The following is a 57671-nucleotide window of genomic DNA, read 5'->3' on the forward strand; positions in this document are numbered from 1 at the left end:
CGAATTTTCGGCCTGCTTCGCGTAAAAGATCGGCATATTTACCCATCAGGTAATTTGCAGCATACGCTGATTTTGATCTCACAGAATATGCCCCGCCATCCGCTTTCAGTTCGAGCTTGGAAAGCCAAATATCAAACATACTCTTTGCGTGGCTAGCATCCTTCACTGCTGCGGCAGCCTGGGTAGCAACCCAGTACAAGGAGGCCATGAACCGCTGCTGAGGCTCCATAGTACTGACATTTGGCTCTAGGGAGTAGACAACCTGCTGGATATCCTCAGGGACATGCAAAGGGGCATTCTCAGCAGCTTTATTCTGGCTAGAAGCGGATGTTGGGGCTTTGGCACGCTGAAGCTTCTTTTCATCAGCCCGCCTGGTCTTTTCTAATTCATCTTTTGACCAAGCCAACAACCCTTCATCGAAATTGGCGTAGTTGTACCCTTTTTCTGAGCATCTCTTTTTGAACCTCTCGATGAGTTTCAGAGCCTTTTGTTCCCCAAGGGTTTCGATGATTGTGCGAACCGTTTCCTCCGAAGGCTCCCAATCATAAATTTCTTTCACGCGCTGTGTGTAATTATTTGGTTGTTTCTTACCGTCTAATTTTTGGATACGGCTTTCATAATTTTTAGATGTGGCTTCACCTGATTTTTTGGCGTCAGATTTGTCATACGGCGCGACGTAACAGGCACCGACGTGAACCTGATATAGGTTATTACCACGTTTATTTGTCTTCTTGTCATACTGAGGGTAAACTGTAATGTGCCCTTTTTTATGAAGAGCGGCCACACAGGTCGAAATTGTGCCATGAGACAAGTTGAGTTCCTCTTCCAAGGTCTCTTGGCTTGGGTGGCACCAGCCGTCCTTATCTGTGTAATTTCGGAGTCCCATCAGCACGCGCAGCTGATTACCGGTAATATCACAGATGATGTCGTAAGGAATTTGGATGCCGTTCGGCTTTTTATTTGTTTGCTCAGGCATAATAGCCTCCTCGTCGGCTGAAATATGAATTTCAGCACGCAACAGTCTTGTACGATGAGCACAGAGAGGCTAAGTTGGGGGTGTCTAAGGACCTCAACTTAACGAGCTCAGCACTCGATGAATGGTCTAGAAGGCGGTTGGAGTTGGCGCTCCGGCCGCCTTTTTCTTTGTTTTCTAGGTCATTAGGGCCTCCCCACCTTTCGATCTGACCGATGATACTATCAGGTTCTTTTGATAGTCGGTAAGCTGCTCAGGGTGATACTCGATCACGTCCTCAAGGCTGCGATCAAGATTGGCGTACTGTTGTCCACCTTTCTCAAAGTACAGCCACACGTCACCTTTCGGCGGCGTATCATCAAGCCAATGAAGGGAAGGCTCTTCATTATTGGCGTAAAGATATACGGAAAATCCGGGCAGCAAGGGCTCCCATGCGCTGTTGTCTTCCGGTGATGCAGCAATCTGACGCCTGAAAGCTCGTAGCACGTTGCGCTTAAAGTAGCGAAGGGTGGTCGATCCCCCAACGTGAACGTGAAGCTTACTCATCGGTATCTTAAACACCTCTGGCGCGACGTTTGCGATCTCGTAGATCCTCATGATCGTAGGAGACTTTATCTGGAAGTAGCCAAGCTGGTATGGACGAATTGCCCCTCCCATTTCTACCTGTACGAGACGCTTCAAGAATTCGGGAAGAACGATATCAAACGACGTCAGCATCTGCTCTCGACGTTTCCCATCGTGCCCGGCTTCATCATTCACGTATCGGTACCGATAATTGACTGTAGCTTCAGAGACCCAACTAAAGTGCGTTTCTGCACCCGTTTTCTCATCGCGGATATCTGTCACGATCCGTGAATTTCGGAGCCGGTTTACCGACTTGATCAACTCTTTGCTGATGTACGTAGTCTTCTTCTGAGCAGTTGCCTTCAGATATTCCTGAACGCTGATCCGAATTTTTCCTGGAACCGATCCATTGTTGTCCTTAGCAATCTCGGCAGCCTTAGTTAGAACGCACATAAGAAAACGGGCGTCGATCTGGCTTGCCACTGCGGGTTCCTGATCAGTGGCAACGCTTGATACAGAGATCGAAATCTCCCCGCGCTGGCCATCGATGTACCAAGGAACAGTAGTGGTAAAGGCTTCGCCCTGGTACGCGTCAGTGAACCACTGAGCGAACATCAGGATCGGTGCGTTTCCGACTTGCCCTGCACTTAGATCTCGGACATCCTCGTGTCCAAAGTCTAGGCTGCCCTGCTTATGATCTCCGACGTCTGTCATCGGTAATTGCCTCTATTCGGACCAGTTTTCGGCCTCTTGGTTAGTCTTCATATTTTTGCCATTCTGCCACTTTTTACGTGACTAAGTGGCTCTGGATGGTCTGATCGTCGATATGATTTCCTCTTTCGAAGGTCTACGGTTGATAGTCAGTATGCAGACGGCGATAGCCCGTGGCAACATGTAGTGTCAAAGGCATTAGTCCCTTCGGTTCTTTTTGTTTTAGAGTCATATGGTTAAGCTTTGAAGTTAAAGCTCTCTGCTGCCAGGGCCTCTTCCATATTTAGTGAAGTTCTGGTCACAAGGAGGCCCCAAGATTGGTGAAGTTCCGGTCCGGAAAAGTTAAGTAACTGATTTTGTAGAAATTTTTAGAGGTTGAGAATCGGGTGGGGCCGACTCAGTAGGTCCCTGGGCACACGAAAATAGGCCCCGAGCACTCCTCAGCTGTGACCAGCACTTTAAAAGTCATTGTAAAACATGAGCTTACAAGAAGTGTGCTTTCACCGCCCGTTAACGAGACCTGCATATCTTGTGCCCAAGATGTAGGAGATGAAAAATGGATGACGCTGACCTAGCTGCCATTCGAGAACAGCAAAACCTTAGCCGAGCGGTTCGTAAGATACAGACCAACGTAGATGCCTCTACGGTAGTGAAGGGCCCCGTAGAGTGCGAAGACTGTGGTGAAGAAATCCCGCCTCGGCGTTTAGAGGTTCACCCGGGTGCGCGAAGATGTATTCCCTGCCAAACGGCGGCGGAGCGCTAATGGAAGCTCAAAAATCCCTTCTGGAAGATCTCTGTGCGATGTTCTCGAGCGTTCCGGGCGCCGCAGAGCGAGAGCGCCTATTGCAGCTACTTCCTCGGGCCGTAAGGTTTGATCTCTCTGACCCTCTGGTGACCGCTGTAAGCGATACACTTGCGCAGGAAGCTTCCACCATTGAGCATAACTTGGATTTCCTGGACCTCCCAGCGCCGGTATGCTGGTTTGAGTGGAATGAGGATGCTCGGAGAGGAGATACCAGTCTTCTACACGACAATCGTGAGCATCCCGTCAGAACGGGGGTTCTCCTGGCGATCCACGAAGAAGACCCCTCTATCATTGTAGGGACCACAGCTTGGAGGCTTCCTGATGGGCGTGTCGACCATGCAGCGTCCTTCTTCTCATGGAATGAACCCCACCTGGCTGCTCTATCACGCCGTGCACGCCAGTTCTTCAGCCGTGACCAGAAAGAGTGCTGGGCCCGGATAATGTCGATGGTCTACACCCATATCCCAAGCGGCTTCGAAGAGGAGATGGATGTCCTTAGAGATATAAGGGCAGAAGGCGAAGATATGGATCGCTTAAAGGATGACGCTCGACGGGATGCGTCGGCCGAAGCTCTCTTCATGATGGGTCTCCTACTGATGACCCAGACCTCAAGGCTTCAGGTCACGGATGAGGAGCATCAAGCGCTATTGAGTATCGACACGTCAGAGCAGAACAAGTTCAGCCTCCGTCGCCGTACAAATGGCTTCTACAGACGTCCTCAAAAGAAAGGCCACCGCTTGGAATGGCAGTGGCCTCATAAAATTTCTGGGTAACCGGGTTTAACCGGTCATCCGCAGACCTTCACCAGTAATGTCGTAAACCGGATCCATCTTCTTGAGTAGACCATCCAATACCTTGTGTTGGATGAGACCATCTACATTACGGATGCCGTTCTCACCTTTGGTGAACCCGGAGTGGATCATCTTGCCAACCGCGAACATCGCATCGGTGATGTTTTCTTTCTTCATCCATTTATAGTGGCATTCAGCTTCCACGACATCACGTTCAATCACGCCATTCGCTTCTTTGAAAGCCGTCATCTGTTCGTGGTTGAGGCGAACTTCTTTACTCTTCACCTTCATGAACAACAGTTCCTGGGCCGCTCGTGCGTCATCATGAGGAGTTTGGTTCCCTCGACGATAATACTGAAGTTTCTTCAGGTCTGTGCTTAGAGGTGCAACCCTATCGACTTGAAGGGTACCAATACGCTCAAACGGCTCATCGCTATCCGCAGGGGTTCTGCGGCGGAAGCTGACGATATGTTGAAAGTTATTCTTACACTGATATCCATACCCACCAACACAGTGTCGGTTACCTTCTGAACCATCTTTACAAAGACCTCTTCGGCCTTCGTCGGAAAGCTCATCTTCATTGGTTAAGCAAACAGCGTATATACCACCACCCAAGTCAACTTCGCCTGTGAAAAGAGGTACCCAGTGCCCCGAAGGAATATTCATAAGCGAACTTAGATCGGGACCTTTCCCCACAACCTTCTCTGCGATAGCAGCATAGTTTTGGTGAAAGTCTCTTACAACTTCTAGAAAGTTGGGGAAGGATTTACCAGAACCAGGGTTGTCAGCCTCAGGCAACAACAAGAGCTGCATAGCTGTTAGACTACAAGCCAAACGCTGCTCAGCACGGTAAGTTATTTCTTCCGTATTCCCGTTTTCCATGACGCCATGCGCAGCAGCAGGTAGAACCACATGCCGTGCCACAAAGCTGTTCAGATCTAGGGCCGCTTCAACAGCAGCGTCCATAAAGGTCTCTGACATGTCTGGCTTGAAGAGATCATCGATCCAGTAACGCACCGACTCTTTAAATGCGTCATCTATGACATACCCGCCGATAATATCGGAAGCTGCTCGTTCGAAGTGGTCATCACCAGCCTTCAATGCTTTTTCGATATCCTCACGTTTCTCACCTACGTCCGCTACCAGTTGGTCAGCATACTCCGGATTAAACGCAGGCAGAGGGGCATCTTTCTCCTTAAGAGATCTACGCATCCACTCTATAACGTCTGCCTTACCAGAAGAATCCATATCAAACCGAGACATCAGCTTCCCGATCTCGCGTGCGAACTCAGGCTCACCTTTTCTCAATGCTTTATTGAGAGCTTTCCTGTCTTTCTTGATCCGCTTATCTATCAGGTCTGCAAGCGCTGGGCTCATACCTTGCGGAGCGCGATCTTCACGGAATGCTAGCACGCATCTCTCATGAAATTCACGCCACTTACCTTTGGCACCTTTGTAGAGTGCATCAAACGGGGCAGGGGACACTGACCCCAAAGGGATACCAAACTTCCTGCCGACAGTCTTCGTCAGGATGCAAAAGGACTCCCATTCCTCTTCTTCCTGAGGGATCCAATCAGGTGGGATCACAGATAGCGCATGTCCCAGTTCTTCAGGCGACAAACCATGGAGGCTCCAGTTTTTCTTCTGTACCCGCTTCAGAGCTTTTTCCTTGAGACCTAGTTTATCGGCAAGGGCCGCATTCAGGGGCTGCTGCTTTTGGATTACTCGCCGCGCAAACATAGAGTTGTTTGCAAAATATGAAGCAAACAAAGGATAGATTTCAGCTGCCTGCCGACGCAGCAGTCCAGTCTGGTCATTTTTCCCGTAAAACGACAGGGTGGACCAATCGATTTCAGGACGCTCTGCTAACTTAACTGCGTCTTTGTGAAGAGCGACGGATTCAAACTGAAGGAAGGGGAGGCTAAGCCTCTTACTCTCCAAATTTATGAAAGCTTCTTTATCTAGGGTCTCTAGGAACAGGGCCGCATCTTTCTTGCTGAGTTCCTTCTCAGCTCGTGCAGCGATGCTTTTCCAGGCCGTGTCACCGATGTCAGCCTTATCACGCCCAAACAAGCCAAAGGTTCGGATGATTGTGGACTCTTTCATCTCATAATCAGAGATCTCTCCGGCACCCACTATTTCAGCAATCCTATCCTCTACAGCCTTAAGGCGGTGATCTACCCGCTTAGATTGGCTTGGCTCCAAGAACTGAATGCCACTGATCCCTTCGAATTCCTCATACCTGAAGGCTACCTTAATTTCGGCAGGCCTTCGGGTGAGGTCGGTCCAATAGACCCCTTTAACCCCATTGGCGTTGAATTCCTGGGCGGTAAAATCTCTTTTATGCCCATCCAATAGAGCTTCAAATTTTGAAATCTGTGTATCTGTCAAATCAGTCATATTATCCTGCCATCGCAACGTTATCGGGGGATGCATCATTCTCAGGATGCATATCCTCAGTATTATCCAGTTCGGTTTCAGGAAGATTTTTTCTAGTCAGCCATTCGTTGGTCCAAGGACGCAATGATGGGCTTGTCCAGTAGCGATCACCACTGGCTGCGACCTCACGAATTAAGCGAAGAACCTGATCTTCCTGATCCAAGCGGAACTTCATGGTTACCTTTCGGCGGTCATTCCCGTTTGATGCCTGACGATACACATTCCGCAGATAATCATTATTGTAGATATGGGCGGTCTTCCTGCGAGAGATCGGCGGTAGCTCAACCTCGTACCCATTCGTACCACGCTGAACGCTGAAGTGGTTCTTAACCAGTGCACGATCCAGACGCAGCTTCAGGCCAACATTCTCACGAACAGCATCAAAAGCCATCTCAGGAGAACGAAGCTGAACCGGCATTCTGTTTGCATCGAAGAAGTTTCTCTTCAGGTATGCTGCTCGGTTAACAGCGCCAGTTTCCGCGTCTTCGTATTCAACGAAGTCACCGATACGCTTGCCCTCGATCTTCTGGTTTTGCAGGATGTCCTGGATAGCCCAGTCGTTACCTTCCAAGAACTGGATGCGACGTGCTCTACGGATTTCCTTGGAGTTATCGAACTGGTTCAGGATTGCGGCGACTTCCTCATCTCTAGGATCATTGAGGCCAGGCCATACGGATAGCTTCTCGTGATTGTCATCAGGATTGAATGCCGGATCCTTAGAGAGCGTAGCGAAGTTGCCAGGGATCTCATATGCCATGCCTGGGATAGCAAACTTGAAGCGATAAGAAGCCATGAGCATGCTTTCCTGCTCTGATGTAGGGTACTTCACCTGCGTCACGATGGCGTCAAATGTTTCGCCTGCAAGATCGATCTGGATGAGAGCGCCTGGAACAACTTTCTCTACCGCAGTTGCCAAGAAATCAGATCTCTTTGCGCGTTCCTTAACAGGATTGGAAGCCTCAGATGCGAGCGCGGCTTCTACACTTTCAAGACCTGCACTCTTAGGTGAGTTCAGCGCATTCTCTAGATCAACTCTACGACGGTTTGAGATGCGATCAGCAATAACCTTTTGGTTTCTGAAGTTTTCGTCCTCAGAAGCCTTCATGGCTTTATCTTCGATCTCTTCCCCGGTGAAGGGATCCTCGGTTTCTTCTAGAATGCCGGTAACCAGATAGACGGGCGCGTCAAAGGCGTCGGCCGCTGAACCATCAGTGGCACCTTGGAAAAGAGTACGGCTCTGAATTTTGACTGATCCAGGAAGTCTGGTCGGCTTGTTCGGGTTTTCGTTCCGAGCATCCAGTTCGTGTACGGTTGCATCATATTCGTTCACGATGTCATTCATGATACGCTCTTGGATTTCAGTTTGAAGAAGACCAAGGCGTGCAATGATCTGGTTTGCAGAGCGCTTCATTTCAGCGATCTCGCCTTCCTCGCCAGCCATAACGTCATTGTCTTCGTTGATCATATCCTCAAGCCCCATGGCTGTCAGATACTCTGGGCGTGCTTCGAAGTACTTATTGCAAACATAGTCACCAACCACGTTGAAGAGATCCAACATGCCTTCTTGCATCAGTGCGGAGTCTCTATTCGCGGATGTGTTCGCGTTCAGTTTACGCAACTTAGCGATCAAAGAGGCCATCGCACGCTTTTCAACCGGGATACCCGTGTCGTAGATGGTGAACTCAGGATCAGACAGGCTGCCCTTACGGAAAATGCGGCCCAGCGCTTGCATAAATATGACGATATCCAGTGGCGCGTCTGCCAAGTGCATCGTGCGTGGGTTTCTGTTTTTGAACTGCTTAGCAGCATGATAAGATAGGCCAACAAGACCAGGTTGGGACGCCAACACTGCGTGAAGATCGCCGTTGTTGAACTCATCAACGACATCCTGAGGACGCGGCTTCTTACGACGGATAACTTCACCCGTTTCTGAATCTACCTCGAACGCACGACCTGTGATTTCACCGATATTGAAACCGGCCGCTCTCACACGATCTTTAATCACATCGATCATGGAAATATCGAGGTCCGGCAGGTCTTTGATTAGCTCAAGGATACCTTCAACGCGCTGACGGAGTTGTTCTCCCTCACCGTCGTTCTCTCCAATCTCATCGGCATTTTCGAGAACATGCGCGAAAATATTACGAATTTCTCTCTCGATGAAGTCTCTCAGCTTCGGGGGAGTGAAGGTCTCGCTTCCATTTTCGCGTTCTACCGCGTGACGTTTCTGAATGTCGCTGAAAAGCTCACCCTGAACGCTGTCAGCAACGATAACAGGCTTCTTACCTGCTCTTAGGTCTTCAATTGCGCGGTCGGCAATGGTTTCAGCTTTAAGCGCTGCATAGAGGTTTTTCGTAACTCGGAACAATGGAGAACCAAGACCAATTTTGGCTGTCTGTAGCTTCTTAAGCGTACGACGGTTATTGCGCTGTTGAGCACGAACCTCATTGAGCTGTTGTTCTCTCTCCGCGCGCTCTTCGTCTGTTAGGTTTTGATTTTCAGCTTGAACTTCGAGTCTCAATTCAATGGCTTGCTCTGAGGCCTCATTCTGTGCTTCCAGGAGCCGATCCACACGCGTTTGCAGACGAGTGTTTACCTCACCTGTCAGGAAGGCGATCTCAGCCCAGATTGGGGAAATCGCGTCTGCAACCCAACGGTTATACTCTTGGTTCTCTTCATCAGAGTACAGGAAGATATTCATGCGTGAGTTATCATGTTCACGGCGGATATACATACCGTTTGCCGCGAGAGCCGATGTCGCAGACTCCAGTGCAGTGTCGCCACCTTTGCGGAGGATTTCCACCAGCTCTTCAGGGCTGAGGTGCTCAGGGAACAGGATGCTGTAAAGCTCCATTGTTGCCGCGTTCTTCGCATGGGTCGCTGAGGAGAAAACAGTTCGGTTGGCATTCTCGATAGCATGACGGAAGTTCTTACCAGTATTGCCCTTACCAGTCGCGTTTTGTGCTTCGTCGAGAACAAGAACGGTGTCATTATCGACCTGCTCCATGAACCAGCGAAGCTTCATCGCTTTCATGGACATTGGATCCTCCTCCTCGAGCTTTTCCAGATCACCGGAAAGCTGAGAGTAGGTGGTCAAAATCATATTATGTTCGTCGAGAGGCTTGGAACGGAATGTGCCCATCGGACGACCATTCTCATCGCGAAGTGGCTTACCGTTTTCGTCGACTAGAGGGTTACCAGCATCATCGAGTGCAGGCTCGAACTCCACCAGAAGATCAAATGCTTCATCTTTGTCCAAGCCTTTGTAGGTCTTCGTCTCACCGGTCTCAGGATCTGTGTAGTGATAGGTTCCACTATTGAAGATCAGAGGAGTGATGTGATCCAACTGACCGGTATCACCGAGATCACGCAATTGGTCCTGGATGTTCGCTGCCTTAGCAGTTGCCATGATGACAGTACGGCCGAGCATGACATGACGGCCACCAACACCGGCGGTTTCCCGACCTTTACCGAGTCCCGTCTGGTCAGCGATATGGAAGCCTCTTTGGCCCCGTTGTTCGCTGTAGGCTTCAAGCGCGAGGGCATCCACCTGTTCTGCGGAGAACCTTTTTGCCAGTTCTTCGTAGGTCATCCCCATCTGGTTGGCGACATAGGTATCCACATCACCCACAGCCTTCATCAGACGGTTCATGGCCGAGCGCATTGGTCCTTCTAGGTGTTTGGGGCACATAGCTTCAGGATCAGATACCTTAGAGCCTGGCACGTAAGGCGCCTGATACTGATTACGCTCCAGCTCTTCAGCGGTCTCTTCGACAGCGTTCTCAGCTTCGGCATAGTAGTTGGAGATCTTGGCACGTGCCTTCAGGACTTCTGACGTCCAGCTGTAGAGTGCATTCGAGTCAAATACCTGACGATGACGCAGGGCCGCTTCAGGCGACTTCTTAAGCGCTTTAGGACGCTTCTGACCGACAGATAGGGCCACGAGGTTAGAAGCGTCTGATACGCCTGCGTGAAGAGCCCCACCAATTTCGGCAGAACCCTCTACGGCATAGTGACGACCAAGGAAGTCCATGAAGGCCTTGAACTCAGCGTCATTCTCATCAGCCTGCTGAGGGAAGGTGAACATCGCGATACCTTCATCCACGCGCTCGTCGAGCAGCTTGATGATGTCGATGTATTCCTGACGGGTGAACGTCACGTTGTCTCTTGTGAGCGGATCTACTGCTGTGCTGCTTGCCAGGTTCGCAACAACGATGTCGCGACCGGCGGCTGTGGGCGTGTCAGAAGAAATATTATCTTCGGCGCGCAAACCGATCTTTCGACCCAGAGCATTTAGGCGATCCAAGACTTCTGTACGGCTATCGAAGACAGATACTTCGCCTTTGCGACCTCTTTTCCAACGGCTGACGATTGTTGCCTTGCCCGGGTTAACAAAGACAGTCTTCTTATCTTCTGGAGCGGTTGCAGTCAGTCGCAGGATGGCAGCGGCAACACCCAAGTTAATATCAGCTGGCTCGGAGTTTACCGGAGCAGAGTTTACTTTTCTCTTGTAGATAGAGCTCTCTGCGATCTTCATCGAAGAATAGAAGAGGTCCCTAGGTGTTTTATCACCGATACCACGCATCCACACAGCCAAAGCATTGTCTACTTCGGCTGATAGGCTTTCTATCTGACCATGATCAGCAGGCTCGGGGAAGATTAGATTGGCAAACTCTTCAACGTCGGAGAACCGGATATTGTCGCCATCGACCAGGCGATCAGCGATGACTTGAGCACATTCATAAAGGGACTGCTGATCAACAGCACGAAGGAATGCACCTGGGCCTTGATCGCTTTCACCTTCAACCAGAATGGTTTCAAAGGTAGCTTTTCCACCAAGAAGAAGTATGCGCTTCCCTTCATTCTTGCCGGATGTAAAGACACGGATTTCATCACCATTTGCCTTCTGTATAAGGCTCGTGGTGTTCTGAAGGAACTTCTCTGCATTAAATTTCTTGCTAGGAGCCACTTCCTTTTCAACAGATTTCTTTGGGGTGGAAGAGCGGGTAGGCTGCTTCTCAGACACTTCTGCGTTGACTTCCTTAGGTGCCGGAGCTGGGGCGGCCGGTGCAGCATCTTCTTTAGGCGCTGGGCTGCCAGCGGGTGATATGATGATAGAAGATCTATCCAGCATGACCGGCTTGATCTTTTTGAAGCCAGCTTGAACGACCGATTTAGCAACGCTCGATAGGTCGACTTTTTTAGACTTGTGATCGACGTAGATCGTGTGACCTTTTACTTCCCTCTTCGTCATTCCGAGAAGTTCGGCAATCTGATCCAGATCTTTCTCTTCGTCAGCACTCAGTTTACGTAGTGGCTTGAAAGCAGGGTGCCGTGAGACGGTGTCGCCTTTTTTCAGTTCGAGCACGCAATACTGAGCGCCGTATGAGGAAAAATCGATCCATTTCATCTTGTTGTCGGTCATGAATAGTTGCCTTCAATAAATTTATGTAAGTCCAAAAGCGGAAGCCAAAGCCTCTTCGCTTAGAGGATCATCGTTGTCAGTTACATGTGGCTCGGAACTTGCAAGATTTGTTCCGGCCGCAGGGGTTTTCATAATTTCTCTAAATGAATAATCTCGAGCACCAGTTATCCCTGAGGCCAGACTGATTTCGTCTGCTGGGTCTGGCTTGAAATCTGCCAAATGGTTGACCGGTTTAGGTGCTTCCTGAACGGCTTTAGGCGCCTCAGAGGCTGCCTTCTCAGGAGTGCCATGGGCAGACTTTTGACGCCCCTTAAGCGGCATCGGACGATCAATGGTGGTTGGCTGAGCAGCCGGAGCACGATCATTCACTCGCACCCGGTTTGGCTTTTCTTCGGCGAGCTGCGGGGCAGCGACTTCGCCATCTTCCTTTAGTATCTCAAGGTCAGCAATTTCATATTTTTGCTCAGTGACAACTGATGACTCATCAATCGTTACGACTTCGGTGTGCACCTCGGCCTCCACCACAGGATCGATGGAAGGAGTGTCATCAAAGCCATCCATGTCGTAGACAGCATCATCAAATGCGGACATCAATTCCGCTGCTTCTGGTTCCGGATCGCTATCTTCAGCTTGAACTTCTTCGGCTGTCTCTTCGACCTCATCTGTAAGGCTACTTAGATCGAGCGTATCCTCATCGTCGAACCATCCGTCCACATCCAGATTTTCCGTAGATGTTTCCTCCGCGACTTCTTCAGATGGGAGGGCGTCATCACTTATAAAATCGGTAACAATCTCCTCTTCTGGAGTGTCATCCTCAACGGAAAGAATATCTGTTTCAGGGAAATCCCATTCAGATGCCTCTTCCTGATCTTTCTCAACAGATACGGCTTCTTGGATCTCAGGCACGGAGGCCCCTGGTGCAATATCGGGACCTTCTGCTGGCACATCGGCAACCGGTGAGAAATAATCATCTGAAAGGAAGTCCTCGACCACTTCAATGTGAGAACTTGGCACATCTTCCGGCGTTTCATCCGCCATGAAGTTGATATCGTCTTCAGGGGTATCCGAAATCTCGCTCTCCGCCCCTGCATCATCCATAAAGTCGACCTCTTCGATCTCTGGTTCTGGTGCTTGCACTGGCTCAGGGGGAGCACGACGAGCCTCGACCTCGGCCGCCAACTTCTTAATGAGGTCCGATACATCAACTTTGTCGCTGGCAAGAGCGCCAGAGCTTAGAGGCCCCTGGCCGAACTTATCTACGAGATCGTCGACGTGACCTGTCGGGACCAATGCGAGTGCTTGTGGCAGCTCTGGCTCATGGTGATAAGCACGCACAGAGTGGTAAACCTTGCCGTTGGCATATTGTTTGGCCTGGTAAGCAAAGGTTGCTTTGCGGAAGCCGTGCAGGGCACCATTGGCGTCTACAACTGCTTCTGCGAAGACCTCTTGTGCCTTCTTTCTCAGGTTCTCAGAGATATCCTTGTTGGGATGTGAGATGCCATGCTGATAACCTTTTACTGGTATAACTTCCCAAATCGCCCCCATCTCATTGTCAGCGATCATGCTCATCAGCATAGGGCCGGAAACCTCCATGACGCCTTCTTGGGCCCCAACCATCTCGATGTAGTGGGCTTCACTTTCGGTGAATCGATTAAGAGCCTCCTCTAGAGTTTCCTCAGGGGAAAGCAGGAAACGGATAACGGACGCGATGCCTTCTTCGGGCGAGTAAATCCGCAATAGGATACCATCCGTTGTTGGGTCAGCTTCAGAAATATGACTTGCAAAAGCACGCACGAGTGCTTCTGGCGTCTCCACCATTATGGACTCGTCACCCTGAACTACGCTGTAGAGCTGGAACTTTTCACCATCAGGTCCGGTATCGATCTGGTCTACAAAAACGCTCTTCTTATCTTCAAGGGTTACGCTCGCATCTGGGTCAGCAAAGGTCGTCACCGTCTCGAAACCGGCTGCGTGGTAAGCATTCTTTAGGTCACTGGACGCAAACGGGTCGACCCCGGTGAACATCATGATGGCGCCAGACTGAAGCCTATCAGAAGCAGACTTCATAGGGTTAGGTCGACCGTTGTTGCGGGGGTGACTGGACCACTCTCTTGTGATCATCATATTTTCGCTAGTCTCTAGGTTGGTTCCGACCGCAAATATCTGTCCGTCGACTTCCTCGAAACGATCTACTTCAAGAGCAACAACTCCGTCTAGCTTGCGTGCATAGGGCTTTGTCTGCTTTTGGGCTTGAGACGGCTTGTTGCTACCGGTGGCAATGGATTTAAGCATGGTTTCCTCGAACAGTAATGATTAGCGGTAGATAGGTTCCATGTTCGCAAGCATCTGAAACAAACAAAGAGGGCGACAGAAAGTTATCTGCCGCCCTTACGATGATTCCGGTTAAGGGAAGATTAACTGATTTAGGAAAACTGAATATCTCTGACAGTTTCGCCGAGTTTAGGACGCATCAGTTCGAGGTTCCCATACCAGGCATCACCACCATCCAGACCCCAGTACCACATGCATTCAGAGCCATTAGGTACGAAAATTGTGGTAGCTGGGTGGCCAAGCGCGCCCGCAACATGCGCAGTGGTGTTATCGATAGTGATGACACGTGGCAGGGCTGCAACTTGGGCTGTGTACCCCTTCATATCGACGAACTGATCCACGTCCGCATCATTGATAAATGTCATCTGCGGGAACTTGCGCTGGGCAGCTTTCCATTCTTTCGCAGTATCGCCGTATTGCAGATTAACAATGCACGCGTTTTCAGGAAGCTGAGAAAGGACACCCTCAAGCTCGACTGAGCGAACAAAACCCGAGAGGGTGCCTGCACTCTTCCAAGAGACCCCAATGATCGGCCGCTCTCCAGCTGCGTCACGATACTTTTTGGCAAATCCATCGACCGCTGATTGATCTGGCACCAGGAAACCTTGATTATTCAGGTCATCAAGCTTTCCGACAACTCTCATATGGCGACAAAAATCACCCAAAAAGACAAGTTCAGTCGGTTCGACGATCAAGGCGCCAATATCGAACTCTTCTTTGGACATGGCCTTAATGCCATGCTTATTCCCATCCAGCATCTCGCAAACCCTTTGTTCGCCGATAAACCAGACATTCTCGATCTCGAACGCCCTGGCGACCTGGCCAGCAAGACCGAGAAGGGCTAGCTGATCCCCCACACCTTGTTCATCAAAGATCACCACCTTGTTTAGAGATCTAAGATTTTCCTCAGTAGAGTTCTCATAAGGGATGTGCTTGCGGTTACTCGCGGGCTGCCTCTTGGCAAAAAGATCAAGCCCCTTCTCCAGGTTCCGAGCCCTGAGGTTGTAGGATCCGTATGCACGAGCAATCGTTTCATCACCCTCAGCAGAGAGAGCGGCTGCTTCCTCATAGGCATCGACCGCTTTATCGACATCACCTAAGTCCTGATAAATATTGGCTTTCACTGCCAAAGAACGCTGATAGTTTGCGAGATCGTTGAAATCATGAGTTTCCAGAAGCTCTACAGCACGGTCAGTATCAGCAAGAACACGACAAATATTCATCAGAATGACTACTGCCTCATCAAACCCTTTACCCGCCATCTCCTCACCCAGATCTCTAGCTTCCTCATATTTATGAGAAAACATGAGGGCTTTAAGATGTCCCATCCGGAAAGCATCAGACTTACTGTCGTAGCTATAAGCCTTCTCAAACTGCTCAATAGCATCGGTAAAGAACTCTCCTGATGTATAAACTTCCGCTGCCTGAAGGTGAAGTTCCGGTATCTTGGTTTTGATCGCCATCGTTTTCAGGGCGTCGCCCAAAGGCTTTACCCGTCCCATACGCACCATCAGGTCCGAAAAAAGCTTGGCCATGGCAACATCTTTGGATCCCAGCTCAATCGCGTGCTGCATAACCTTCACGGCCTCAAAGACGTCAGCTTTCAGCACGAGTGCCTTACCAAGACCAGCATGGGCTACAGCGCTCTTAGGGCTAACCTGCACAGCGTATGAGAAGAACTGATGGGCGTCATCGGCCGCGTTTGTAGAGAGCGCTACCGTACCAAGAACGATGAACGGATGGGGGTTATCCGAAAGCTCACCTGCAAGTTCTGATGCAATCACAACAGCTGTTTTCACATCAGCGCGTTCTAGGGCCTGATATGCCTGATGCATCCGCAGACCCTGTTCACCTTTCAAGCCATAAGCCTTCATTGTTTTGGTCGAGACAGCACGCCTCTCTTTTCGTGTCATATTATCAATAGTCATCAATCGGCTTCTTTCTTTATCTTGGAATAGCAAAAATATCTGTTGTGTATGTATGACGGAAAGACTTCACAACTTTATAGTCGTTCGCCTTACACCACTTCTGGATGAAGTCCATTTCCCAATGCTTGAGCAACTCGATCCATATCAGTGGTCGGTTCTTCTCAATGCAGCGTACAGCCCCTCGGAGAACGTCGAACTCCATGCCTTCTGCATCAATTTTCATGATATCAATGGGCTCATCACCCATAAGGTCATCAACAGATACGACCTCTAGGTCTCCGTCATCCGAAGGCTTGATAGAGGTTGCACCTAGGTTGTCGGCATCCAATCTATCGAAGGTGTATCTACCTGATGTCTCTCCGACCCCTTTTCCGATACCTCTATCGTCGATCAGATGATAAATACCGTTGACCGATATGTTATCTCTCAGAAGATCAATTGCTTCCGGATTTGGCTCTACAGGAAAAATCTTCTGAGCATTCATATGGATGCCATAGAAGACAACGTGGTTCCCGATGTTGGCTCCAACCTCTAGAATACGAGGCGCCTTACCTTCATATAGCTTCTTGAGTTCTGATAGAGCGACATCCTCAAAAAACCGACCAGACAGATAATGTAACTGGATAATATCCATTGGATTGGTAAGGCGAACAGAACTTCTTACGCCGTCAAATTCGATGCCAGTATATATTTTGCGCGTCTGTAGCCGCTGCTTCCACATCTCGTTAGTAGAAGCTACCCAATCGCGCCCGTTTGCAGATCTTGGCCCAGTGCTATGCATGCCCTGGCGGTTAATGAAAAATATGAAGGGAACTTTGAGGCAGTTATGCTTCTCCCACATTTCATAATAAATCTTGAAGTCTTCACCTGTATCCATGTCAACGTCGAACCCAATTGAAGCGACAACCTCAGTTTTCATGAATGCACCGATCTGGACACTGAGGAATGGGCGCCATGAGATAAACTCCTCATAGGTCTGAAGTACCTCGGGCTGCCCCTCGCGCAGTCTCGGTTCACCGTCTGGGCTCAACTCGCAAATTTGGCCCCACACACCATCTACTTCGGGAAACTCGGCGAGGACCTTGCCGAAGTCGTCAAACGCTGACGGAGTAATGAAATCATCCGCATCCTGGAAGAATACCCATTCTACACCGTCTTCGTGTGCCTTCTTAAGCGCGTCATTCCGACGCGCTGACCTACCATGCTCACCTTTGGTGTCATCCATTGCATATATCAGCACTTCGCTGAATGGCCCCTTCGAGGTCTCAATGGCCACATTGATGGCAGGCAGGCATTCATTTTGATAAATGTCTGCATGGCCTGGTCCGATAGGTGTAATTACCGCACATTTCATTATTGTTCATTCCTAAGCTTGTGGGGTGATACTAACCGCCTAGGGTTAAACAGGAATATATACCCGATCTCATTTCTTATATTCTCAATAATGTGGCTCAAGTTTATGCCTTAAGCATAAATGTCAATATTTTTTGCTACCAAAATATAAATTGGTAGAGAAAAATATTGAACTATTCGCGCGCGCCCGAATGTTTCTCATAGATATCAACGGGCAATAATAATGTTAAAAAAAGAACTCTCGTCAGTCATCAGCTCCAACAAATCAGCTCTTAAAGAGGACATTGGCATCGTCAGTGAAGCGATGAAACAAGGTCAAATTATGAGATGGTCGGATCTGCGCGATCTAGGCGTACGACAATCATCTCTCGTTTCCATGACCAAAGGAGATGAACCCGTTCTTGAGAGAATAGGATGGGGAACATACAAGCTCGGTTTCGATTTCAGAATGGACCTACAGAGCGATGATGACATTGAAGACAATTCAGATGAATCTCTTGTAGATTTTTTAGAAGTGACCTCTCGTAGCAAACGTGGGGTCATTTGTTTATTGAGCGCGGTAAACTACTACAACCTATCTACCACTCTACCGTCCAAAACTTGGCTTGCCCTACCTCATGGTAGCCACCCCCCGAAGATAGACTACCCTCCTATTCGACCTGTTTTTTGGAGGAACCATGACGCCCTGAATTTTGGTGTTGTTCATAAAAAGGTAAACGGAATGACAGTTCCAATTACGGATGTTGAACGCACAATCGTAGATCTCTTCAAATATTCTTCCCGCCTACCTGACGCATCTATCACTAAAGAAGCCCTTCAGACGGCAATGCAGAGGCCAGACTTTTGCAGAAAAAGGTTATCTGAATATGCCTACCGCCTGAATATATACCACAAGGTACGGGACGAGGTGGAGTCTATCGATAAGTATGCATCGGGGCCCGCATATAATTACAGCAATAGCGGATCCGCGCATCCATCAATGTGAGTACCAAAAATATGAAAAACGCAGGCGTGTCATTCAGTGAGAAAATTAGAAATCAGGCAAAGCAGGCAAAGCTGAACCCTGACTTCATGCGCAATCGCTACGTTAACGAACGTATTCTTGCTCGCTTTGCCTTGAGTAAGTGGGTGGACCATTTTTGTGTAAAGGGCGGAATGCTTGTTCCATTATGGAATGATGGCGATATTTTTCGCCCAACAGCTGATATCGACTTCAACGGTATTGATGAGGGCACCTCTGACGATGTTGAGAAGATGCTGCACGACATTGCTGACATGAAGCCCGTGTCTCAGGGAGGTACGCTACCCTACGATGATGGCATTGAGATCATAAAGGACTCGATCAAACCGGTTTACAGCAAGCATGAGGAAGAGGGTGGCAAGTTTGGCGCTGAAGTTATGCTCGGTAAAAGCCGCATCCCCCTCAGGGTTGATGTTGGATTTGGAAACCCGGTGATCCCAGCTTTACAGGAGAGCGAGTACCCCTGTCTCTTCGAAAACGACAAGAAAACCCCACTGCCCAGACCAAAGTTTAAGCACTACCCTCCGGAGACAACCTTAGCCGAAAAGCTACACGCCACGACCCAGTTTGGTCTCTTCAACTCACGGATCCGAGACTATTACGACATGTATGTTCTTCTATCGCGTGATGATATCGAAACTGAAGTTCTGGCTGAGGCCATCGAAAGGAGCTTTGAGAAATTTGGCCGTGAAGTGGAATGGCCCCTCGAAGCTCTGTCAGACGAGTTTGTCTCAATGAACGCAGGTAAGTGGAAAAAGTGGAACGCGGATACCAGTCTTCGAGATGATATTCCGGAGTTTTCAGATGTGGTCTCATTCATTCGCGACAAATTTGAACCGGCCGTACTCCTTGCTATCGGAGAGGGACCGGCTCCAAAGATGTGAAGGGCACTTCCTTAGTTGTCGTCGGCTTCAAAAGGCTTGCCCTCCAGGATGCGATCTCTCAACTCTTGAAAGTTAAGCTCACCAGCAGTTCTTTCGTCGGAAACCTCAAGGTTTGCTGTACGGTCGTCGACAATCAGCATCGTGAGTGCAAGGCTGGCCGACACAGCTATCGCAGCTATGGCGATGCCGAAAAGAGCTAAGAACCCCGCCTTCACAATTCGATTGGGGGATTTCTTAGGCTTATCTGAAACTGGAGAAGCCTCGACCTGTGTTTGGGTGGACTGATTTCTGGTGATCGAGACCGTCTTTCCTTGCATGAAGACCTTCACGTCTCCAGTAAACATGGTGATCAAAGAGCTGGGCAAGCCATGCCCTTCAACAACCAGATCAGAATCCTCAAGCGATACCTCGGTCGGCAATTCGAGACGCAATGTAGCAAAGTCTTCCGACACAAAAACATCAGCTTTCACCAGATGGTCTTCTGCTGCCAGACTTCCCAATCTCAGTGTGCCGCTGTCATCAACTGATAGATCTTTCTCATAACATTTGAGACCAGTGAGTTGGTGGGCCGGAATATAGGCAGCGTGGCCGGTCTTGTTCGCAGGCCGCTCAACAGGGGTTTCAGGTTCTGGCACGTAGTCTTCATGAACGCGCTCCGAAGGGGTGGCGGGCTCCAAAGCCTTCTTGGGATCAATACCTTCATCAAGGCAGAACTGGTAGTTTACCGCATAGTCGCCCGCCATATCAACGAGATCTGCGCGCTCGGACACCATTTTGATGATCGCATTCTCGTCGGAGAACAGGAGTGAAGCTGTCTGATAGCCTTCTTGTTCAGGAATTACATGGATATCACTCACTTGCATGTCAGCTTCCTGAGCAATGCGCGAGATAATCTGATCCTGCTCTTCTTCACGGTAAACTGTGATGGAGAACTCGGAGGCCATATCCACCCATACGGCCAGATTCATCAAATTTGGCCATTCAGTAAACGTACCGCGCAGCTCATCTTCCTTCAGAAGATACAGGAATTTTTTGGGCGCAGGTTTGTCGGTGTTCATGAATTACCTCGTGATATGATATCGTTTCTAAAAATTTTCTTGGTCTCTTCGGCCACCTTTTCTAAGGCGACCCGGGTACTGGCGACGACGGGCATTATCTTCCCGAAATCTGCTTCATCCGGAATCTTCTTTGCATTGAACCTAAGCGGGATGCAGACATCTGCTCCCCCCTGATTCTCCCAATAATATGAAAGAATGCGCTCCACTGGAGGGAGAACGACGATCTCTGGCCCTACCTCCGGGAAACCAGGCAAGACCACCTGGATGTGAGAGATAAGATCGTGCATGAGGATGCCTTCAAGGTCATCTTCGGAGTCACCCAGAAGTCGGTACATTACGGGAAGCACGCTCTCCGGGTGGTCAAATCTGACGCTCATGCAGCCACCAGTAAGTACGAACCCATATCGCTTCAGAACTTCCAGTAGGTAATCGGAAATCCTAGCTTGAAGCTTCTGGGAAAGAAGTCGCCGGAAAGGGGCACTTTTCAAGATGCTTTCTAGCTCACCACCGTCTTGATCAATGCGGTCTCCCACAAACTCAAGAATAGCATTCAGCCTAACGCGCTCATCATCATCCCCAAATCGAAGGGCGGCAGGCAAGCAAGTCCTCTCTCCTGCAACAAAGATATCCGGGTCAAACACATCTTTGCGACCTGTGAGCAGCGAGGAAACGGTCTCCTCAATCATTCGGTCACAGATTACTTGCAGTTCTGCTTTGGAGCGCAGGTGAATTCTAACCTCGGGCTGACCATGACCAAGGCAGATTGCGCTCAGTCGCTGACCTCCTCCGCCAAACCTGAATAAGTCCTGAACGACGCCATCCTCAGCTCCCAGAGAAGCTAAAACCGGAGGCATTTCCTTCGGATCAGCGATCACGGCAACAACACCTGGGGCAAAAACGTCACGGATTGATCGAGGCTTTATAGATACATCCTGCAAGCATTGCGATGATGTCTGATGCAAGATAACAGCCGACATAAGCTTACGGCGCAAAAGATCTAAACCATACTCCCCTAATGGGGCGGGACCACACTCTACAGGACAACCGACATTTTCCGACCGAACTTCATGTGAGAGAGAGCGAAGAACCTCTTCCATCGCACAAGCCGCGTCTGAACCCTCACCCTCATCAATATCGCTAAACTCAGGGGCAGCTCCGAACACAGCTTTCCAGAGCTCACGAGGATCGGCGAGCTCGATATACCGCAAGAGCGGCTCAATGTTCATGGCATTTTGCATAGATAACCTGTGTTCTTCGCTCCACTTATAGTTTTAGCGTCTATTCTTGTCAACTAATCATGTTGCAAGAAAAGTATCGAAAAATTACAAGCATATATTGACACTTTATGTTGCCAATATTAGAACTTGAGATCAGAGCATTGACCGCTCTATCACATCTTAACCTTCGGGCGATGAAGATGTGATAGAATAGAGTCGAATAACCAAGGAAGGCATACTGCTAATGAATATTGATCCCGAGCTTCAGAAAAGCATCACCGAGGCACGCGCACTGGCTGCGTCATACGGTCATGATGTGTACTGCGCAGAACATCTGCTTGCAGCATTGATGAGTAACACTCCTGCTCGGGAGGCAATCGAGGCTTGTAGTGGAAATCCAGGTAAGATCGAGGCGGCAATGATCAGCTATCTCGACAACACAATCGGCGATGCTGGCAAGCAAGAAATTCCGGTCGAAAATGTTGAGGCTGATGTCTCCATCACCAAGCTGATGCAGCGGGCTATGCTGTATGTGAAGTCCCGGAACGAGCAAGAGGTGACCGGAGTAGACCTTCTTCCAAGCTTTTTCGCGGAACGTGACTCTTTTGCCGCGACTGCTCTGATGGATCAAGGCATGCATCGGTTTGATGTGGTCAACTGGATCTCTCACGGTGTCAAGAAGCGCGATGAGCAGGAAGGCGCACGGGGCCTTCAGACCGAGATGGTCGGCTCCAAAGGCTCTGAAACACGCAAGTCAGACGGCAGCGTACTCAATGAGTATGCGACTGATCTTTGCAAGCGTGCGATGGACGGGAAAATCGATGGTCTAGTTGGCCGCTCTAAGGAAGTAGAGCGCACGGCTAAAATCCTTTGCCGCCGTTCTAAAAATAACCCAATTTTCGTGGGTGATGCTGGTGTAGGCAAGACAGCAATCGTCGAAGGACTTGCAAAGAAAATCGTCGATGGTGATGTTCCCAGCGCTCTGAAAGACTGCAAGGTTTACTCCCTTGACCTGACCAGCATGCTGGCAGGCGCTCGTTTCCGGGGTGATTTTGAAGAACGCATGAAAATGCTTCTCGAGGAAGTGAAAGACGATCCTAAAGTGATCATCTTCATCGACGAAATCCATGCTGCACTTGGTGCAGGATCGGGTAGCCAAGGTGCTCTGGATGCGGCAAACATGCTAAAACCTGCTCTGGCACGCGGCGAGTTCCGCTGCATCGGGGCCACCACCCAGAATGAATACCGTCAGTACTTCGAGAAGGATGCGGCTATGTCGCGTCGCTTCCAAAAGATTGGTGTCGAAGAGCCTTCCCGCGATGAAGCGGTCGAAATCTTGAACGGCCTGAAACCTAAGCTTGAGGAACACCACAGCGTGACCTACGGTGATGGTGTTATCGAAGCGGCTGTGGATCTTGCCATTCGATATGTAAACCACCGCAAGCTGCCGGACAAAGCAATCGACATCATTGATGAAGCAGGAGCGTCCTATAGCTCTGGTGAGGTAAAACCATACAATGGTGAAGCGGTTGTGTCCCTTAAGGACATCGAGCACACGGTAAGCGAAATGTCGGGCGTACCTATCAAAAGCGCCGGTCAGTCTGAGCGTGCTGCTCTCAAGACGCTGTCCGAGAACTTGAAGCAATCCGTCTTCGGACAGGATGAAGCCGTAGACTCCATTACAAATGCCATCAAGGTCGCGAAAGCAGGCCTACGCAATAAGGATAAGCCCGTAGGTAGTTTCCTGTTTTGCGGTCCCACCGGTGTGGGCAAGACTGAACTGACACGTCAGCTTGGCGAGGCGATGAGCCTGAAGGTGCATCGTTTCGACATGTCCGAATATATGGAGAAACATGCCGTTTCACGCATGGTAGGGGCCCCTCCTGGCTACGTTGGCCATGAAAAGGGAGGTTTACTGACTGAAGCAGTTGAGAAAACGCCACATTCCATCGTCCTGCTGGACGAAGTGGAGAAGGCGCACCCCGACATGTTCAACCTGCTCCTTCAGGTGATGGATTACGGTAAGCTGACGGACAGCAACGGCCGTGAAGTGGACTTCCGTAACACGATCATCATCATGACTTCGAACGCCGGTGCTGAGGATATGACTAAACCAAAGATCGGTTTTATCGAAGACAAGGAAATTAAAGGCAACGAGGATGCTCTCAGGCATTTCTTCTCGCCTGAGTTCCGCAACCGTCTGGATGCCGTAGTGACCTTCCGCGCGCTTCCGAAGAGTGCTGTTGGCCTCGTGGTTGATAAGATGATCTTCCAGCTGGAAGCTAATCTCGTTGATGCCCGGGTAACCATCGAAGTGGACGATGAAGCCCGTGATTGGCTCGGTGAACAGGGATACGACCCAAAGATGGGTGCACGTCCTCTCGAGCGGGTTATCCAAGAAAAGATTTCTAAGCCTCTGGCTGATGAAATCCTGTTCGGCGAACTCGTCGATGGTGGCAACATCAAAATTTCGATGGATGCTGGTTCCGACGGCTTGAACTTTGAGTTTGAGCCTGCCACCCAGCGCGAAGCACAGATGGCACTCTGACCCAATAACAATTTAGACTACCTAAGGCCGCTCCATTGGGGCGGCCTTTTTCTTTGGCAGCACTTCTGATTTGCAAGAAGCGGTGAACTTCCCTGGTTATGCAGGGAGATTTTCACATGAAAAAAGCTAGACAGGGAACGGAACGTTGGGCTCTTCAAAAGGTCTACGCGGGACTATTGGCAACCGGTGATGCTGAGTTGTATAGCAGGTTCTATCGTGCAGGGGACGCGCTTCGGCAGGTTAAAGACAACAACACAAAGCTCAAGATGTACTCTCTCCCTATTAATGGGGGAATGATTGCCAACTGCGACCTAGATACCGAAGGGGACAACCCTGTAGGCCTCGAAGCGTTAGATTCCTCCCCTTACAGCGATGTTACTGTCTTGGATATGAGTGACATCCTGGAGGGTCTACGCGCTGAGAGCTTCTTCAGATCACCTAAATCATATTCTGACCTAATGGATGACCTACTGCTTAGCCTGCGTCGTAATGATGAGGGAGACCTGGGCATGGATCCAAGGCTCCACCCCGGCCCGGTAAATAATCTTCTAGACGCAGGGCATATCGAAGAGACGTCGAAGGGGCGTTTCCGGGTCACCGAGGAAGGTGCAGCTGCCTATCTTAAGTACACCTCGCTCAAGGCCGCTGCTGGTGCCTCTGAGACATATGCAGACGTCCAAAGACGAATAGATTTTATGATCGAAGATGAGACCCCCAGAGGTCCCGCCCAGAACTGGTCCTTCGATACCATCCCGATGTTCATCCCTGAAGTTGACCAGATGTGTCTCGTAGATCGCATGGATGAGATCGATGCTAAGATAGAAGCGACGTTCCAGCAAAGCCCTCAGATGACCATGTAAAAGCGGGATTAGTAGTATCCTTAAACATCATTAAACATGCCTCGCTAATATTTGACAGAACGCTTTAGAAAGAATGGATAATATTAGATGACACTTATTGTGGGTTTCCTCGTCGTTCTGGGCATGGTTTTCGGCGGCTTTATGCTGGCTGGCGGCAAGTTCGACATAATTTTGCATGCGCTACCCTTTGAGGGCATGATGATCGGCGGTGCGGCTATCGGATCGTTTATCATCGCCAACAGCATCCCTCTGATCAAGCAATCCTTAGGTGGTATCCTCAAGGTAATGAAGGGCCCCAAGTGGAAATCTCAGGATTACACAGATCTCCTACTCCTGATGTTCGAGCTGACCAAAATCTACAAAAACAAAGGGGCAGTTGGCCTTGATGAGCACGTTGAAGATCCTAAGAGCAGTGAAGTCTTCAGCCGCTACCCGAAAATTCAAGGTGACCATCATGCTGTTGAGCTAATCACTGACTCTTTCCGCATGATCTCTATGGGGTTCGATGACCAGTTCCAGGTTGAAGACAACATCAATAAGAAACTCAAGAAGCACCACCACGAGGTTATGGCGCCCGCAGGGGCGCTCCAGGTTATGTCTGACGGTCTTCCGGCCATCGGCATTGTTGCGGCCGTTCTGGGCGTGATTAAGACGATGGCCTCCATCGATAAACCACCAGCAATCTTGGGTGGGATGATTGGCGGTGCTCTTGTCGGTACGTTCTTGGGCGTTTTCTTGTCCTACTGCTTGGTGGCTCCTATCGCCTCGCGCCTTGGGCAGATCGAAGAAGATGATTCAGCTTTCTTCAATGTCATTAGAGATATTCTGATTGCCACTGTTTCCGGACAGCCTCCTGCCATCGCTATTGAGCTTGGACGCGGCGCGGTTCCCACAAATATGCAGCCTAATTTCTATGAGATCGAACAGGCTCAGAAAGAGCTTCCGAGCTGATAATCTGACAGATTGCAATCTAAAGCATACTTATAATGTAGATTTCTACGGAGAACGATAAAATGCCATCATCAATATTTGCAGCTATCATCGCGGCTATTCCGGTTTTCGAAGGATTGGTTGGAATGCCAATCGTTGTGGCGGACAGCCGAACAGTCAGCTTCGACACCCAATACCAGCTACGGGATGAGGTCTGTGAAAAGTTGGGCATGTCAGATTGCAGCACGATCTCTCCGGGATCCTTCATGCTAAGCTCTCTTCCTGATGGAAACTCCTATACGATGAGGGTTCCCCACGGTGATGGGGGTGGAAGCTCGTCCGCATGTATCGTGACACCTCCAGCAGAAGGGTTCGTGCCCTTTGCTTCTTATGTCCGTATGCATACAGGATATAGCTTCAATTATGATGACTATGGACCTCTGTATAAGGAGCAAGACGATGAGGAAATGCGTACCTATAATTTCCTCCTCCAGCTATCCAAATGCGGAAGGGATGGCTCTCTTGATGCGAACCTTCAATCTGAGAGAGACTTGGCCTTCGCCAGCATTGCGACCACTCTTATCCACGGAAATAAAGACTTCCTGTCTTTCGGTGGAAATACAACATCCGCCATGTACGCTACGGGTCTAAATTCTGAAGCAGGCAGATATGGCACCGCCGTTGCTGAGCGCATCCTACTAGAAGACTTTAAGCAACAGCTTGGAGCAATGCTCGGAAACGTTCGAGGAGCATCGGCATCTGGCCCTTGCCGCATCAACGTCGAAACAGACAATCAACCAAGGCTGCCTGTCTACTTAGGGCAAGTATACAATGATAACGGTTCATTCCAAAAATGTGTGACGGACGAACGGGGAAGGTCTAGCTTCCGAATAGTAGTGAATGATGAGCTTCTCTATTCTATAGCACCTCGTTTTGATGAAGATGCTCAAGCTGAAACTGGTGGTCGTGGAGAGGAGAATGTACAGAATTTTCGACGGTACACCGGATACATTGAATCTTTGAGCTGGAGCCCCTTCAAGAACTTCGGGGGCAGCTTCCAGCGCGGCATTCCGTATGCCTGGCAAACTGCAAACCAGATCGTCGGAATATACTAATTTTTCTAATAGCAATTTAACACTCAACTCATACCTGATTAGTGCAGTCATACTCGAAAGTGATAATAAAAATGAATGACATCCTGAATAAGAACATTATCGTTATTGACGACCATACGACGATGGTTCGGATCATCGTTAAGCTTATGCAAGAAGTAGGCTTCAAGAAAATTGATACGGCTACGGATGGCAAGGAAGCGCTGGGGCTAATCGCTGAAAAAGACTACTCTTTGATCGTAAGCGATTGGAATATGGAACCGATGAGCGGTCTCGAGCTTCTGAAGAAAGTTCGGGCCAATGCAAGAACCGCCTCGATCCCTTTTATTATGGTAACAGCGGAATCGAAGCCGACAAACGTTCTTGCTGCTAAAGAGGCAGGTGTAACGAACTATATCGTCAAGCCATTCACGGCTGCCACTATGAAGCACAAGCTGGAAAGCATCTTTGGGGATCTTGACTGATCGCGCGAGACATCGTTTCGGCAGGGTGCCCTCAACACTGGGGCGCCTGCGACCACTACAGTAATGGAGACCGGGGATGAGTGAAGTAGATAAATCTGAAGTGATCGAGCAATCACTTCGAGCTACAGATGAAGGGCGTGCTTTCCTAGATGAGTTTGCCGCACGCATTCGGCAAGATACAGTTGAGCAGTTTGCTGGACTAGGTAGGGCTGTGCACGCCGGTGAAACATTCGCTTACGACCCGAAAGATAATTCTTCTATCGGGAAGGCAGCACCATCCAGTAACGGTGATCCCGATCTGATGGAAGTAATGCGGACCATCCTTCATAAAATCACAGTAACTAGAGAAGAGTTGCATTCGATCTCTGAATCCACAAAGGGTCGCGAGTTTACGCATTTCAACGCCGTAGAAGACGAACTTTCAGCTATCACCTTCGATACCGAACGCGCAACGAACACAATCATCGATGCTACAGACGATATTGAACATCGCCTAAGACAACATGCTTCAGAAATACCTGAAGATGTCCTAACTGCGATTAAGAAAGGCTGCCACGAAATTACGATGGCTTGCAGCTTCCAAGACATTTGCAGTCAGCGAGTGAAGAAAGTTGTCGAGGTCGTACAGCTGATCGACGCTCAGGTTGCAAACATTGAGCGGCGCCTGGGAACACCCCTTGGCGAGGACATTAGTGAGCACTCTCAAAGCCGACAGGGAAACCGGAATAGTGAGAAGGAACAGGGCCTCCTTCAGGGACCAGCTCTACCCAATCAATCTGTAGATCAGGACGCTATCGACAGCATTTTTGACGACTGAGGCAAATAACTTGCCTGTGTCAGTCGTCAAAACTTACGCTGGTACCAACTCAATTCCATAGGAGAACTGCGCTAGTAGCTCTTTAACATCCATCGAATTATCATCGTCCTCGACGAAGATTTCCATGATGTCATCGCCCTTCTCGAGGACGCCTCGAAACTCAACCACGTTTTGGTTTGGGCGATCCACGAAGATGATATCTCGGCTGAACTCTATCACATAGGCTTCGCCTTCGTCGGAAATATCCAACACAGCAACCTCTCGCTCACCTTCATCCGAGCGGATATCGAACGAGATCATATTTTCGTCATTCATGAGAGCTTTTTCATCAACCCCCAAATTTTTCTTAAGGTCAGAGACCAATATTGCACCAGCTTTCACAGTAATTCCTCACTAAATATAGTTGTTGCTATGCAATCTAACACTACATGTTGACAAAGTCAACTATTTAGGAGCGAAAACAACAGGTTAAACTTTAGGGGGGCTTTAACCGCAAATACCCACTTAAATATTATGAAAATGAACCGCAGAACATTCTTCGGGGGTGCTTTCGCAACCTTACTAACCCCGGCAGCCTCTCGTGCTACGGAGGAACTTAGGATCATTCCTGAGGCTGACTTAGCACTACGGAATGATCTCTATGCCGGTATGGCAAGAAGCGGCCCCTACCACGCCCCTGAGAAGCCTGCTCACATGCTCCTTGGTGACGATAAGGTGCCTTGCTTGGTTTACGTCGCTCAGGACGTCGAACGCGCAAAGCTTGCTGTATTTTCTCATGGTGCTCTACAGGAGCCACAGGTCTACAGTAAGCTGCTGAACTTTTTGACGACGCATGGGTACTGTGTGGTAGCTCCCATACACAGTGACTCTCTTATTAAGAAAGGCCTCCAGATTTCAGAGTCGTTAGATGTCTGGCAGTTCGGAGAGGCCCTTAATGACCCCGAGCTTTGGATGGAAAGAGCTGCATCATGTAAGGTGGCTCGCAATGAGTTCTCATCGATAAGCAACACACTCGGTGTCATTGTCGATGCTACCTATCCCATCATAATCGGACACTCCTTTGGGGCGTTTACAGCGCAGATGTTATTGGGCGCACGGGTCAATACTGAACAGGGCCCCATTACGATGGAGAACGACGGATGGGCAGGGGCCGTACTACTTGGCCCCCAAGGTTCAGGCGTCCTAGGACTGGATGATCACTCATGGGAGAATGTGACCACACCTATGATAATCGTGACATCCGCCGACGATGTCGACATCACCCAGCAGGCATCAGAGAGGAAGTTGGACCCATACTTTTTGTCGGCTCCTAACTACAAGCACATTGCATACCTTTCCAAGGGTGGGGCCAACATATACAATGGGCAATCTGCGAGACCCGGATCGGAAGGCCTCTACATCTTCAGAGACCTAAAGGCCTCCATCAATCTCTTCATGTCCGCTTACGGCAAAAGAGACGAAGGAGCCTTCAATGGTCTGTATGGATGGGAGTTTACACACCGAGCTTACGGGTATGTTGCCTTAGGGGCTCGCTAGACCCAGGCAGAAACCAGATCATCAGCAATAGCATCGAGGCTCTTATTCGCCTGACGAAGTTTCTGGCCTAAGAAAAACAGCATGACAGTCTCAAATTCGTCCATATCGAACTTCGTACCAGGTCGGACACTTTCCGGATAAATTACGCGATCCAAAGTGCGATGGACATATCTAAAGAATGTCATCATAAAAACGAGATCTTCTTCAGATATGTCTCTTGGTATCTTGCCAAAGAGAGTTCCGGGAGAGAAGTGCATGTGTTCTCGCAGCTCGATCCCGCTGAACAGCTGCTCTGCAATATCCGATATCCCGTCATTCAAATCATTCATATACTCCATGTCATCGGTTCCATCATCAAGACCGATGAATTCGACACCCCCATCAGGAGCCCGAAGTCCGATTTCTTCTTCCGAGTACACAACAGCGGAGGGAGAGGCGTTGTCAGGAGATTTCACCTGAGGATCCGGCTTTCCGCTCAGCCAGTGGATATCAGGACGATGGAATAGAAGATGCGCTAGCCTTTCGGGCCGGGATTTTCCCGAAGGTATGCCGAAGTCCGAAGGGTATGTAATGCAGTCATGAATAATATTTGCCATGAGAGACTATCTGCACTTTAAGCCATCTTTTGTCAATATTAATTCATCACTATCAGTCATCATGCCAATGTCTTTCAGCAGTCTATCCATTGAGTTGATCGAGGTCACAGCTCCTATTCTGCCATTTCTATTGCAGAGGCGGTGATCTTCACCAAAATACAAAGAGCTTCCATTCTTCAGCGATTCATTTCCAAGCCATCCTATGGTCTCTTTAAATCGTTTTTGTGAAAACCCAGAACCAGAGCCATGTAGCTTGGTCCAGATGTACTGGATGACTTCAGCCTGGAGGGCGGGATGTGCTCCCAAGATCGTGTCGACATCAAAAAACGTAGATTTATTGATGTCCGGATGCACGAATGCATTCTTTGCAAGAAGATCCTTTGCTTGGGATCGCATATAATCGGAAATGTCTTCAGCCGCCGAAGCTGTACGTAGTAGGGAATTTCTTACGCCTGACCGTCTAGTTTCAAGCATAGGAACAACATCGTTGCGCAACCAGTTTCGGTCGAAATCTGTTTCAGCATTGGTGTGATCCTCATGCCATTCGATATCGTTTTCCTCTGCAATACCGATGATCTCTCTTTTTGTCAGATCCAGAAGAGGCCTCAGATACCGGCTAAAGGGGGACCACTGCTTCATCGCGGCCAGACCGTGAATGCCAGATCCCCGCATAAGATTATGAAGTAGGGTTTCGACACGATCATCAGCATGATGTCCGAGTAAGACGGCCGAGCAATTCTCCTGATCCCTTAAATTCTCGAAGAAAGCGTGTCTCACCTGGCGCCCGGCCAGTTCGAGGCCAATATTTTCTTCCCTCGCAATCTTACCCACATCTGCGGTCAAAGCACGCAACTCTACTCCGAGCCCCTCACAGGTGCGCTGGCACAGTTCAACGTCTGATGTGGCCTCTTCCCTAAGGCTATGGTTCACATGGGCCGCTATCACTCTTAAATCGGGTCGCAGGAGCTTTGTGGTGTGTAGCATTACCATGGAGTCTACGCCGCCAGAAAGAGCGACAAGAACGGTCTCTTCAGGATCAATGTGCCTATCCAGGGAGGCTTGGATACTTCTGATGGTCATGCGAACTCCAACGGTCTTTGAAGGTGAGATATACACTGTGAAGAATGTGTCACTACACTTGCGCGATCAGATTTGAACCGGTAACAAAAAGAATAAAGGAGACTTATCATGTTTCTCTGTGACTTGATGGCCAGCTTGGCGGATAAATTCAATGATCCTAAAATTAAACGGGAAGCTGAAAAGATCCCCGGAAGGCTTGATGTAGAGCGCGTGGTCGAATTCTCTAGAGAGCTGATCTCTGACCAGGAGATTGGCCTGTACGCTTACGATAGAAGCGCCCTACTAGCTTCTGGGGACCTGCGTGTCGACCGACAAAATGATATTGAGAAGATCGCTGAGATGATCTTAGAGAAGCCCCGCAAGGTGTTTATCGAGGCCAACTACGCTGACAGAGACAATGCTTTTTCTCGCATCAAGTCGCTACCAGATACTGGCAACCCGATGATCGGAAAGCCAGTCCGTGTAGGAAACTTGTTTGATATCCAAGGAAACGGTAAGGCCAAATTGCATGTGGTCTGGACCACCCCTAAATCTGAAATCAGGACCGTTGTTCCGGAGATGATGAGAACTTGTAATGTCCACAAGTCTGCTCAAAAACACATCTTTAACGCCCATAGCTTGAACGTGTCTTCCCACTACCTTGATATTGACACTACTAAAAAAACCAAGATGACTCTGGAGGAGTTCAAAGACGCCGTTAAGGATCCATCTACAGAGCAATACTCTATTTTACAGTATTCTATGGGTGCCAACAGTCATAGGTCCCTGAAGCCTGAAAGGGCACTTAAGGAGGCTTATGATTTGTTTCGTTTGAACTCCATGGCCACTATGGAGTTTGATCGCCGAAACCTCTCCCGCTTAGTGGAGATGTCCACTATAACGGGTATGCCTCCAGCTGAGATTATGGACACCCTTCAAAAAGATCTTGATGGAGAGCTTGTCCTGGGGTTGGCGATGCTAGCCCTATTGGAAATTGATGATCTCGATATACAGGTCCGGCGAGAGAGTCGCAGGGGCAGGATCCGTGACCGAAAAGGCGTAAGGAAACCGTCCAGTATCGGTAAAACAGATTACGTCCAGCCGAGACTGAGTGTCGTCAATATGAAAATCGGCGAAGACCTAGTATCAGCCCTTTATGCTCAACGCTCAAAAGATCAAACGCCATCAAGCTCAGCGCACGCGGGTAGTAGACAATCTCCAGGGTTCCACCCAGTGCAAGGGCACATGTTCAGAGCTAGAAACGGTAAGATCGTCTATCGGAAGCCGCATTTTCGCGGGGTGAAGTCGAAACGGGCTCTGACAAAAGTATCCGTTTAACTACAAGTATTGACATGGATAGCTAAGAATAGTATCAGTTGGCTATTTAGCGAGCTGATTTATGTCAAATATTATTCAACTAGACTCCAGACCCCCGATAACACCGGTTCAATTGATTGAAGAAGCCAAGCGGGTCGCGGGGGTCAGCCAGCGCGAACTGGCATCCCGAATTTCGGCTAGCAAAGATCAGCTGTACCGGTGGAAAAGCGGTAAAGTGGAGATGCCCGATACGCATCGACTAGAACTAGAAAAAATTATCGACCAGAAAACATCTCCTTCCGACAAAGGGCAATGCAGCCCAGACACCAAGGTGAAGTCTTCTAAGTCCCTTGCTTGGGAACGCTTCTATCTAGATCATAAATCCGACGTGATTGACCTAGACGTCATTCCCTTCCTAGAGATGGCCTACGCTTTTGGCTTTAAGTTCCCTGGACACGTCGACCAAGCAGGTAGAGCAACCCAGTCACAAGTTGAACAAGTTATCAAGGAACACGGCGCCAGCTTTAGTGTTCTGGACAATTGGATTTCGATGTTTCTTGTTATGGAAGACAGGAGTGAGGCTGTCACAAATGCCATGGCAGGCTTGAAGGCTAAATTGAACCGTCTCGCCATGGCAAAGATGGACCTAACCTCCATTTTCAAACAAACTTTAGATAAAGATCAGTTCGCAGTACAGGCATACGCATCGACGATGGAAGTCGAAAACGATCTGAAGGACCTTCTTAAGGCCCACTTGGAAAGTGGTGGAGTTATCCAAAGAAATCTTTTCAGACTTACGTCGTCTACAAATGAAAGCCTAATCACGGAGTGCAAGGCGTTCGAGGAGAAATCCTCAGACATAACCCAGTATTTCACGCTGGAGGGGCGGACCATTCTACGAGAGCTAAAGTCATTAAAAAATATGATTAGCCGATAGCTAATAGACCAAAAAAGAAAGTGCCCCCGCAATAGATCTTTGCGGGGGCACTTTCTTTGTAGAAGATTTAGCTTTCTTCGTATATCTCGGCTACGCATTCTTGAATGTTAGCATACATCAGGCCGCCTGACACTTCGAGAACGCCTTTAACATAGACGCCTTGAATGATCGATGCCATCACGTCGGGGCGTTTTTCAGCGGCCGACATAATTGCAAATCCACCTTTGGTGGTAATCTCTTTCACCACAGCTTCAGCGGTCAAGGGGACCATTTGTTCGTCTACGTTTAGAAGGTGATTTCCATATCTATCGACGAATGGATCTATTCTAGAGTTTAGAATTTCGTTGACAGCAACATCCACTTCTTCGGCCTCTACATTGACGGGCTCTGCATAATAGCCAAGACCGCATACACCCGAAGAAGGTGAAGCGATAACGGCAGGCGTGCCCCAGTATTCTCCATCATTGTCGTGAATAAGATATAACTGCGGGTCCTCGAGCGAGGCGGCGCCCCTTTCCTTGGTGAGATCAACATCAACGGCAAGGTCGTTAAACGCATATCCCATACGCATGCCGAACTCAGGGTCGAAATCAGCCAGAACTGCTGTCGGCGCAATCCCTATCAGTGCTGCTAAAAATGCTTTCCTCATAATATATCCTTTTTTGAGAACGTTCGTTTATATTGGTTATCGTACATTACTTTAATATATGCATGGTTAACGGTGATTAGTATTATGAAACCCTTCATTTTAACGATGGCGACGGTCATCCTTTTGTCTCCCACTATCTCATTCGCAGCCGCAAGTGCTGATGATGGGGATTCCGGTAAGAAGTCAAAAGATGGGAATAGCGACGTCATTCATTTCGATGAATTGCCGCAATCCAAGCACCCTGGGCTAGATGACCTCTTAGATAAGGCGCGAGAGAGATTAGCAAAAAAGACTGAAAGTGATGACCTTCGCAAGAAACTTCTCAAAACCGAGGCGGAGAGGAAGAGAAAAATCGAGGAACGCCTGGAGAGGTTCCTTGGAACAGATCTACCTGATGAGGTGCCCGACAGTCATCGACCGGGAATACTTGAGGATGAAAACCCGAAGAGCAGGGTCACGAAGACAGAGCAACGCAAGTCTTCTAGGTTTATTCCTATATCCACGGAGGAAATCAAAACAGCGTTTTCAAATGTAATGTCGGCAAGCAAAGTGGATCTACAAAGAGACGGGAACGATCTAATCGTGGACGTATTGTGCAGCAGAAAAAATGAAGATGTTCTGGAAGCTGCTCTGCCAGAAGGAAAGACGACGCCAGACCATATTGATGATGTTCGCAACCGATACTGCGCTAAGTAAATCTGGTGAGTGAAAACAAAACAGCCCCGCCAGAATTCCTAGCGGGGCTGTTTTGGGTAGTCTAACCAGATTTATGCGACAGAACGTCGGTCCACGATATGGTCGACCAAGCCCCAATCTTGAGCTTCTTTGGCGCCCATGAACTTGTCGCGTTCCAGATCAGCATCGATCTTCTCGGCGTCCTGGCCACAGTGATGCACATAGATTTCTACCAACTCTTCACGCAGCCGCATGATTTCCTTGGCTTGAATCTGAATGTCCGTAGACTGTCCCTGAGCGCCACCAGAGGGCTGGTGAACCATAATACGGCTGTGGGGTAGGGTGTAGCGCTTATTCGTTGCTCCTGCCGCCAGTAGAAGGGAACCCATGGACGCTGCCTGCCCCATGCAGATGGTAGCCACATCTGGTTTGATGAATTGCATCGTATCGTAAATTGCCAAACCAGCCGTAACAACGCCGCCAGGAGAGTTAATATACATGCTGATGTCTTTGTCCGGGTCTTCCGCTTCGAGGAAGAGAAGCTGTGAGCAGATCAGGCTGGACATGTCATCATGCACGGGGCCGTTCAGGAAGATCACGCGCTCTTTCAGCATGCGGGAGAAAATGTCGTAGCTGCGCTCGCCTTTCGGAGAGCTTTCGACGACCATGGGGACGAGGTTATTGGCCATTTATTATCCTATAAAATCTGGAGAGGGGGAGGGGACGCCTCTAAGGGCGCCCCGCAAGATCAACCGGCGAGGAAGTCAGGTACTTCGACGTCGATATCGTTATCGTCTTCGTTGTCGACCTCTTTGGACGCTTCCTGATCAGATCCGTTTGCAAGCTCCTGGATGAGCTCTTCTTCATTGAGATCGTCATTCGACTGCGCCTCTTCGGAAGCCAGATCTTTAATCGCGGCGAGTTCCTCATCGTCTTCAGAAGACTGGGTTGCTTCAGCAACTTCTTCAACAGTCACTTCTTCTTGGTCGGCTGCGTCTACTTCCGCAGCAACCTCTTCTGTGCTTACTTCTACCTCTTCGGATGCAGCGGTCTCAGTGACGGTCTCTTCAGCCACTGTTTCGGCCTGCGCTGTTTCGACAGGAACAGCAGTTTCTTCTGTCACTTCATGTGCGTCGGTAGACTGATTTTCAGTGGTGGATGCCTCTGCCTTTTCGGCAGCGCGGTCCGCTTCAATCTCAGCTTTTGTGCGGCGTTTACGCTTAGTTGCTTTCGGCTTCGGCGTTGCCTTCACGACGATTTCACCAAGCAGGCCCGCTTCTTTCAGCTGGGCTACGCGCTGCTCTGCAAGATCGCGAATTTTTTCAGCATCGAGGCCTTCATCAAGCTCAGAGAGGAATTCATCAAAAGAGCTTTCCGCTTCTTCCTGTGCTTCCAGAACCTTGGCGTGATTTTCTTTGACGCCATCGATTTGCTGTTGCAGTTCGGCCTTTTGTTCTTCCAGATCGGCAGCCTCTTGCTCAAAGCCCGCCGCTTCGGCGCCCAGTTGGGACAGTTTTACAGAGAATTTCTCTGCTTTACTCAAAATGGATAGAGTATCCTTCATAAATCGCTCCTTTGATTTGCATTAGTTATACATATACATTTTATGTTTGTCAACAATGCTTAACTATACTTGTAAGAGCAATTTTTAGATACCAAAAAAGAGAGTGGCGGAGAAGTTATCCCCGCCACTTTAAGATTGTTATTCGGCATCCTCTTCATCTGGCGCCGCTACGACCCTGGTGGCCGAAACAATGGTATGACCATCCTCCATTCGGAAAAGCCGGACACCTCGTGTTGCACGACCTTGAACCCGTGTTTCGCTGATAGGTGTTCTGATCGTTTGTCCGGCAGCCGTAATCAACAGAAGCCCATCATTTTCCTCAACTGGGAAACATGCAGCCAGATCACCTGTCGTCTTGTTAATCGTTGCGCAAGTCACGCCTTTGCCACCACGATTAACCGTTCTGAACTCGTATGCAGAGACACGCTTGCCAAAACCGTTTTCTGATACGGTCATCAGGAAGCATTCCTGGCTCGCAATCTCTTGCATTCTACGTTCGGTCAGCGACACTTCAATCGGGTTTTCATCATCACCCAGTGTTACGTTACCACCGGCGAGATAAGCCTGACGCTCCTGATAGGTGACGTCATTGGCAGGCAGGAAGTTGGCACCAACCACCTCATCACCGTCTTTAAGGGTTACACCGCGTACGCCAGTAGAAGACCTGGACTTAACCACTCTCAGGTCACCCACTCTGATTTGAACAGCCATACCCTTCTTGGTGTTAATCAGGATTGTGTCATCTTCCTTGCATAGCAGGACATTGACTAGGCGACCGATGGGGCGACCATTGTCATCTTCAAGCTGCATAGCAATTTTACCGCGCTTGTTGATATTGATCATATCTTGAGCATCGGTACGACGAACATTGCCGAAGTCAGTTACAAATACCATCGAGTACTTCTCGATTTCCTCCAAACCCTCCGGCAATGCCATCACAGACGTGATGGTCTCACCCTCAGTGTGTCGAAGTGGCATATAATTAACGAGAGGGCGACCACGAGCGTTCGCTTGTCCCTCAGGGAGCTGGAATGCCTTCAGGGAGTGCGCAATACCACGGCTGGTGAAGAAGATCAGCGGAGAATGCGTAGAGCAGGTCAGCGCCTTGGTCACAAAGTCACCTTCTTTGGTTTCCATGCCAGCTTTGCCCTTGCCACCGCGATGCTGCTCTCGATAGGCGTCCAAGAAAGTTCGCTTTACGTATCCCCCATGGGTCAGTGTGAGAACCACATCACGACGCTCGATCAGATCTTCGTCGCTGAGGACATCCATCTCGCTATTTTCGATAGACGTGCGGCGGGGCTCATCATAACGCGCCAGAACATCGCTCAATTCATTGCGCACAACGGTTTTGAGTGTTTCCGGCTCATTCAGAATACGAGTATATCCCTCGATTTCTTGGGAGATGTCTCGAGCCTTCTGTTCGATTTTGTCGCGCTCCATGCCGGTTAGTCGACGCAGGTTCAGTGCCAGGATAGCGTCTGCTTGGTCTGCCTGAAGATAGAACCGGTGATCATCTTTACCGAGCAGTTCACGCTCCTCATCACTGATATCCGGGTCGGCATCGATCAAAAGGCGAGCAAAATCCCCCTTCGTGGGGAACGGCATTTCCATCAGGCGGTTCTGCGCGGTCTCGGCATCGGGAGAGGACTTGATAACTCGCACCACCTCATCGATCAAAGACACAGCGGCGTACAGGCCAATCTGCTTATGTAAAGCATCACGCGCCTTATCGAGATCGAAGATTGTGCGTTTTCTAACAACATCAAGACGGTGATCCACAAATGCTTGAAGCTGTTCCATCATATTCATGACCCGAGGACGGCCACGGGCATCAAGACAGCTAGCGTTAACCGCAAAGTTGTTCACCAGCTGTGTTTTCTTCTTGAGCTTATTGATCACCAGATGCGGATCGGCATCACGCTTCACGTCGATAACAACACGGACATTAGATTCCCGGTCGGACTCATCACGGATATCTGTAATACCATCGATTTCTTTGTTATTTACCAGCTCTGCTACTTTTTGCTGGAAGGTAGCTTTATTGACTGCGTAAGGGAACTCAGAGATGACAATTCGGCTTTTGCCGCCTTTGCGCTCTTCAACGTCGATAACCCCTTGAACAGTAATGCTTCCACGACCTGTCTCATAGGCATTTCGGATTCCAGCACGCCCCATGATGGTACCACCAGTTGGGAAGTCAGGACCCGGCATGATATTCATAATGTCATCGAGAGTTGCATCAGGGTTATCCAACAGATGCATAACAGCCCGAATGGCTTCGCCGGGATTATGAGCTGGCATGTTGGTTGCCATGCCAACAGCGATACCAGTGGCTCCATTAATAATAAGGTTGGGAATTCGGGCCGGTAGCACGGAAGGCTCTTGATCATGTCCGTCATAGGTCGGGCGCCAGCCCACTGTTCCGCGATCAATGTCTTTAGTCATGTCATGAGCTGCTCGTGCCATGCGAGCCTCGGTGTATCGCATCGCAGCGGCGCCATCCCCATCCATTGAGCCAAAATTCCCCTGGCCATCGATCAGAGTGGTACGCATTGAGAAATCCTGCGCCATGCGCACCATCGTATCATAAATGGCACTGTCGCCATGCGGGTGGTACTTACCCATTACGTCACCAACGATACGGGCAGATTTCCGGTAAGGCTTGTCCTTCGTGTAGCCACCATTATCCATCGCATAGAGGATCCGACGGTGAACCGGCTTACAGCCGTCGCGCACATCGGGAATGGATCGCGACAAAATGACCGACATGGAGTAATTCATGTACGATTCATGCATTTCGTCTTCAATGAAGATTGTAGAAGCCTTCTCAAGCCCCTGATCAGCGTTATCAAGCATAGGGAGTCCTTTAAATATCCGTGGGATTATACATGTTTAATCATGTATTTGTCAACTATACATAAATAGATAAAGCGAGCCGAAGCTCGCTTTATCGTTTTCTGGCAATGGTTCCTGAGGAATTCTCTTACGAGTTATTCTCATCGTTGGAACGGACGAACTCCGGGGAGTCGCTCGTGCGGGAAGCGGGCTCCTGGTTCTGTCGCTTGCCAGGGTTGTGGGGGACAACCACACGGGGGTGCATGCGGTTAGATGGGTTACGGATGCTGGTTTCTACCTCATCCGGCGAGCTCAGGTTGGCAGAGCGGATCTTGGCGCCAGGCTCAATGCCATAGCTATGTGCGGTGAAGTCACCGTCGAGGATGCCGCTCTTAGAGATCATCATGTTGTTGGCGGTGGCAGTGCCGATTAGTTGACCGGAAACGTGAACAGATTCAGCATCAACGTCTCCATTCACTACCGAGCCATCCTCCAGCGTCAGAGTGCGGCATCGGATGACGCCTTCTATGGTGCCGCGTACACGCACATCATCGTCAGTAACCAGATCGCCCTTCATGTGAACGTCAGGTGCGATGATGGTTTCATGGACATCACCGGCTTCTTTTTTGTCAGAATAAGTCATTAAAACTCCGTTTTCTCAAATACGACCGGCGCCACCCGTCTGGCTCGCGATCTAGGTTAGGTACTCGGCCTCTCGCCGGGTATTGCTTGAATACAAGAATATCTCGCCGCTCGTCAATAAATTATTCTTGCCTAACCTTGTTATCCGCGTTTTTGGTAATCTTTTATTAATAAAAGAACCCCGATGCATCAGCCCCGGGGTTCAAACAGTATAAAATATGTGATGACCCTTATTCCGTGGTCATCTCCAAGTCCACCATCGACGTCTCGAGTTCCTCCACCCGCGTCTCCAGTTCCTGGATGGCATCAACCATGGGAGCAATCAACTCTATATAGTTCACGCCCTTCATGTCGGTCTCTGGGTCTGTGTGGACCGCGTAAGGGAGGAACTGTTCGACATCTTGTGCAATGAATCCCATTGAAAGCTTACCTGTATCCTTAAGCTTGTATGACTTCGGAGCCAACTTCTTGATGATATCCATGCCCTTTAGGTCTTCTATATCGGCCTTCAGTCTACGATCCGAGCTTGTAACGTAGACTGGTGAGATCATCCGATCAGTAGCCACAAATCTAGCAGCATTAATCTGCCCGGTAGACGTGGTGTTCCCGTTCACTGTTAGTGCGCCGTGGACCCGTAAATTATTTATTTCTGAAAGACCTGCTGGATTAACAAATCTAGTCGCGGTTTCTGAGTCGGAAAATCTATTAGCGGTCATCCATCCGGAGGTAGTCATATCGTTACTAACTGCGTCGATATCACCATTCAGCCTAATAGGTCCATTCACATTCAAGCTAGCCAAATCTGTATCGCCACTACCTGTTAGGTCGGTTACCCATGTCTCACCATTAACAGAGACATCATTCATTGTGGTTCCGTTTAGGACATTGAGCACGCTTAAGGTTGTGTTTCCGCTCGATTGCAAGTTGTTTAATATAGTAGTGACATCGGGATCGACCATAAAGGTGGGGTCCTGATGGTCTACCATACGTCCGGCACGTAGCTGCCCGGTGAAGACACCATTACCATTAATCTGCGCACTGGCTCCTGTTATGGCACCAGTGAATGTAGCCACTCTACCGTTTACGTCGCGTACACTCAAATCGTTCGTAAGATTGGCGCGCACTCCCGAAATCATATCGACCCCATTAATATCTCCGTTTTGCATCTCTAGTGAATTACCGCCCATACGAATGGCAGTATCCATAGTGTTCAAAGTGACATCAGTCTGAGCAGTACGGTGCAGAACGTCATCTGGATCGATGCCCGGGCCCGAAATCTCAGCCATGCTCATGCTAACCTGAACAGTACCGGCCGAAGGAGTCACCGGTGTTGCGCCAATCGAAGCAGCCCAGTTAGCGGTAGCATCACCCCAGCTTCCTTGTGCACCAGAAATCTGGTTATTCGGCCCAAAAACTGCGTTGTTATAAACACCGCCAGCTGAGGCGCCGAGAAGGCTCGATATGTAACCGATCTGATCGTCTGCTACGGATGCACCGCCGTAAGTGGTTACGATGGCCTCAAGCTCCCCACCAACCTGCTTTACCAGAAGTGCGTGCGACTGCTGGTCAGTGTTTGAATCGATGAAGCTAGAGGGAAGGTATCCATCAGCCTGAATAGTTTGTAGGCCACCAGGAGTTGCGGGCTGTGCGCAGGCTGCACAGGTCTTCCCTGCTGGGATCGCGATCACATTGCCACCCCCGGTTAAGGTAAGTAGATCAGCCCGGTTTGCCACCATGTAGTCTTCAGCCGCCTTAACCACCATATGAAGCTTCTCAGCGGTCGCTTTAGCTTTCATATTTTTGGCGTTATCAGCCCAGCTCGATGCCATCATAGAGCCGACAATGGCGATAATCCCAAGGACAGCCATTACCTCGAACAGGGTAAAGCCCCGCTCTCCATTTGGCTTGGAACGTCTTTTTCTACTATATAGTTTCATGTATAGGCCTCACATGGAATGTTTCGATTAGATATATATGAAGAGAACATGAATTATTCCCTTAATATCTGCTTATCTAATAGATTGTAAAAAAATACCGCATTACAAATGCAAGGACTAAAAAAGAAAATGGCCGCCTAAATAGCAGCCATTTCACGTATTGTCTCTTTAGGTTCTATTAATCACCGTGGGTAATCGCCTCATAACCATGTTGAGCCGCGACATCCGGGGCCAGAGTTTTTACAAAACCCATCTTTTCATGTAGTGACCCTTCTTGTCCGGAAAGTTCACATATTTTCTCACTATCTGAGCTTGCTTTCTGCCCAAGATCAAAGATCACATCGTCACCGTAGGTGGTATATATTCTAAGCGATCCGTATTTTTCTTTTATTTCGATCACCCGGAAGTCTGCTAATTCAGGATCATTTTCAGCGACTACACCCATGTGTTTTTCGGCGGCCTCAAGAAAGTTGGTGATGACGGTCTCCCAGCCATCGCCAACTTCAATCACTGAGCACGACTGATTGCCGTCTTCATCTTCAAACAATCCTCGAAACCGATCAAAGATTCTGTTTTCAACATCTGGGCTCATAGTTCACACATCGATGTTCTGGACAGAAGCTGCATTGGCTACGATGTAGTCACGGCGGGGTTCGACCATGCCTCCCATAAGGGTGCTAAACAGTTGGTCAGCATCCTCCGCATCACGGACCTGCACCTGAAGAAGGCTACGGTTCTCAGGGCACAGTGTAGTATCCCAAAGTTGATCCGGGTTCATTTCACCAAGACCTTTGTAGCGCTGGGTTGCCTGACCCTTGCCGCCGCGCTCCATGACTGCATCATAAAGAGATTTCGGATCATGGAATACGACTTCGGAGTCTCCAATCTGGAGCTTGGCACCCTTCAGATAAAGAGCAGAGAGCTTCTTAAACTCGCGAAGCAGGATTTTGACACTGGGGTGTTCAGAGATTTCACGGTTAACCTTGACCACGTTCTCGACACCACGGAGACGATACGTGAACTCCATGCCTTCAGGGGTCGCACGGCCTTTCCACGATGTCCTAGGCATACGCACGGGCATGAGGCGGCAGACCGCATCAATGGCTTTCTGCGTCTGCTCAGGAGACGAAAATGCAGCAGGGTGCCAGGCGCCAGAAATGGCCAACGCAGTGGTCAGCGGAAGACAGTTAATCTCAGCGTCAATATTTTCGATCCGGTTGATCACACTGCGATCCTCCACAATGCGCTGCTTAAGCTCATCACCCGAGATCTCATCGCCATTGCTCGCCAAAAGAACAGTACCTTCGATACCCATCGAGACTAGATGGTCAGCAAGGGCAGCATCGTCTAGCAAGTACGTCTTTTTGGCACCCTTTGCCACGCTGTAGAGCGGAGGCTGTGCGATATAGATATGACCACGCTCAACCAGCTCTGGCATGTAACGGAAAAACAGCGTGAGCAGGAGCGTACGAATGTGAGCACCGTCCACGTCAGCGTCAGTCATGATGACGATTTTATGATAGCGAAGCTTATCCGGATTGAAGTTTTCGCGACCAATACCACAGCCCAGCGCTGTGATCAGTGTACCAATCTGATCTGACTTTAGAATTTTATCCATCCGGGATCGTTCAACGTTGAGAACTTTACCACGCAGAGGGAGGATCGCCTGGTTTTTGCGCGAGCGTCCCTGCTTGGCACTGCCTCCAGCCGAGTCTCCCTCGACGATGAAGATTTCAGACTTTGAAGGATCCTTTTCTTGGCAGTCAGCGAGCTTACCCGGCAAGTTGGAAATCTCCAAAGATGACTTCCGGCGTGTCATTTCGCGAGCACGACGCGCTGCTGCCCGAGCAGATGCCGCGTCGGCTGCCTTACCGATTACCCGCTTTGCCTCAGCCGGGTTTTCTTCCAGCCAAGAATTCAGAACGTCAGCGAAAATTTGTTGGACGGCCGATGAGACCTCGCTTGAAACCAGCTTTTCCTTAGTCTGGGAGCTAAACTTAGGATCAGGAAGCTTCACCGACAGAACGCAAGTCATACCTTCACGGATATCCTCGGCAGACACGTCGATCTTTTTGCGGCTGTTGAGGTTCTTCTCAGCATAGTTGCCGACGCACCGAGTGAGCGCACTACGAAGCCCTGCGAGGTGGGTGCCGCCATCCTTTTGCGGAATGTTATTCGTGAAGCACTGAACATTCTCGCTGTAGCCTTCGTTCCAGACCAGGGCGGCATCAACCTGGATCATCTTGCCGCTAACTTCACGTTCTCCCCGGGCCACGATAGGGCGCTCCAGGATAGACGTGCGAGCCTTGTCGATATAGCGGACAAACTCGGCAACACCTCCCTCATAGTAGAGGTCACACTCACCAATGCCGCCTTCGGTATTGTCATTGAATGTGATGCGGACACCGGAGTTGAGGAAGGCAAGTTCGCGCAGTCGCTTCTCCACAGTACGGCCGTAAAATTGGGTCGTAGAAAACACCTCTGGGGAGGGCCAGAAAGTAACCTTGGTGCCAGATTTAGAAGAAGACTTGCCAACCTCTTTGAGGGGTTCGCTTGCAACCCCATCCTTAAACGCCATCGTCCACTCGACACCATCACGATAGACGGTGACCTCTAGGCGCGTCGACAAAGCGTTAACTACGGAAACGCCAACGCCGTGCAGACCGCCAGATACTTTATACGAGTTCTGGTCAAATTTACCGCCAGCATGCAGTTCGGTCATGATGACCTCGACAGTGGGTCGGTTCTCGGTGGGATGCATATCCACTGGGATACCCCGCCCGTTATCCGTCACAGTGACGGAACCATCCGAGTTCAAGGACACAGAAACTTTGTCGCAGTGTCCAGCAAGAGCTTCGTCGATAGCATTATCCACGACTTCATAAATCATGTGATGCAGGCCGGACCCATCGTCCGTATCGCCGATATACATGCCGGGACGCTTCCGCACCGCCTCCAAGCCCTTGAGGACTTTCACGTTGGATCCCGTGTAATCAGCTTCTTTGGTATGCGCAGTCATTCTGTAATCCTTGTAAATTAAGCCCCTTTTACCTCAAACTATCTTTGGTGTCAACTTTGCAGCCAAGCAGTATCAAGCATAAATAACAATTTGTGTTGACATTCTGGCATAGATCATTAAAAACGAATGAATAATATTTGGAGCAACCCATGAAGCTTAAGAACAAGCTACCCCCTAGCCGACAAGGAAAGCAGCAAGTCATAGCCTATGTTGAGCCCGCCCTCGCAGAGAGAGTTCATCAGAAGGCAGAGAATGAAGGCAAGACAACAACCGAGGTCGTGGCGGAAGCCCTGAACTCATACTTCGTTGCTGAAGGGCGGGCTCCCGTATTTCCATTGGGTCATCTTCGCATCGTGCGGCGACGGAAAGGTGTTTCGAAGGTCCGCAACTCATCCAATGCACCAGCATGTCGCTCGGGAACGCGTCCGGTTGGCGCATGGTTTGACGCTCACCTTGTAAAGATGGCTACAGATCTTGCATCCGAGACAGGCGTATCCAAACAGGAAATGCTCACTCAGGGTCTGAAAAATATCGTGTCAGGTCCTACTCCTGCCTAAACTGCAATCCGGAAGGCGCTTAGTGTTTTCCGGACCAGTCGTGGCAAAGAGACTGCCAATATGCATAGCTCTCTGGGCTATCAAGCTCACTGTGCTTGGCATCTCTAATATCAGTGACCCGATCAACGAAGGTGCTTGAAGCACTTCTCAGCAGTTGGTTGGAGACATCGTCTGGATTCTTGCCCCTAGGCACTCTGATGGGAAATGTGCCTTCTATATATCTTCTCATTCGACTTTCTATGTCACTACGATGCTGAAGGAACGTATCATTATTTATGCGCACGTGCTCCAACTCGTGACGCATGGTCGCGGCGTACGGACAAGATCCTTCCTTGAATTCGTTGGCAACATATACGACCATTCTTTTGTATTGAAGGTTTAGCTCATAACTTGATGGCCAAACACAGGTACCCCCTCCAGGCAAATCAAGCTTCTGAACGAGAGACCTAGACCTATCTTCAAAATAGGCATCCGTCAGACCATTAACGTAAGAATTTCTGCTAATAGCTATCATTCCTGCCGAGTGCTGCGTCAACTCCTGCTGACTAAGGCTTAGATCATATACGGGCTGGCCAGGCGATACGTTCACGCGAACATTTGTAGTGAGGTCCGATCCCGCACGTCGTAATGCGTTTGCGCAAGACTGATCACTTGCCGCAGCCGAAAATCCAACACCTGATAAAATAACGGATAAAGCAATAATACCCGCGTTTTTCATGCTAATTAACTTTTGTGAACGAAAATATGCCATAGAGTTACGAAGCCTTATCCATTGCATAGAACATACTTCGAGAGACTGACGTAAGTATTAGGAAAAGATTAAATGCCAAATGTACGCTACTCTGACATAAGGAATGGTCAGGACAGTGCCCAGACAGAGAGATCAGCCCATCAAGACGTTTCGCGTACGTACAAGTTTTTTGGGGTCGTAATCCTCATAGCCGGAATCGTGTCTTATGGTCTTCCCAGGATGGATTCTATGGACTTCTTGACGCATCCCTTGGCAACATTCTTTAGCTTTGCACTTGTCCTTGCAACAGGGTACTTCGGACATAAAATAATAACAGACAGCCCCAAACTTGTGGCGAAATACTACCTAGCCTTTCACGCTGTGGCATGGGGTGTTTTTCTATCCCCCTGGTCAGCACTGAACCCATCAATAGATTTTGGAGCAGCCCTAATTTCGTCGGCTGTTGTATTTATCTGCATGAGCAATCTTGGCCAAGTGGATAGAAGCTACGTATTTGGCATTTTGGCATCAGTAATCATTGCTATACTCGGTATCTTTAGTGCTTATGTAGTTTGTCTGCTATTTTTGAAATCCGGCCCCCTGATGTTCATTTTCGCAATAGTCATAATAAATCTGATCAGTTTGCTCTGGTGGTCTGAGGCTGACGCATTAGAGATCGCTTTTTTGGAGCTTAGAGAAGATGGCCCTCATAGGGTGGATAGCGGGGCGTTGGGGGCCATGCACCTGTCTGCTTCAATAACGGCTATATTCATATCAACACCAAAAAGGATCCTGAGGAAAATATAATGTATAGAAAGTCAGCGATCTTCGGAGCAATACTCTCTCTGAGTGCTACGGTCTCTTATTCAGATCCGGTTCCAGAAGAGTTTTTCAGCTTCAATGATCCGATACAGGCTGAAATAGAAGCCGGTAAGCGGATTAAGAACCTTCCTTTGTTTCCTATACTTGGTTCCGCCGCTGCTCCTGTGAAGATAGACTACTTTTATTCAGCTAGCTGTGAGCCATGTAAAAAGGCGTCTAATTCTATCTTCCGCGCCTTGTCAGACGATGTTCCTATTCAGGTATCTTTCCATCCTATCCCTGCAAATCAGGAAGACTATGATGCGGCCATCGCTGAAACGATATTATACACTACCGGTCAGCTTGCCTTTGGCATGTTCCATTTCGCGAATATGGATCAGTCGGGGGATGACACTATAGATGCTAAAACTCTATTTCGGGATGTATCAATATTGGCCGATGTAAGAGAATCCGCCAGCATCAGGATGGACAACTACAGGGATTGGACAACAAACATATCCGTTAGTTCGATGATAGCTGAAAACATTGGCGTAGTTAGCTTACCAACCATTGTGATGGGTGACCGAAAATATGAAGGTTTTCTGGATCACGAATCTTTTCTCAAAGAAGTTCAGCAAATGATAGATCGGGACGATTGATAGATCATGATCTAAACTTGAAGTCGTTTTCCGCCTTGTCAATGTAGGCGTTGAGGCGATCTGCCCTTCTGAATAGAACTATAGAGACGACCAATAATGCTATAAGAAAAATGACCCATTTAGAAACGATGTACATATCCCAGTGCCAGTCCATGATAGCGTACAATGCCAGAATTGAGGCGTAGGCCATCCATGCGGAAATGTAACTCGAAGACTGGTTCTTGTTTATTGAGGTGGTCCATATTATCGAAAATATGATCATTCCCACCCCAACAAACAGAAGCTCTATATTTTCTGGGTTTGACCTCATCCGTATTGTCGTGAATACATCGTACATCATCATGCCTGCTATGGATGCGAGACTGATACCAAGAAATATCTTGGAGTAAAGTCCTAGATATGCCCCTGGCAGGATGCGAAACGCTTTGACAGCGGCGAATAACATAAACCCGACTACGATTGTGAGAATTGTAGATAAGAGCACGGGTAGATACCCTACAGGGCGTTTGCGGTCTGGTTTCAGCTGGATCTCGTCAGACATATATGCCGCTTGCGATGCGATACCTTCGAGCGCAGATGATACCCTCGCCCGAAAGCCTGTCTTTTGATACTTGACTGGAATACTCCATGCGGCCGTAAACTCACATGCGTCCGATACCCGGGTCGAATAATAACCAGTTTCAAGTTTACCATCTGGACTCACCCCCTCGATCTTCCAGCCATAGGGTGAGGCCTCGGAGGCTGACCGCGCCACATGATAACCAGCTCTATTAAGTGCTGTTTCAATTCCCCGGCGGGATTTATATTGGTTGCGCTTAAACAGTGCTTGATCTTGCCTACTGGCAGGCATGACTTTTACGGATCCAAACCTCACTACAATATTTGGATCACCAGGATGAACGTAGGTATTCCTCCATCCCTGCTGGAATCTAGGGTCATCGTCAATGCGCTTCATCTCATTCGAGAATATGGCATGTCCACCTACATACGGCGTTGTGTCACACACCTCTTCTGCTACTGATTGGGTTCCTATCAGCATCAGGAAAACAACTATTACACGAAAGAAGCCAAACATCAGAACACGCTCTCCTTGTTGGACATATTGAGAGCACATCTTAATTGCCGGTAACCTTTTATGGACCAGTCAGCTTACTATCGAACGTCTGGCTATTAATGAACTCATGAACGACACGGGCTTGATCATATATTTCCAACAGCCCTTTCAGGTCGCTTTCACTTACCATGAGCTGCCCGCCGTCAAGATCCACAGTCGCTGATATGCCAAAGTAATCGGCTATGCTATTGGCAATCTGGATATCCGCTGAGCCAATTTGTGATAAGATAGCCTTTAGAGCAGTGTTATTGTGAAGACGTGCCACATTGTCGTCCGCAGGACCGTCTCGTAGCGAGCTTATGTCTTCGACTGGACTATGAAGGACTGCTTCAGTCACATCGAGGTGATCCACCACAAGACCATCGGATCCAGCTACTCCCATTTCGATGATGTCGGGCAATAATATGATGTCTTTATCCGTCAGGATAGCGTCCAGATGTCCTCCATGTTCCATCGGAAATCGACACAAATAGTCTTCTCCAACGCCGGTTAGGATCAATCCGTAGCCCAGAAAGTCAGTCCCTGGCATCCGTTCTTTCACCGGGTCGGCCGCTATGCGACGGCCTTCAAGACCTGTGTTAACTTCATCACCTAACGTCGGGGCTTTCGCGTTCCAGCCGTCTTTAAGGGTCCAGTACCGGACCTCGCCTGTCGACGAAGTAGCTGAAGCTCTGTCTAGTTCACCATCTTCTGAGTTTATCGAAACAATGGTGTTTACCTGGCTCCAATCCAGCCCCGACTTGATGGGGCTTACGAGAGTAGCATCCCCTATAGTGATAGATAACTCAGTCCAGTTCACAGTTAACCCTCATAATTCTTCATTTACGCTTCATCCGTTCTGGATTATATATGAGGTAAACTGTAAAGAGACTTCTATGAAAACCTTCTTGATCGGATGTCCTCATCTTGGGCACAACGGAATCTATAAGTTTAAGGGCCCGGATGGGCAACTTATTCGGCCATATGCTGACAATGCGGAAGATGGCGATAACTATATCATCCAGAGGTATAACGAACTGGTTTCTGACGAGGACCGCGTCTACTTCATGGGGGATGTAGCCATTAGTCGGAAATCTCTGGAAAAGCTAAATGAGATGAAGGGTCGCAAGGTTCTTGTGAAGGGTAACCATGACATCTTCAAACTCAAGGATTATCTTCCTTACTTTGATGATATTCGTGCCGTCCATAAGCTGGGTAAATTCTACTTGAGCCACATCCCCCTGCATCCTGCATCGCTTCCTGGATGGTGCGAGGGAAACATACACGCGCACATTCATGCGCACACAGTGAAAGTCATCAATAAGCTAGGCGAGGAAATGGACGACCCCAGATATCTAAATACCTGTTTGGAGCATACAAACTTCTTACCGATAAGCTTCAATGATATCCAGTCGGAGTTTGCGAGTCGGAAGAAGGAAAACCTCTACGAGAGATTAGATAGATCGCTCGATCTTCCATAAAAAAATGGGAGCAGATATTACTCTGCTCCCATTAATATTTTAAGGTCTTGGGCCCGTTGGCGGAGATACAGGGCGCCGGGCCATCCTTGGACGCGGTCGCGGGCGGGCTGACGGGCTAGCCGATGGCCGCTCTTCTGGCTCTTCTGGCTCTTGATCATCACTTGCCTGAGGGGTTTCATCGCTCTCTTGAACCTTTGGTGTCTCAGGAGATGCCTCTGCCTTCTCCTCATCCTTATCGAGATCAAGAGAAACTTCTTTACCCTCGACACCCTCATCAGGTTCGTTGCCGAACTTCACCTCTTTAGTGTTTTCCGCATCGTTGTCATCTGCGGCTTCCTGTGGTGCTCCAGCTACTTCTGCTTCCGGCTCAGGTGTCTCATTGGTCGCTTCAGCGGATTGCTCTTCTGCTACCTCTTCCGGTGCATCAGCAACGCCATCGGCAGGTGCAGAGACCTCGTTATTACTTTCATCTGGGGCATTTTCAACCTCACTTGAAACGGATGTCTGATCTGGCTCCTCAGCGGGGAGGACTTCCTCGTCATCAATCTTTGAGGCAGCAGCCTCCAAGGTGCCATCGAGAACCTTGTCCACAGTCTCTGCATAGGCGGCCTCCATCTCAGCGAGCGCTGCCTTGGCTTCTTTTACCCTATCACGGGCTTCCGCAAGGGCAGGGATAGAGGACAGGTCGACTTCAAACTTCCCACCTTTGTAGATTGCTCCAGATGACCGGCTGCGCACCTTGGCACCCTCAACCGAAATCCTCAGCTCTTTGTCTGCGATGTCAGTCAGAATTTGACTGGAGTCCGCACTGTATTCTGCTGGGAAATCAGGAGTTTCCTTTTCTTTGAATTTCAATACCGCTCTGAGATCTCTAACGACGTTCTCAGCTGCATCATTGTAGAACACAAGAAATGTTGGATCCTTGATATCCTTCTCTGCTTTTATCTTTACGGAAGCAAATCTCACCTCTTCTTCCTCTGAGGTGATGGTTAGTCCATAGCGGATAGCGTCGATCTGCACGTCCTCGAGGTTCGCGATATTATCTCTGTCTCTTTTTGTCATATTTTCAGCTCACTTTGAGAATTTTCTTTCATTTGAGATTACCACGTAAATGCAAAGAGCAAATTTATGAAGTCAGAATATCTAAAAAATATGAGTAAATTCTGAGCGACGTCACCATATTTGGTGAACTCCCATTAGTTTTGCTTCAGTTTAACTTGTTTCGACCATAATGGCGTAAACCACTTTGGAGTATAATATGCGTAAATTTCTTCTTGCTACCGCAGCCACACTAGGTTTCGCCACCAGCTCAATGGCGGCAGACGTCGCCATCAATAAATCATGGGAAGGGCATAATACGAAAGAGTATTGCTATGCCATTTCTTTCCCAGTCGATGAACGTGCGAGCCAGAATGACCGTTATCTCACGGTAACTCATCGTCCCAGCGAGAAGATCCGCGACGAAATCGCCGTGGTGTCGGGTTTCCCTGAAGACGCAAACATCGAAGGTAGTGTTCGCATTGACCAGAATTTGCCCTTCAAAATGCTGGTCTACAAAGGCGTCGGATTCTTGAAATCGGCTGATGTAGAGAGAATGATGGTCGCCCAGATGAAGGCCGGACTGGAGATGGAAGTCAAATGGACAGACGCTGAAGGCGCATACCATGCTGACAAGTATAGCTTGGTTGGGTTCACAGCATCCAGAAATCACATCGATGGCTGTAAAGGCTAAAGGTAGATAAAACATAAAAAAGAGAGGGCGCTTTCAATGCTATGAAAGCGCCCTCTCTTTTTGTCTGGTCAAAGCTGACTTAGTTACCGGACAGAAGCTTCTCTATAGGAGCCGCCACCCGCAATGTAATCATCGTTTATGGCGTACTCATCATCGTCTCGGAAGGGCTCATGACGAACAGTATTCAGGTAGCCTTTATCGACTGCAAACTCGAGGGCCTTGGCAACACGTTCTGGATTGTCGCTGTCGTATTTTAGCGTGAAGTAGGCAATGCGACGCCCCATCTCATGCTCAAACCAATCCATCGTCTCTTGAACAGTTTTATATCTACCGTTCTTGATGAAGATATTCCTATTTGCCCGAATAGCAGGGCCCAAACCTGAGATACGATTAACTTTGATGCGAGGGTTTCGGTCAAACGTTGAAAGGAACTTCGTGGCATTGCCGGAGCCAAGAACGTGGGTGACATAGTTTTCCACCTCAGAAAGCTGGCGATTCAGCTTGCCCTCAACACGCATCTCGTCATCTTTCATCAAAGCGACTGCCATGACGGCGGACATCTTCGCGTTCTTGCGAAGCGACATCACATATGTTGGCTCACGATACATTCTATTGCGCGCCCACCCATAGCCATAATCCTTCGCGAATTTTTCGAGTGAGGCGTTCCACGTCGAGGGGATGTGCTGGAAGTACCCCTTCGCGGCGCTTGTACTTGGGCTATCATTAGGCCGGAAATTGCTTTCTTTAGATGCGAAGGCAAGGATCAGCCCCAGAGGTTTTCCAGTTTCCGCCGCTGCTTCCCGGAAAGCCTTAAGCTCCCCTTCGGTAAGCCTGTATTTCGGAATATTAAACCGGTCATAGTTGATGTCAGTTACAATATTGCCACCCATCTTGTGAGCGCTCTCCACCATCAGTGATGTGGCGAGTACGCCTTGCACATCAAGCATCCAGAATCCCGGATCTTCAACCTCGTCAGGCGTAAGTTGACCGGATGATTTTGTGGCACCCGTTCTTTTAGAAACCACTTGGATATCTTTCGGGGTAGACATGCTCACCAATGATGCTGGGAGCGGATCTGGAGATATGCCAGCTGATGGTATGCTCGGATCATCAGGCATGCGCATCGCGTAGTTCAGATTATTGGAAGAATAGCTGGTAGCCATGCCGAAAGAGATTGCAGCAGCTGTACAGCAATTAATAGCGAAGGCCCGCTTCTTGTAGACACGGAAGCCACCTGCAAGAAGCCTTTTTGTCAATGTGTGTTTCACTCTTAAATCTCTAATTCAATTTCATATTCTTTAAATATTGCGGTGCCTTTGCACTCCACAACAAGCATGCGCCTTAAGCGCCTTGCTTGATTAATGAATACAGCAGGAGGGTTAAGCTCCGAATAATGGCCGTTATGAAGACACAATATAAGCTTATTTCCGCTTATTTTATAGGATGCACAGTGGTATTCCATGCAGGGCAAGAAAATCCCCACACGGCCGCTCTTTGTGCATACGTATTCTACATCATAATCCATGCGGATATGATAGATCGGCAACGTTTCTAAAAACTGAATTGAAAGGGTAGGTATGGAGTGGGGCCGAAGCCCCTTCTGTTTCAAGGCCGCTCCATCGGCCCATGTGGTTTAGGCTGCGAGAGCCACACCACGAGGTGCAAAGTTGTTGTTTGCAGTTACTAAGTTAGAACAATCACGGATTCCACCCGACGCTCTCCACTCAACTCGAATACCCGTCGATCCTATTTCGGCCCCATCATAAGCGCACCGCAAAGACACTCCCCCAGGTAAATGGATCGCGCCGATCCTACCCCGGTTCATGTAGCAACCAGTCTCAGGCAGAATTCCACCTCTTGATCGCTCAGTGCGCTTATGGTGGAGCCGTGGGGTACCGCCCCCCAGTCCAGCATATTCTTGGTTTTGTTTCATCAAGCGCAAGCATTAGGTAGCTTAATTCTACGCTAAAGTCAACACGACATGGGTAAATTTCTGTGCTACCTTACCTTACGCATGAATAACCATTGACAAATCTCGGTGTATAATTGACAAGGCAGGGAATTTTGGAGGATTTCATGCAAGATAAACAATATACCTGTATCTACCACGCAAAATGTCCGGATGGCTTTGCTGCGGCGTGGGTCGTGTTCCGCGCCCTCGGGCCACAGGTAGAGTTCATCCCCGCAAAATATGGCGACACATTACCTGAAATTACCGGGAAGCACGTCATTATTGTCGACTTCTCTTACTCGGCCGGTGTGATGGATGCTGCCCTAAAGCAAGCTGCCTCGTTGTTGGTTCTTGATCACCACGCTAGTGCAGAGAAGAACCTGGAGCACCTTATCTACAAGGGCGATTGGTCATCTGCGCGTGATGAATGGGATGATGTCAAAGGCAAAAGGGGAGGGGTCTGTTTGTTTGACATGTCCCGGAGCGGCGCCCAGATGACCTGGGATTTCTTCTTTCCTGGCGTGGATACCCCTAAGCTCATCAGTTATGTGCAAGATCGGGATCTCTGGCAGCACAAGCTTCAGAAAACAAAGGCCATCAATGAGTGGATCATGTCGTTCGAGCAGTCCCTTATGACCTTCGATTTTCTGGATATCACACTGGAGGATCCGGATGGCTTTGAAGAGGCCGTGGCCTGCGGAGAAAGTATCCGTAGATCGAAGGATCATATTATTTCCATGACGATTGAGGATGGCCTTAAAATGATGAAGATTGGCGGTATCGACATGCCAGTTGTGAACGTACCTCACGTATTGGCTTCAGACACCGCTGATATGCTAAAGAGCGACCATCCTGTGGCGGCGACATATGTGGACATCCCTGAAGGTCGTAGATTTTCAATTCGCGCACGCAGTGATAATGAGATCGACGTGACCGATATCGTTGGACCTTACGGTGGTGGTGGCCATAAAAAAGCTGGCGGGGTAACAATGCCCCACGGATGGATGGGCGAAGAATAAACGAGTTTTAATCTTGACAACATTAAAGCATAGTGATTTAAGGTAAGTAGATTTAAAGGAGATATATATGCCCCCTAAGGCAGCGAAACCACCCAAGACCACAGGCGAACGAGGTGCTGATGCATCACAAAAGGCAAAAGCCCTAGAGGCTGCACTGGGCCAGATTGAACGTCAATTTGGTAAGGGCTCTATCATGAAGCTCGGCGATGGTGCCATTGCTAATGTGGAAGCTGTTTCCACTGGCTCTCTGGGCCTCGACGTTGCCCTTGGCATTGGTGGTATTCCGACCGGCCGGATCATCGAAATTTTTGGTCCCGAAAGTAGTGGCAAAACGACATTGACCCTGCACTGCATCGCTGAAGCACAAAAGAAGGGTTCGGTTTGTGCCTTCGTCGACGCGGAGCACGCACTCGACCCCTCGTACGCAAAGAAGCTGGGCGTCAATGTCGATGATCTATTGATCTCGCAGCCAGATCACGGTGAGCAAGCTCTCGAGATCACTGATACTCTGGTGCGTTCTGGTGCCGTCGACCTTGTTGTTGTCGACTCTGTGGCAGCACTGACACCAAAATCTGAGATTGAGGGCGAAATGGGGGACAGCTCTGTCGGTGTTCAGGCTCGTTTGATGAGCCAAGCCATGCGCAAGCTGACCGGCTCTATCTCGCGCACCGGCTGTACCGTGATTTTCATCAACCAGATCCGGATGAAGATCGGCGTTATGTTTGGTTCTCCTGAAACCACCACCGGCGGAAACGCTTTGAAGTTCTACTCGTCCGTTCGTCTTGATATTCGTCGTATCGGTGCGATCAAAGATCGTGACGAAGTTGTTGGCAACGAGACACGTGTTAAGGTCGTCAAGAACAAGGTGGCGGCACCGTTTAAACAGGTCGAATTCCAGATCATGTATGGCGAAGGCATCTCCAAAATGGGCGAGCTGATCAACATGGGTGTGAAGGCCGGAATTGTTGAAAAATCGGGGTCATGGTTCTCCTACGGCGATGAACGTATCGGTCAAGGGCAGGAAAACGCTAAGAAGTACCTGCGTGAACATACGGAGATGGCAGAAGAGATCGAAGCCCTCATCCGTGAAGCTTATGATATCGATGGCGCCGGAGAGGATGAAGACATCGTAGTGGATGCTCCCGACGACGACTTCATGAACGCCTAACTGGCATCTTAGGGTTGGGGCGCTTCGATGTGTGCCCCAACCTCACTGAACATTACGGAACTCCAATGAAAACAAAACTACCGTATTTGATCGCGTCAGCCATATTGGTCGCCGCGATTTTTAGCTATGGCTATGATTACTCCAAGACCGCGAGTGAAATACAGTCCGTTGATAACTACGAATATGATCCAGCAGTCGGAGAAACCATTCTGCGGACATCTAGTTCAGGTGATACGGTTGTATTCTTTGGCAGCTATACGTGCTCGCATTGCGCCAACTTTTACTCAGGCACCTTTCAGCGTATTATGAAAGAAGTCGATGCGACCATCATCTATCGTCATGCTTGGCCAACATCTAAAACAGCGCGATCCGCGTCCTTGCTCACCGTATGCTCTCCTATCGATAGACAACCTGAAATCATCGACACCCTTTATAGACGTCAGGACGAACTTGTAACTGCCGAGAGCATGGATGATCTTTATGCTCTTGCTGGGATCTCCCCAAAACAGGTTGAGGACATCATAGAGTGTGCTGAGGCTATCGACGCGGATATGAGCCGAGATCAAGGCCGAGACCGCGATAGGTTCAATATCAAGGGCACCCCAACACTTGCAGTAAACGGTAAAGTATGGACGGGTAACCACCCGTTCGAAGCCTATGGTTTTCACGAATAATAAAGCTGACTGGGATACGTTTTCCATGTCCACAGAAAGAAATTAGCATGAAGCAGTACCTGAACCTTTGCCAACGGATCATCGACGATGGCGTATGGGTCGAGAATGAAAGAACCGGGCAGAGATGTCTGACCGTTATCAATGCCGATCTGGAATATGATGTCGCGAACAACGAGTTCCCCTTAGACACTACTCGCAAGAGCTTCTGGAAAGCTGCTATTGCTGAGCTTCTGGGATACCTTCGAGGCTACGATAACGCAGCCCAGTTCCGAGCCATAGGTTGCAATACATGGAACGCGAACGCGAACGAAAACCAGGCATGGATATCCAATCCCCATCGTAAGGGTGAGGACGACATGGGTAGGGTCTATGGCGTACAGGGGAGGGCCTGGAGGCGCCCGGACGGAACACACGTCGACCAGCTTCGTAAGATTGTAGACAACCTTTCTCAAGGGGTCGATGACCGGGGGGAAATACTAACCTTCCTAAATCCTGGCGAGACCGAATTGGGCTGCCTTCGTCCATGCATGTACTCCCACACATTTTCCCTGTTGGGAGGAAAGCTCTATCTAACGTCTACCCAGCGCTCATGCGATGTGCCCTTGGGCTTGAACTTCAACCAAGTACAGGTCTTCGCCTTGCTCGCTATTATGGCGCAAATCACAGGTCACAAGCCTGGAGTTGCCTACCATAAGATTGTGAACGCTCATATTTATGAAAATCAGGTCGATCTAATGCGTGATGTGCAGCTTAAGCGTGAACCCTTCAAGCAACCTAAGCTTCTGATCAACCCTGACATCAAAACA

At 49.2% G+C, this 57671-nt stretch carries 47 protein-coding genes and 1 other RNA gene (2 of these 48 only partly in view); 22 read left to right on the forward strand and 26 right to left on the reverse strand.

Annotated features, from left to right (window positions below):
- Both J7392_RS02845 and J7392_RS02850 read right to left on the reverse strand, forming a co-directional pair.
- Positions 1–976 carry the 5' portion of a helix-turn-helix domain-containing protein gene (locus J7392_RS02845; RefSeq protein ID WP_209216085.1) on the reverse strand. The gene continues 26 nt to the left of window position 1, outside the view, so 976 of the gene's 1002 nt are visible here — the first part of the coding sequence; the start codon lies at positions 974–976; its stop codon lies beyond the left edge, outside the window.
- A gap of 174 nt (positions 977–1150) precedes the next feature.
- On the reverse strand, positions 1151–2251 hold the full coding sequence (locus J7392_RS02850; protein ID WP_209216086.1) for a replication initiator protein A: 1101 nt from the start codon (positions 2249–2251) through the stop codon (positions 1151–1153).
- Between the two features lie 759 nt (positions 2252–3010).
- Here J7392_RS02850 and J7392_RS02860 point away from each other — a divergent pair.
- On the forward strand, positions 3011–3826 hold the full coding sequence (locus J7392_RS02860) for a hypothetical protein (protein WP_209216088.1): 816 nt from the start codon (positions 3011–3013) through the stop codon (positions 3824–3826).
- Between the two features lie 6 nt (positions 3827–3832).
- On the opposite strand, the gene J7392_RS02865 is transcribed toward J7392_RS02860, so the two are convergent.
- The 5 genes from J7392_RS02865 to J7392_RS02885 form a co-directional block, all read right to left on the reverse strand.
- Positions 3833–6244: a hypothetical protein gene (locus J7392_RS02865; RefSeq protein ID WP_209216089.1), complete on the reverse strand. Its 2412-nt coding sequence runs from the start codon at positions 6242–6244 to the stop codon at positions 3833–3835.
- Position 6245: 1 nt separating this feature from the next.
- Positions 6246–11708 carry a strawberry notch C-terminal domain-containing protein gene (locus J7392_RS02870; protein WP_209216090.1) on the reverse strand — a complete coding sequence of 1821 codons (5463 nt, stop codon included), beginning with the start codon at positions 11706–11708 and terminating at the stop codon, positions 6246–6248.
- A 21-nt stretch (positions 11709–11729) separates the two neighbouring features.
- A complete protein-coding gene (locus J7392_RS02875) occupies positions 11730–14000 on the reverse strand; it encodes a hypothetical protein (protein ID WP_209216091.1) in 2271 nt (756 codons plus the stop codon).
- Positions 14001–14131: 131 nt separating this feature from the next.
- Complete coding sequence (locus tag J7392_RS02880) at positions 14132–15967, reverse strand: hypothetical protein (RefSeq protein WP_209216092.1); 1836 nt, start codon at positions 15965–15967, stop codon at positions 14132–14134.
- 16 nt (positions 15968–15983) lie between these two features.
- Complete coding sequence (locus tag J7392_RS02885) at positions 15984–17321, reverse strand: FkbM family methyltransferase (RefSeq protein ID WP_209216093.1); 1338 nt, start codon at positions 17319–17321, stop codon at positions 15984–15986.
- Between the two features lie 222 nt (positions 17322–17543).
- Here J7392_RS02885 and J7392_RS02890 point away from each other — a divergent pair, with 222 nt between their 5' ends.
- The gene (locus tag J7392_RS02890) at positions 17544–18305 is read left to right on the forward strand and encodes a hypothetical protein (protein ID WP_209216094.1); all 762 of its coding nucleotides are present in this window, start codon (positions 17544–17546) and stop codon (positions 18303–18305) included.
- 11 nt (positions 18306–18316) lie between these two features.
- Positions 18317–19225 (forward strand): nucleotidyl transferase AbiEii/AbiGii toxin family protein, encoded by a 909-nt coding sequence (locus J7392_RS02895; RefSeq protein WP_209216095.1) that lies wholly within the window; start codon positions 18317–18319, stop codon positions 19223–19225.
- 11 nt (positions 19226–19236) lie between these two features.
- On the opposite strand, the gene J7392_RS02900 is transcribed toward J7392_RS02895, so the two are convergent.
- Both J7392_RS02900 and J7392_RS02905 read right to left on the reverse strand, forming a co-directional pair.
- Entirely contained in the window at positions 19237–20283 is a 1047-nt protein-coding gene (locus J7392_RS02900) for a hypothetical protein (protein WP_209216096.1), read from the reverse strand.
- Positions 20280–21509, reverse strand: coding sequence for a hypothetical protein (locus J7392_RS02905; protein ID WP_209216097.1), 1230 nt, complete (start codon positions 21507–21509; stop codon positions 20280–20282). The genes J7392_RS02900 and J7392_RS02905 overlap by 4 nt, the downstream gene beginning before the upstream one ends.
- Positions 21510–21744: 235 nt before the next feature.
- Here J7392_RS02905 and J7392_RS02910 point away from each other — a divergent pair, with 235 nt between their 5' ends.
- The 6 genes from J7392_RS02910 (at position 21745) to J7392_RS02935 (ending at position 28231) form a co-directional block, all read left to right on the forward strand.
- Entirely contained in the window at positions 21745–24048 is a 2304-nt protein-coding gene (locus J7392_RS02910; protein ID WP_209216098.1) for an AAA family ATPase, read from the forward strand.
- Between the two features lie 116 nt (positions 24049–24164).
- Entirely contained in the window at positions 24165–24908 is a 744-nt protein-coding gene (locus J7392_RS02915) for a hypothetical protein (RefSeq protein WP_209216099.1), read from the forward strand.
- Positions 24909–24995: 87 nt separating this feature from the next.
- Entirely contained in the window at positions 24996–25859 is an 864-nt protein-coding gene (gene motA / locus J7392_RS02920; protein WP_209216100.1) for a flagellar motor stator protein MotA, read from the forward strand.
- A gap of 62 nt (positions 25860–25921) precedes the next feature.
- A complete protein-coding gene (locus J7392_RS02925; protein WP_209216101.1) occupies positions 25922–26953 on the forward strand; it encodes a hypothetical protein in 1032 nt (343 codons plus the stop codon).
- A gap of 71 nt (positions 26954–27024) precedes the next feature.
- Positions 27025–27414: a response regulator gene (locus tag J7392_RS02930; protein WP_209216102.1), complete on the forward strand. Its 390-nt coding sequence runs from the start codon at positions 27025–27027 to the stop codon at positions 27412–27414.
- A gap of 76 nt (positions 27415–27490) precedes the next feature.
- Positions 27491–28231 carry a protein phosphatase CheZ gene (locus tag J7392_RS02935; protein ID WP_209216103.1) on the forward strand — a complete coding sequence of 247 codons (741 nt, stop codon included), beginning with the start codon at positions 27491–27493 and terminating at the stop codon, positions 28229–28231.
- Between the two features lie 33 nt (positions 28232–28264).
- On the opposite strand, the gene J7392_RS02940 is transcribed toward J7392_RS02935, so the two are convergent.
- A complete protein-coding gene (locus J7392_RS02940) occupies positions 28265–28612 on the reverse strand; it encodes a hypothetical protein (RefSeq protein WP_209216104.1) in 348 nt (115 codons plus the stop codon).
- Positions 28613–28750: 138 nt separating this feature from the next.
- Between J7392_RS02940 and J7392_RS02945 the strand changes: the two genes are divergently transcribed.
- Complete coding sequence (locus J7392_RS02945; RefSeq protein WP_209216105.1) at positions 28751–29767, forward strand: hypothetical protein; 1017 nt, start codon at positions 28751–28753, stop codon at positions 29765–29767.
- Here the strand turns inward: J7392_RS02945 and J7392_RS02950 are convergent.
- Both J7392_RS02950 and tilS read right to left on the reverse strand, forming a co-directional pair.
- Positions 29764–30363 carry a hypothetical protein gene (locus J7392_RS02950; RefSeq protein ID WP_209216106.1) on the reverse strand — a complete coding sequence of 200 codons (600 nt, stop codon included), beginning with the start codon at positions 30361–30363 and terminating at the stop codon, positions 29764–29766. The two genes, J7392_RS02945 and J7392_RS02950, sit on opposite strands and share 4 nt — an antisense overlap.
- 6 nt (positions 30364–30369) lie before the next feature.
- Positions 30370–31443, reverse strand: coding sequence for a tRNA lysidine(34) synthetase TilS (gene tilS, locus J7392_RS02955; RefSeq protein WP_209216107.1), 1074 nt, complete (start codon positions 31441–31443; stop codon positions 30370–30372).
- A 108-nt stretch (positions 31444–31551) separates the two neighbouring features.
- Between tilS and J7392_RS02960 the strand changes: the two genes are divergently transcribed.
- Positions 31552–32760: a hypothetical protein gene (locus J7392_RS02960; protein ID WP_209216108.1), complete on the forward strand. Its 1209-nt coding sequence runs from the start codon at positions 31552–31554 to the stop codon at positions 32758–32760.
- Between the two features lie 61 nt (positions 32761–32821).
- On the forward strand, positions 32822–33676 hold the full coding sequence (locus J7392_RS02965; protein WP_209216109.1) for a hypothetical protein: 855 nt from the start codon (positions 32822–32824) through the stop codon (positions 33674–33676).
- 67 nt (positions 33677–33743) lie between these two features.
- Here the strand turns inward: J7392_RS02965 and J7392_RS02970 are convergent, their stop codons facing one another.
- Positions 33744–34325 carry a hypothetical protein gene (locus tag J7392_RS02970; protein ID WP_209216110.1) on the reverse strand — a complete coding sequence of 194 codons (582 nt, stop codon included), beginning with the start codon at positions 34323–34325 and terminating at the stop codon, positions 33744–33746.
- An 84-nt stretch (positions 34326–34409) separates the two neighbouring features.
- Between J7392_RS02970 and J7392_RS02975 the strand changes: the two genes are divergently transcribed.
- Positions 34410–35021, forward strand: coding sequence for a hypothetical protein (locus J7392_RS02975; RefSeq protein ID WP_209216111.1), 612 nt, complete (start codon positions 34410–34412; stop codon positions 35019–35021).
- Between the two features lie 71 nt (positions 35022–35092).
- Here J7392_RS02975 and clpP read toward each other — a convergent pair whose 3' ends face one another.
- From clpP to gyrB, 7 genes are all read right to left on the reverse strand, one after another.
- A complete protein-coding gene (clpP, locus tag J7392_RS02980) occupies positions 35093–35689 on the reverse strand; it encodes an ATP-dependent Clp endopeptidase proteolytic subunit ClpP (RefSeq protein WP_209216112.1) in 597 nt (198 codons plus the stop codon).
- A gap of 59 nt (positions 35690–35748) precedes the next feature.
- Positions 35749–36564 carry a hypothetical protein gene (locus J7392_RS02985; protein ID WP_209216113.1) on the reverse strand — a complete coding sequence of 272 codons (816 nt, stop codon included), beginning with the start codon at positions 36562–36564 and terminating at the stop codon, positions 35749–35751.
- A 138-nt stretch (positions 36565–36702) separates the two neighbouring features.
- Entirely contained in the window at positions 36703–39423 is a 2721-nt protein-coding gene (gene gyrA, locus J7392_RS02990; RefSeq protein WP_209216114.1) for a DNA gyrase subunit A, read from the reverse strand.
- 127 nt (positions 39424–39550) lie between these two features.
- Positions 39551–40045 carry a polymer-forming cytoskeletal protein gene (locus J7392_RS02995; protein ID WP_209216115.1) on the reverse strand — a complete coding sequence of 165 codons (495 nt, stop codon included), beginning with the start codon at positions 40043–40045 and terminating at the stop codon, positions 39551–39553.
- 229 nt (positions 40046–40274) lie between these two features.
- Entirely contained in the window at positions 40275–41981 is a 1707-nt protein-coding gene (locus tag J7392_RS03000; protein ID WP_209216116.1) for a tail fiber domain-containing protein, read from the reverse strand.
- Positions 41982–42159: 178 nt separating this feature from the next.
- A complete protein-coding gene (locus tag J7392_RS03005; RefSeq protein WP_209216117.1) occupies positions 42160–42573 on the reverse strand; it encodes a hypothetical protein in 414 nt (137 codons plus the stop codon).
- 3 nt (positions 42574–42576) lie between these two features.
- Entirely contained in the window at positions 42577–45000 is a 2424-nt protein-coding gene (gene gyrB, locus J7392_RS03010; RefSeq protein WP_209216118.1) for a DNA topoisomerase (ATP-hydrolyzing) subunit B, read from the reverse strand.
- Positions 45001–45149: 149 nt separating this feature from the next.
- Between gyrB and J7392_RS03015 the strand changes: the two genes are divergently transcribed.
- Positions 45150–45557 carry a ribbon-helix-helix domain-containing protein gene (locus J7392_RS03015; RefSeq protein WP_209216119.1) on the forward strand — a complete coding sequence of 136 codons (408 nt, stop codon included), beginning with the start codon at positions 45150–45152 and terminating at the stop codon, positions 45555–45557.
- A gap of 19 nt (positions 45558–45576) precedes the next feature.
- On the opposite strand, the gene J7392_RS03020 is transcribed toward J7392_RS03015, so the two are convergent.
- Positions 45577–46275: a hypothetical protein gene (locus J7392_RS03020; protein ID WP_209216120.1), complete on the reverse strand. Its 699-nt coding sequence runs from the start codon at positions 46273–46275 to the stop codon at positions 45577–45579.
- A gap of 105 nt (positions 46276–46380) precedes the next feature.
- Here J7392_RS03020 and J7392_RS03025 point away from each other — a divergent pair, with 105 nt between their 5' ends.
- Together J7392_RS03025 and J7392_RS03030 are read left to right on the forward strand one after the other, a co-directional pair.
- On the forward strand, positions 46381–47094 hold the full coding sequence (locus J7392_RS03025) for a Bax inhibitor-1 family protein (protein WP_209216121.1): 714 nt from the start codon (positions 46381–46383) through the stop codon (positions 47092–47094).
- Positions 47094–47747, forward strand: a complete 654-nt coding sequence (locus J7392_RS03030) for a thioredoxin domain-containing protein (RefSeq protein ID WP_209216122.1) — start codon at positions 47094–47096, stop codon at positions 47745–47747. The genes J7392_RS03025 and J7392_RS03030 overlap by 1 nt, the downstream gene beginning before the upstream one ends.
- Before the next feature lie 4 nt (positions 47748–47751).
- Here J7392_RS03030 and J7392_RS03035 read toward each other — a convergent pair whose 3' ends face one another.
- Both J7392_RS03035 and J7392_RS03040 read right to left on the reverse strand, forming a co-directional pair.
- A complete protein-coding gene (locus J7392_RS03035) occupies positions 47752–48822 on the reverse strand; it encodes a hypothetical protein (protein WP_209216123.1) in 1071 nt (356 codons plus the stop codon).
- 58 nt (positions 48823–48880) lie between these two features.
- Complete coding sequence (locus tag J7392_RS03040; protein ID WP_209216124.1) at positions 48881–49660, reverse strand: hypothetical protein; 780 nt, start codon at positions 49658–49660, stop codon at positions 48881–48883.
- Positions 49661–49736: 76 nt separating this feature from the next.
- Between J7392_RS03040 and J7392_RS03045 the strand changes: the two genes are divergently transcribed.
- On the forward strand, positions 49737–50321 hold the full coding sequence (locus tag J7392_RS03045; protein ID WP_209216125.1) for a hypothetical protein: 585 nt from the start codon (positions 49737–49739) through the stop codon (positions 50319–50321).
- 39 nt (positions 50322–50360) lie between these two features.
- On the opposite strand, the gene J7392_RS03050 is transcribed toward J7392_RS03045, so the two are convergent.
- Positions 50361–51383 carry a hypothetical protein gene (locus J7392_RS03050; protein WP_209216126.1) on the reverse strand — a complete coding sequence of 341 codons (1023 nt, stop codon included), beginning with the start codon at positions 51381–51383 and terminating at the stop codon, positions 50361–50363.
- A gap of 196 nt (positions 51384–51579) precedes the next feature.
- Here J7392_RS03050 and J7392_RS03055 point away from each other — a divergent pair, with 196 nt between their 5' ends.
- Positions 51580–52053, forward strand: coding sequence for a hypothetical protein (locus J7392_RS03055; RefSeq protein WP_209216127.1), 474 nt, complete (start codon positions 51580–51582; stop codon positions 52051–52053).
- Between the two features lie 83 nt (positions 52054–52136).
- On the opposite strand, the gene J7392_RS03060 is transcribed toward J7392_RS03055, so the two are convergent.
- Together J7392_RS03060 and ssrA are read right to left on the reverse strand one after the other, a co-directional pair.
- Positions 52137–53321 (reverse strand): hypothetical protein, encoded by a 1185-nt coding sequence (locus J7392_RS03060; RefSeq protein WP_209216128.1) that lies wholly within the window; start codon positions 53319–53321, stop codon positions 52137–52139.
- Between the two features lie 321 nt (positions 53322–53642).
- Positions 53643–54032, reverse strand: a transfer-messenger RNA (tmRNA) gene (gene ssrA / locus J7392_RS03065).
- Positions 54033–54129: 97 nt separating this feature from the next.
- Here ssrA and J7392_RS03070 point away from each other — a divergent pair.
- From J7392_RS03070 to J7392_RS03085, 4 genes are all read left to right on the forward strand, one after another.
- A complete protein-coding gene (locus tag J7392_RS03070; RefSeq protein ID WP_209216129.1) occupies positions 54130–55023 on the forward strand; it encodes a DHHA1 domain-containing protein in 894 nt (297 codons plus the stop codon).
- A 67-nt stretch (positions 55024–55090) separates the two neighbouring features.
- A complete protein-coding gene (recA, locus tag J7392_RS03075) occupies positions 55091–56191 on the forward strand; it encodes a recombinase RecA (RefSeq protein ID WP_209216130.1) in 1101 nt (366 codons plus the stop codon).
- A gap of 65 nt (positions 56192–56256) precedes the next feature.
- The gene (locus J7392_RS03080) at positions 56257–56865 is read left to right on the forward strand and encodes a thioredoxin domain-containing protein (protein WP_209216131.1); all 609 of its coding nucleotides are present in this window, start codon (positions 56257–56259) and stop codon (positions 56863–56865) included.
- A 47-nt stretch (positions 56866–56912) separates the two neighbouring features.
- Positions 56913–57671, forward strand: the 5' portion of a protein-coding gene (locus J7392_RS03085) for a thymidylate synthase (protein ID WP_209216132.1). The gene runs 93 nt beyond the window's last position; only the first 759 of its 852 coding nucleotides appear in the window; the start codon lies at positions 56913–56915; the stop codon falls past the right edge of the window.

The sequence above is a fragment of the Sulfitobacter sp. R18_1 genome, assembly GCF_017743915.1.
Taxonomy (GTDB): Bacteria; Pseudomonadota; Alphaproteobacteria; order Rhodobacterales; family Rhodobacteraceae; genus Sulfitobacter; species Sulfitobacter faviae.

Bases quoted from the DNA above. Each gene is read 5' to 3' on its own strand.
- J7392_RS02850 (WP_209216086.1), bottom strand. From the start codon at position 2,251: ATGACAGACGTCGGAGATCATAAGCAGGGCAGCCTAGACTTTGGACAC.
- J7392_RS02860 (WP_209216088.1), top strand. From the start codon at position 3,011: ATGGAAGCTCAAAAATCCCTTCTGGAAGATCTCTGTGCGATGTTCTCG.
- J7392_RS02865 (WP_209216089.1), bottom strand. From the start codon at position 6,244: ATGACTGATTTGACAGATACACAGATTTCAAAATTTGAAGCTCTATTG.
- J7392_RS02870 (WP_209216090.1), bottom strand. From the start codon at position 11,708: ATGACCGACAACAAGATGAAATGGATCGATTTTTCCTCATACGGCGCT.
- J7392_RS02875 (WP_209216091.1), bottom strand. From the start codon at position 14,000: ATGCTTAAATCCATTGCCACCGGTAGCAACAAGCCGTCTCAAGCCCAA.
- J7392_RS02880 (WP_209216092.1), bottom strand. From the start codon at position 15,967: ATGACTATTGATAATATGACACGAAAAGAGAGGCGTGCTGTCTCGACC.
- J7392_RS02885 (WP_209216093.1), bottom strand. From the start codon at position 17,321: ATGAAATGTGCGGTAATTACACCTATCGGACCAGGCCATGCAGACATT.
- J7392_RS02890 (WP_209216094.1), top strand. From the start codon at position 17,544: ATGTTAAAAAAAGAACTCTCGTCAGTCATCAGCTCCAACAAATCAGCT.
- J7392_RS02895 (WP_209216095.1), top strand. From the start codon at position 18,317: ATGAAAAACGCAGGCGTGTCATTCAGTGAGAAAATTAGAAATCAGGCA.
- J7392_RS02900 (WP_209216096.1), bottom strand. From the start codon at position 20,283: ATGAACACCGACAAACCTGCGCCCAAAAAATTCCTGTATCTTCTGAAG.
- J7392_RS02905 (WP_209216097.1), bottom strand. From the start codon at position 21,509: ATGAACATTGAGCCGCTCTTGCGGTATATCGAGCTCGCCGATCCTCGT.
- J7392_RS02910 (WP_209216098.1), top strand. From the start codon at position 21,745: ATGAATATTGATCCCGAGCTTCAGAAAAGCATCACCGAGGCACGCGCA.
- J7392_RS02915 (WP_209216099.1), top strand. From the start codon at position 24,165: ATGAAAAAAGCTAGACAGGGAACGGAACGTTGGGCTCTTCAAAAGGTC.
- motA (WP_209216100.1), top strand. From the start codon at position 24,996: ATGACACTTATTGTGGGTTTCCTCGTCGTTCTGGGCATGGTTTTCGGC.
- J7392_RS02925 (WP_209216101.1), top strand. From the start codon at position 25,922: ATGCCATCATCAATATTTGCAGCTATCATCGCGGCTATTCCGGTTTTC.
- J7392_RS02930 (WP_209216102.1), top strand. From the start codon at position 27,025: ATGAATGACATCCTGAATAAGAACATTATCGTTATTGACGACCATACG.
- J7392_RS02935 (WP_209216103.1), top strand. From the start codon at position 27,491: ATGAGTGAAGTAGATAAATCTGAAGTGATCGAGCAATCACTTCGAGCT.
- J7392_RS02945 (WP_209216105.1), top strand. From the start codon at position 28,751: ATGAACCGCAGAACATTCTTCGGGGGTGCTTTCGCAACCTTACTAACC.
- J7392_RS02950 (WP_209216106.1), bottom strand. From the start codon at position 30,363: ATGGCAAATATTATTCATGACTGCATTACATACCCTTCGGACTTCGGC.
- tilS (WP_209216107.1), bottom strand. From the start codon at position 31,443: ATGACCATCAGAAGTATCCAAGCCTCCCTGGATAGGCACATTGATCCT.
- J7392_RS02960 (WP_209216108.1), top strand. From the start codon at position 31,552: ATGTTTCTCTGTGACTTGATGGCCAGCTTGGCGGATAAATTCAATGAT.
- J7392_RS02965 (WP_209216109.1), top strand. From the start codon at position 32,822: ATGTCAAATATTATTCAACTAGACTCCAGACCCCCGATAACACCGGTT.
- J7392_RS02970 (WP_209216110.1), bottom strand. From the start codon at position 34,325: ATGAGGAAAGCATTTTTAGCAGCACTGATAGGGATTGCGCCGACAGCA.
- J7392_RS02975 (WP_209216111.1), top strand. From the start codon at position 34,410: ATGAAACCCTTCATTTTAACGATGGCGACGGTCATCCTTTTGTCTCCC.
- clpP (WP_209216112.1), bottom strand. From the start codon at position 35,689: ATGGCCAATAACCTCGTCCCCATGGTCGTCGAAAGCTCTCCGAAAGGC.
- J7392_RS02985 (WP_209216113.1), bottom strand. From the start codon at position 36,564: ATGAAGGATACTCTATCCATTTTGAGTAAAGCAGAGAAATTCTCTGTA.
- gyrA (WP_209216114.1), bottom strand. From the start codon at position 39,423: ATGCTTGATAACGCTGATCAGGGGCTTGAGAAGGCTTCTACAATCTTC.
- J7392_RS02995 (WP_209216115.1), bottom strand. From the start codon at position 40,045: ATGACTTATTCTGACAAAAAAGAAGCCGGTGATGTCCATGAAACCATC.
- J7392_RS03000 (WP_209216116.1), bottom strand. From the start codon at position 41,981: ATGAAACTATATAGTAGAAAAAGACGTTCCAAGCCAAATGGAGAGCGG.
- J7392_RS03005 (WP_209216117.1), bottom strand. From the start codon at position 42,573: ATGAGCCCAGATGTTGAAAACAGAATCTTTGATCGGTTTCGAGGATTG.
- gyrB (WP_209216118.1), bottom strand. From the start codon at position 45,000: ATGACTGCGCATACCAAAGAAGCTGATTACACGGGATCCAACGTGAAA.
- J7392_RS03015 (WP_209216119.1), top strand. From the start codon at position 45,150: ATGAAGCTTAAGAACAAGCTACCCCCTAGCCGACAAGGAAAGCAGCAA.
- J7392_RS03020 (WP_209216120.1), bottom strand. From the start codon at position 46,275: ATGAAAAACGCGGGTATTATTGCTTTATCCGTTATTTTATCAGGTGTT.
- J7392_RS03025 (WP_209216121.1), top strand. From the start codon at position 46,381: ATGCCAAATGTACGCTACTCTGACATAAGGAATGGTCAGGACAGTGCC.
- J7392_RS03030 (WP_209216122.1), top strand. From the start codon at position 47,094: ATGTATAGAAAGTCAGCGATCTTCGGAGCAATACTCTCTCTGAGTGCT.
- J7392_RS03035 (WP_209216123.1), bottom strand. From the start codon at position 48,822: ATGTTTGGCTTCTTTCGTGTAATAGTTGTTTTCCTGATGCTGATAGGA.
- J7392_RS03045 (WP_209216125.1), top strand. From the start codon at position 49,737: ATGAAAACCTTCTTGATCGGATGTCCTCATCTTGGGCACAACGGAATC.
- J7392_RS03050 (WP_209216126.1), bottom strand. From the start codon at position 51,383: ATGACAAAAAGAGACAGAGATAATATCGCGAACCTCGAGGACGTGCAG.
- J7392_RS03055 (WP_209216127.1), top strand. From the start codon at position 51,580: ATGCGTAAATTTCTTCTTGCTACCGCAGCCACACTAGGTTTCGCCACC.
- J7392_RS03070 (WP_209216129.1), top strand. From the start codon at position 54,130: ATGCAAGATAAACAATATACCTGTATCTACCACGCAAAATGTCCGGAT.
- recA (WP_209216130.1), top strand. From the start codon at position 55,091: ATGCCCCCTAAGGCAGCGAAACCACCCAAGACCACAGGCGAACGAGGT.
- J7392_RS03080 (WP_209216131.1), top strand. From the start codon at position 56,257: ATGAAAACAAAACTACCGTATTTGATCGCGTCAGCCATATTGGTCGCC.